At 61.0% G+C, this 55,706-nt stretch carries 56 protein-coding genes, 1 tRNA gene and 2 pseudogenes (1 of these 59 running past the window's edge); 41 read left to right on the forward strand and 18 right to left on the reverse strand.

Annotated features, from left to right (window positions below; genetic code table 11):
* Positions 1 to 443 (forward strand): annotated as a pseudogene (locus tag KXR72_RS12015) (hypothetical protein); the annotation flags it as partial.
* A gap of 96 nt (positions 444 to 539) precedes the next feature.
* On the opposite strand, the gene tyrS reads toward KXR72_RS12015, so the two are convergent.
* Positions 540 to 1,739, reverse strand: coding sequence for a tyrosine--tRNA ligase (gene tyrS, locus KXR72_RS12020; protein ID WP_437421342.1), 1,200 nt, complete (start codon positions 1,737 to 1,739; stop codon positions 540 to 542).
* A gap of 176 nt (positions 1,740 to 1,915) precedes the next feature.
* On the opposite strand from tyrS, the gene KXR72_RS12025 reads away from it, so the two are divergent.
* On the forward strand, positions 1,916 to 3,319 hold the full coding sequence (locus KXR72_RS12025) for a peptidoglycan DD-metalloendopeptidase family protein (protein WP_437421969.1): 1,404 nt from the start codon (positions 1,916 to 1,918) through the stop codon (positions 3,317 to 3,319).
* A 1-nt stretch (position 3,320) separates the two neighbouring features.
* The gene (locus tag KXR72_RS12030) at positions 3,321 to 4,415 is read left to right on the forward strand and encodes an anhydro-N-acetylmuramic acid kinase (RefSeq protein ID WP_437421343.1); all 1,095 of its coding nucleotides are present in this window, start codon (positions 3,321 to 3,323) and stop codon (positions 4,413 to 4,415) included.
* A gap of 34 nt (positions 4,416 to 4,449) precedes the next feature.
* On the opposite strand, the gene erpA is transcribed toward KXR72_RS12030, so the two are convergent.
* Together erpA and argC are read right to left on the reverse strand one after the other, a co-directional pair.
* Complete coding sequence (erpA, locus tag KXR72_RS12035) at positions 4,450 to 4,800, reverse strand: iron-sulfur cluster insertion protein ErpA (RefSeq protein ID WP_437421344.1); 351 nt, start codon at positions 4,798 to 4,800, stop codon at positions 4,450 to 4,452.
* A gap of 105 nt (positions 4,801 to 4,905) precedes the next feature.
* The gene (gene argC / locus KXR72_RS12040) at positions 4,906 to 5,940 is read right to left on the reverse strand and encodes an N-acetyl-gamma-glutamyl-phosphate reductase (RefSeq protein ID WP_437421345.1); all 1,035 of its coding nucleotides are present in this window, start codon (positions 5,938 to 5,940) and stop codon (positions 4,906 to 4,908) included.
* A gap of 131 nt (positions 5,941 to 6,071) precedes the next feature.
* Between argC and hemJ the strand changes: the two genes are divergently transcribed.
* The 3 genes from hemJ to KXR72_RS12055 all read left to right on the forward strand — a co-directional run bounded on the left by hemJ (position 6,072) and on the right by KXR72_RS12055 (position 8,529).
* Entirely contained in the window at positions 6,072 to 6,497 is a 426-nt protein-coding gene (gene hemJ / locus KXR72_RS12045) for a protoporphyrinogen oxidase HemJ (RefSeq protein WP_437421346.1), read from the forward strand.
* A gap of 15 nt (positions 6,498 to 6,512) precedes the next feature.
* Positions 6,513 to 7,490: an NAD(P)H-dependent flavin oxidoreductase gene (locus KXR72_RS12050; RefSeq protein ID WP_437421347.1), complete on the forward strand. Its 978-nt coding sequence runs from the start codon at positions 6,513 to 6,515 to the stop codon at positions 7,488 to 7,490.
* 91 nt (positions 7,491 to 7,581) lie between these two features.
* Positions 7,582 to 8,529 (forward strand): DUF805 domain-containing protein, encoded by a 948-nt coding sequence (locus KXR72_RS12055; RefSeq protein ID WP_437421348.1) that lies wholly within the window; start codon positions 7,582 to 7,584, stop codon positions 8,527 to 8,529.
* An 8-nt stretch (positions 8,530 to 8,537) separates the two neighbouring features.
* On the opposite strand, the gene KXR72_RS12060 is transcribed toward KXR72_RS12055, so the two are convergent.
* Positions 8,538 to 10,013: an AAA family ATPase gene (locus tag KXR72_RS12060; protein ID WP_437421349.1), complete on the reverse strand. Its 1,476-nt coding sequence runs from the start codon at positions 10,011 to 10,013 to the stop codon at positions 8,538 to 8,540.
* Positions 10,014 to 10,094: 81 nt separating this feature from the next.
* Here KXR72_RS12060 and KXR72_RS12065 point away from each other — a divergent pair, with 81 nt between their 5' ends.
* Positions 10,095 to 10,436, forward strand: coding sequence for a histidine triad nucleotide-binding protein (locus KXR72_RS12065; RefSeq protein ID WP_437421350.1), 342 nt, complete (start codon positions 10,095 to 10,097; stop codon positions 10,434 to 10,436).
* Positions 10,437 to 10,480: 44 nt separating this feature from the next.
* Positions 10,481 to 11,128, forward strand: coding sequence for a 2-polyprenyl-3-methyl-6-methoxy-1,4-benzoquinone monooxygenase (gene coq7 / locus KXR72_RS12070; protein WP_437421351.1), 648 nt, complete (start codon positions 10,481 to 10,483; stop codon positions 11,126 to 11,128).
* 420 nt (positions 11,129 to 11,548) lie between these two features.
* On the opposite strand, the gene KXR72_RS12075 is transcribed toward coq7, so the two are convergent.
* Complete coding sequence (locus tag KXR72_RS12075) at positions 11,549 to 11,971, reverse strand: OsmC family protein (protein WP_437421352.1); 423 nt, start codon at positions 11,969 to 11,971, stop codon at positions 11,549 to 11,551.
* Positions 11,972 to 12,187: 216 nt separating this feature from the next.
* On the opposite strand from KXR72_RS12075, the gene crp reads away from it, so the two are divergent.
* The gene (gene crp / locus KXR72_RS12080; RefSeq protein ID WP_437421353.1) at positions 12,188 to 12,832 is read left to right on the forward strand and encodes a cAMP-activated global transcriptional regulator CRP; all 645 of its coding nucleotides are present in this window, start codon (positions 12,188 to 12,190) and stop codon (positions 12,830 to 12,832) included.
* 60 nt (positions 12,833 to 12,892) lie between these two features.
* Here crp and trpC read toward each other — a convergent pair whose 3' ends face one another.
* From trpC to gabT, 7 genes are all read right to left on the reverse strand, one after another.
* Positions 12,893 to 13,726, reverse strand: a complete 834-nt coding sequence (gene trpC / locus KXR72_RS12085) for an indole-3-glycerol phosphate synthase TrpC (RefSeq protein ID WP_437421354.1) — start codon at positions 13,724 to 13,726, stop codon at positions 12,893 to 12,895.
* Positions 13,723 to 14,769, reverse strand: coding sequence for an anthranilate phosphoribosyltransferase (gene trpD, locus KXR72_RS12090; RefSeq protein ID WP_437421355.1), 1,047 nt, complete (start codon positions 14,767 to 14,769; stop codon positions 13,723 to 13,725). Before trpD ends, trpC begins: the two co-directional genes overlap by 4 nt.
* Positions 14,769 to 15,362 (reverse strand): aminodeoxychorismate/anthranilate synthase component II, encoded by a 594-nt coding sequence (locus KXR72_RS12095; protein ID WP_437421356.1) that lies wholly within the window; start codon positions 15,360 to 15,362, stop codon positions 14,769 to 14,771. The genes trpD and KXR72_RS12095 overlap by 1 nt, the downstream gene beginning before the upstream one ends.
* 2 nt (positions 15,363 to 15,364) lie before the next feature.
* Positions 15,365 to 16,849, reverse strand: coding sequence for an anthranilate synthase component I (gene trpE, locus KXR72_RS12100; RefSeq protein ID WP_437421357.1), 1,485 nt, complete (start codon positions 16,847 to 16,849; stop codon positions 15,365 to 15,367).
* A gap of 183 nt (positions 16,850 to 17,032) precedes the next feature.
* Positions 17,033 to 17,734, reverse strand: coding sequence for a phosphoglycolate phosphatase (locus KXR72_RS12105; protein WP_437421358.1), 702 nt, complete (start codon positions 17,732 to 17,734; stop codon positions 17,033 to 17,035).
* Positions 17,731 to 18,405, reverse strand: a complete 675-nt coding sequence (rpe, locus tag KXR72_RS12110) for a ribulose-phosphate 3-epimerase (protein ID WP_437421359.1) — start codon at positions 18,403 to 18,405, stop codon at positions 17,731 to 17,733. Before rpe ends, KXR72_RS12105 begins: the two co-directional genes overlap by 4 nt.
* 93 nt (positions 18,406 to 18,498) lie before the next feature.
* Positions 18,499 to 19,779 (reverse strand): 4-aminobutyrate--2-oxoglutarate transaminase, encoded by a 1,281-nt coding sequence (gene gabT, locus KXR72_RS12115; protein ID WP_437421360.1) that lies wholly within the window; start codon positions 19,777 to 19,779, stop codon positions 18,499 to 18,501.
* Positions 19,780 to 20,155: 376 nt separating this feature from the next.
* On the opposite strand from gabT, the gene KXR72_RS12120 reads away from it, so the two are divergent.
* Positions 20,156 to 21,202: a DUF3530 family protein gene (locus KXR72_RS12120; protein ID WP_437421361.1), complete on the forward strand. Its 1,047-nt coding sequence runs from the start codon at positions 20,156 to 20,158 to the stop codon at positions 21,200 to 21,202.
* Positions 21,203 to 21,222: 20 nt separating this feature from the next.
* Here KXR72_RS12120 and KXR72_RS12125 read toward each other — a convergent pair whose 3' ends face one another.
* The 3 genes from KXR72_RS12125 to KXR72_RS12135 are packed head-to-tail and all read right to left on the reverse strand — an operon-like array spanning position 21,223 to position 23,681.
* Positions 21,223 to 21,993 carry a DnaJ domain-containing protein gene (locus KXR72_RS12125; RefSeq protein ID WP_437421362.1) on the reverse strand — a complete coding sequence of 257 codons (771 nt, stop codon included), beginning with the start codon at positions 21,991 to 21,993 and terminating at the stop codon, positions 21,223 to 21,225.
* Positions 21,994 to 22,662 (reverse strand): N-acetylmuramate alpha-1-phosphate uridylyltransferase MurU, encoded by a 669-nt coding sequence (murU, locus tag KXR72_RS12130; protein ID WP_437421363.1) that lies wholly within the window; start codon positions 22,660 to 22,662, stop codon positions 21,994 to 21,996.
* Complete coding sequence (locus KXR72_RS12135; protein ID WP_437421364.1) at positions 22,659 to 23,681, reverse strand: aminoglycoside phosphotransferase family protein; 1,023 nt, start codon at positions 23,679 to 23,681, stop codon at positions 22,659 to 22,661. The genes murU and KXR72_RS12135 overlap by 4 nt, the downstream gene beginning before the upstream one ends.
* 132 nt (positions 23,682 to 23,813) lie before the next feature.
* Between KXR72_RS12135 and KXR72_RS12140 the strand changes: the two genes are divergently transcribed.
* From KXR72_RS12140 to KXR72_RS12190, 11 genes are all read left to right on the forward strand, one after another.
* Positions 23,814 to 26,576, forward strand: a complete 2,763-nt coding sequence (locus KXR72_RS12140; RefSeq protein WP_437421365.1) for an LPS-assembly protein LptD — start codon at positions 23,814 to 23,816, stop codon at positions 26,574 to 26,576.
* Entirely contained in the window at positions 26,557 to 27,864 is a 1,308-nt protein-coding gene (locus KXR72_RS12145; protein ID WP_437421366.1) for a peptidylprolyl isomerase, read from the forward strand. The genes KXR72_RS12140 and KXR72_RS12145 overlap by 20 nt, the downstream gene beginning before the upstream one ends.
* 84 nt (positions 27,865 to 27,948) lie before the next feature.
* Positions 27,949 to 28,926 carry a 4-hydroxythreonine-4-phosphate dehydrogenase PdxA gene (pdxA, locus tag KXR72_RS12150; RefSeq protein ID WP_437421367.1) on the forward strand — a complete coding sequence of 326 codons (978 nt, stop codon included), beginning with the start codon at positions 27,949 to 27,951 and terminating at the stop codon, positions 28,924 to 28,926.
* 168 nt (positions 28,927 to 29,094) lie between these two features.
* Positions 29,095 to 29,889: a 16S rRNA (adenine(1518)-N(6)/adenine(1519)-N(6))-dimethyltransferase RsmA gene (gene rsmA, locus KXR72_RS12155; RefSeq protein ID WP_437421368.1), complete on the forward strand. Its 795-nt coding sequence runs from the start codon at positions 29,095 to 29,097 to the stop codon at positions 29,887 to 29,889.
* A gap of 25 nt (positions 29,890 to 29,914) precedes the next feature.
* A complete protein-coding gene (gene apaG / locus KXR72_RS12160; protein WP_437421369.1) occupies positions 29,915 to 30,295 on the forward strand; it encodes a Co2+/Mg2+ efflux protein ApaG in 381 nt (126 codons plus the stop codon).
* Positions 30,292 to 31,113 (forward strand): symmetrical bis(5'-nucleosyl)-tetraphosphatase, encoded by an 822-nt coding sequence (locus tag KXR72_RS12165; RefSeq protein ID WP_437421370.1) that lies wholly within the window; start codon positions 30,292 to 30,294, stop codon positions 31,111 to 31,113. Before apaG ends, KXR72_RS12165 begins: the two co-directional genes overlap by 4 nt.
* On the forward strand, positions 31,110 to 31,439 hold the full coding sequence (gene glpE / locus KXR72_RS12170; protein ID WP_437421371.1) for a thiosulfate sulfurtransferase GlpE: 330 nt from the start codon (positions 31,110 to 31,112) through the stop codon (positions 31,437 to 31,439). Before KXR72_RS12165 ends, glpE begins: the two co-directional genes overlap by 4 nt.
* A gap of 268 nt (positions 31,440 to 31,707) precedes the next feature.
* Entirely contained in the window at positions 31,708 to 33,630 is a 1,923-nt protein-coding gene (locus KXR72_RS12175; RefSeq protein WP_437421372.1) for a PrkA family serine protein kinase, read from the forward strand.
* A 96-nt stretch (positions 33,631 to 33,726) separates the two neighbouring features.
* Positions 33,727 to 34,998, forward strand: coding sequence for a YeaH/YhbH family protein (locus KXR72_RS12180; RefSeq protein WP_437421373.1), 1,272 nt, complete (start codon positions 33,727 to 33,729; stop codon positions 34,996 to 34,998).
* Between the two features lie 10 nt (positions 34,999 to 35,008).
* A complete protein-coding gene (locus KXR72_RS12185; protein ID WP_437421374.1) occupies positions 35,009 to 36,562 on the forward strand; it encodes a SpoVR family protein in 1,554 nt (517 codons plus the stop codon).
* A gap of 85 nt (positions 36,563 to 36,647) precedes the next feature.
* Positions 36,648 to 37,838, forward strand: coding sequence for a multifunctional CCA addition/repair protein (locus KXR72_RS12190; protein WP_437421375.1), 1,191 nt, complete (start codon positions 36,648 to 36,650; stop codon positions 37,836 to 37,838).
* On the opposite strand, the gene folK is transcribed toward KXR72_RS12190, so the two are convergent.
* The gene (gene folK, locus KXR72_RS12195; RefSeq protein WP_437421376.1) at positions 37,835 to 38,380 is read right to left on the reverse strand and encodes a 2-amino-4-hydroxy-6-hydroxymethyldihydropteridine diphosphokinase; all 546 of its coding nucleotides are present in this window, start codon (positions 38,378 to 38,380) and stop codon (positions 37,835 to 37,837) included. The genes KXR72_RS12190 and folK overlap by 4 nt on opposite strands.
* Positions 38,371 to 38,724, reverse strand: a complete 354-nt coding sequence (gene folB, locus KXR72_RS12200; protein WP_437421377.1) for a dihydroneopterin aldolase — start codon at positions 38,722 to 38,724, stop codon at positions 38,371 to 38,373. The genes folK and folB overlap by 10 nt, the downstream gene beginning before the upstream one ends.
* Positions 38,725 to 38,799: 75 nt before the next feature.
* On the opposite strand from folB, the gene plsY reads away from it, so the two are divergent.
* The gene (gene plsY / locus KXR72_RS12205) at positions 38,800 to 39,369 is read left to right on the forward strand and encodes a glycerol-3-phosphate 1-O-acyltransferase PlsY (RefSeq protein ID WP_437421378.1); all 570 of its coding nucleotides are present in this window, start codon (positions 38,800 to 38,802) and stop codon (positions 39,367 to 39,369) included.
* Between the two features lie 10 nt (positions 39,370 to 39,379).
* Here the strand turns inward: plsY and tsaD are convergent, their stop codons facing one another.
* The gene (gene tsaD, locus KXR72_RS12210; RefSeq protein ID WP_437421379.1) at positions 39,380 to 40,405 is read right to left on the reverse strand and encodes a tRNA (adenosine(37)-N6)-threonylcarbamoyltransferase complex transferase subunit TsaD; all 1,026 of its coding nucleotides are present in this window, start codon (positions 40,403 to 40,405) and stop codon (positions 39,380 to 39,382) included.
* Between the two features lie 196 nt (positions 40,406 to 40,601).
* Between tsaD and rpsU the strand changes: the two genes are divergently transcribed.
* The 19 genes and pseudogenes from rpsU to KXR72_RS12305 form a co-directional block, all read left to right on the forward strand.
* Positions 40,602 to 40,817, forward strand: coding sequence for a 30S ribosomal protein S21 (gene rpsU / locus KXR72_RS12215; RefSeq protein ID WP_003283508.1), 216 nt, complete (start codon positions 40,602 to 40,604; stop codon positions 40,815 to 40,817).
* Between the two features lie 138 nt (positions 40,818 to 40,955).
* A complete protein-coding gene (gene dnaG / locus KXR72_RS12220) occupies positions 40,956 to 42,884 on the forward strand; it encodes a DNA primase (RefSeq protein ID WP_437421380.1) in 1,929 nt (642 codons plus the stop codon).
* Positions 42,885 to 42,951: 67 nt separating this feature from the next.
* Positions 42,952 to 44,808 (forward strand): RNA polymerase sigma factor RpoD, encoded by a 1,857-nt coding sequence (gene rpoD, locus KXR72_RS12225; RefSeq protein ID WP_437421381.1) that lies wholly within the window; start codon positions 42,952 to 42,954, stop codon positions 44,806 to 44,808.
* Positions 44,809 to 44,928: 120 nt separating this feature from the next.
* A tRNA-Ile gene (locus KXR72_RS12230) sits at positions 44,929 to 45,005 on the forward strand.
* A 298-nt stretch (positions 45,006 to 45,303) separates the two neighbouring features.
* Positions 45,304 to 45,630: pseudogene (locus tag KXR72_RS12235) on the forward strand (PAAR domain-containing protein); the annotation flags it as partial.
* Between the two features lie 1,098 nt (positions 45,631 to 46,728).
* Positions 46,729 to 47,031: a putative Ig domain-containing protein gene (locus KXR72_RS12240; protein ID WP_437421970.1), complete on the forward strand. Its 303-nt coding sequence runs from the start codon at positions 46,729 to 46,731 to the stop codon at positions 47,029 to 47,031.
* Positions 47,032 to 47,096: 65 nt separating this feature from the next.
* Positions 47,097 to 47,747, forward strand: a complete 651-nt coding sequence (locus KXR72_RS12245; protein WP_437421382.1) for a CHAP domain-containing protein — start codon at positions 47,097 to 47,099, stop codon at positions 47,745 to 47,747.
* Positions 47,748 to 47,921: 174 nt separating this feature from the next.
* Positions 47,922 to 48,095 carry a hypothetical protein gene (locus KXR72_RS12250; protein WP_437421971.1) on the forward strand — a complete coding sequence of 58 codons (174 nt, stop codon included), beginning with the start codon at positions 47,922 to 47,924 and terminating at the stop codon, positions 48,093 to 48,095.
* 146 nt (positions 48,096 to 48,241) lie between these two features.
* Positions 48,242 to 48,445, forward strand: a complete 204-nt coding sequence (locus KXR72_RS12255; protein ID WP_437421383.1) for a DUF4823 domain-containing protein — start codon at positions 48,242 to 48,244, stop codon at positions 48,443 to 48,445.
* 51 nt (positions 48,446 to 48,496) lie between these two features.
* Positions 48,497 to 48,943, forward strand: coding sequence for a thioredoxin TrxC (gene trxC / locus KXR72_RS12260; RefSeq protein WP_437421384.1), 447 nt, complete (start codon positions 48,497 to 48,499; stop codon positions 48,941 to 48,943).
* A gap of 224 nt (positions 48,944 to 49,167) precedes the next feature.
* Entirely contained in the window at positions 49,168 to 49,890 is a 723-nt protein-coding gene (locus tag KXR72_RS12265) for a beta-ketoacyl synthase chain length factor (protein ID WP_437421385.1), read from the forward strand.
* Positions 49,866 to 50,675, forward strand: a complete 810-nt coding sequence (locus KXR72_RS12270; protein ID WP_437421386.1) for a lysophospholipid acyltransferase family protein — start codon at positions 49,866 to 49,868, stop codon at positions 50,673 to 50,675. The genes KXR72_RS12265 and KXR72_RS12270 overlap by 25 nt, the downstream gene beginning before the upstream one ends.
* Complete coding sequence (locus KXR72_RS12275) at positions 50,656 to 50,919, forward strand: phosphopantetheine-binding protein (RefSeq protein WP_437421387.1); 264 nt, start codon at positions 50,656 to 50,658, stop codon at positions 50,917 to 50,919. Before KXR72_RS12270 ends, KXR72_RS12275 begins: the two co-directional genes overlap by 20 nt.
* A 13-nt stretch (positions 50,920 to 50,932) precedes the next feature.
* Complete coding sequence (locus KXR72_RS12280) at positions 50,933 to 51,190, forward strand: acyl carrier protein (protein ID WP_437421388.1); 258 nt, start codon at positions 50,933 to 50,935, stop codon at positions 51,188 to 51,190.
* A 70-nt stretch (positions 51,191 to 51,260) separates the two neighbouring features.
* On the forward strand, positions 51,261 to 51,839 hold the full coding sequence (locus KXR72_RS12285) for a hypothetical protein (RefSeq protein ID WP_437421389.1): 579 nt from the start codon (positions 51,261 to 51,263) through the stop codon (positions 51,837 to 51,839).
* Positions 51,836 to 53,515: an AMP-binding protein gene (locus tag KXR72_RS12290; protein ID WP_437421390.1), complete on the forward strand. Its 1,680-nt coding sequence runs from the start codon at positions 51,836 to 51,838 to the stop codon at positions 53,513 to 53,515. The genes KXR72_RS12285 and KXR72_RS12290 overlap by 4 nt, the downstream gene beginning before the upstream one ends.
* On the forward strand, positions 53,512 to 54,330 hold the full coding sequence (locus KXR72_RS12295; RefSeq protein WP_437421391.1) for a glycosyltransferase family 2 protein: 819 nt from the start codon (positions 53,512 to 53,514) through the stop codon (positions 54,328 to 54,330). Before KXR72_RS12290 ends, KXR72_RS12295 begins: the two co-directional genes overlap by 4 nt.
* Positions 54,327 to 55,274, forward strand: coding sequence for an LpxL/LpxP family acyltransferase (locus KXR72_RS12300; RefSeq protein WP_437421392.1), 948 nt, complete (start codon positions 54,327 to 54,329; stop codon positions 55,272 to 55,274). The genes KXR72_RS12295 and KXR72_RS12300 overlap by 4 nt, the downstream gene beginning before the upstream one ends.
* On the forward strand, positions 55,255 to 55,706 hold the 5' end (the start) of the coding sequence (locus KXR72_RS12305) for an HAL/PAL/TAL family ammonia-lyase (protein ID WP_437421393.1). The gene runs 1,093 nt beyond the window's last position; the window shows 452 of its 1,545 coding nt (coding positions 1-452); it begins with the start codon at positions 55,255 to 55,257; its stop codon lies off the right edge, out of view. Before KXR72_RS12300 ends, KXR72_RS12305 begins: the two co-directional genes overlap by 20 nt.

Raw genomic sequence — 55,706 nt, forward strand, 5'->3', positions numbered from 1 at the left:
AACTTGGCTCAGCAATCGCAAACTCTTCTCCTAAAAGAAGAGCACTCAATGATTTCTCGTTGAGTATTTGTGATGCTGATAATCTTGCAGATCATCAGTCTTACCTCACAAGCACCCACACGAATTGCTTGATTCAGTTGTTAAAGAGCRTTTCGATCAAGCCTTTCGTCTCAACCGAGGCCGCGCATTCTACAGCAGCCTTGTTTCTCGTCAAGCTGTTTTTGAAGAATTTCTTTCCTTCTCAACCGCTTGCGCTTCCGATCAACCTAGCGTCTCTCGTCAGCGGGATGCGAATCATACAGCGTCTAAACCCGCTGTCAACCACCCCTTTAAACATCTCCGACCAACCTGACCAGAGCCACCAACAGTGCCAAACCACCACCCTGTCAGCGCGGCGCATTCTACTCGAATTCGCCCTCCGTGCAAGCCCTTATTTTCGTTAACCCGTTGATTATAAAAGGGGTTATCGAAAGACCTGCGCCGGAGAAGGTGCGCATTATAGATATGACAATCGCCGCGTCAACCATTATTTGGAATTGCTACTCTGACCTTAAAACAATCCGAGCGAACGCCTTTTTCCCAGCTTGACACACGCGAGTCTCGCCAAGCCTAACGACAAAGTCGCGCCCCACCACCTCGCCATCTACCTTCACACTGCCCGCATTTAAAAGATCACGAGCAGCGGCGGCATTCTTGACGAGCCCAGCTTTATTAAGCAGCGCAGCAATAGGCATATCCTCCGCAGCGGAAAGCTCCACCTGCGGGAGATTCTCAGGAAGCTCACCATCTTTCATTCGATTGCCAGCTGAACGATGCGCAGTCACCGCCGCCTCCTCCCCGTGGAAGCGCGCCACTATCTCCTCAGCCAACTTGATCTTGATATCACGCGGATTCGCACCCTTCTGCACGTCTTGCTTGAAAGCCTCGACCTCGTCGAGCGAGCGGAAACTCAGCAGCTCGAAATAGCGCCACATGAGTGCATCAGGCATGGAAACTAGCTTGCTGTACATGAGACCAGGGGTTTCCTGGATGCCAACGTAGTTGCCCAACGACTTGGACATCTTCTTTACGCCATCCAGCCCTTCGAGCAACGGCATAGTGACGATACATTGAGATTCTTGGCCGTAGGACCGCTGGAGCTCTCGACCCATCAGCAAATTGAATTTCTGATCGGTGCCGCCGAGCTCTACGTCCGCACTAAGTGCCACCGAATCGTATCCTTGAACCAAAGGATAAAGAAACTCGTGAATAGCAATTGGCTGATTGGTCGAATACCGCTTACTAAAATCATCACGCTCAAGCATCCGCGCAACGGTGTATTGAGATGCGAGACGGATGAAATCCGCTGGCGTCAGCTGATCCATCCAAGTGGAATTGAACGCGACCTCGGTTTTAGCCGGGTCCAGAATTTTGAACACTTGAGCCTTATAAGTTTCAGCATTTTCCAGCACCTGATCACGGGTGAGCGGTGGGCGAGTCGCGCTTTTGCCGCTGGGGTCTCCAATCATGCCAGTGAAATCACCAATCAAGAAAACCACCTGATGGCCGAGATCCTGAAACTGACGAAGCTTATTGATAAGCACGGTATGGCCAAGATGGAGGTCTGGAGCAGTTGGATCGAAGCCCGCCTTGATCCGAAGAGGGACACCGCGCTCAAGCTTGGCGATCAGTTCCGACTCGACAAGCACTTCATCAGCGCCACGCTTGATTACTGACAACTGCTCCTGCACCGACTTCATGACCCAACCCAACCCAACCCAAAATAAAGGGGACCAACCTTACAAGAACGACCAAAAAAAACAATGTGGAAAAACGTGGCCAAGCAGGCACGGCGCGCACTCCAGGGTTGCTTCGAATGCGCTTTGCTTATATTTTAGGCCGATATTTTCTCTGTACAAAAAATCGCCAAATACCAATGACCAATCCGAAACCCAGGGTCCCGAACTACCCGAAAAGCCATCTGTTGGCCGCCAGCGGTGTAGCAGCGCTTCTGAGCCTGGCGCTTCTGGTATTCCCGTCGCGCGAAGTGGAAGCGAAAAAGACCTTCCTTGACCTGCAGCTTGAAACCTCGGCTGAGTTGAGCGCTGGCATCGAAGAGCCGCTCGCGCCCATTGATCAAGAGAAGCCATTCACCCAGGCGAACGGCGACGAAGCCGTAGATGACGATTCCATCGCACCTACCGCCAGCAATGGACGACTCGACCCCACCGCCGATCCTCTTACCAAGGAGGTCGTCGTATCCAATGGCGATACGCTATCGACCCTATTTACCAAGGTCGGCCTACCTGCGTCGGCCATGCACGAGGTGCTTGCCAGTAGCAAGGAAGCAAAGCGCTTCGCTCATTTGAAAATTGGCCAGCTCCTGCAATTCGAACTCACAGAGCAAGGCGAGCTTGCGCGTCTTCGTAGCCCCGTCAGCAAGCTGGAAAGCTACCAAGTAGAGCGTACAAAAGGGGGTTTCTCCTTTACTAAGGAGCACGTGAAGCCGGAAATTCATTCGGCTTATGCTCAAGGTCACATTGAAAGTAGTCTGTTCCTGGCGGCCAAGCGCGCGGGATTGGACCACAACCTGACCATGGACTTAGCGAATGTTTTTGGTTACGACATTGACTTCGCTATGGACATCCGCAAAGGGGATTCTTTCGAAGTCATCTATGAAGAAAAGACCGTGGACGGCGATCGCGTCGGCACAGGAAATATCCTGGCTGCCCGGTTTACTAACCGGGGCAAAAGCTACACCGCGGTGCGCTACACCAACAAGCAAGGCAACACCAGCTACTACACCGCAGACGGCAATAGCATGCGAAAGGCGTTCATCCGCACGCCGGTGGACTTCGCACGTATCAGCTCCCGTTTCTCGAACGGTCGAAAGCACCCGATTTTGAACAAGATCCGCGCGCATAAAGGCGTTGATTATGCTGCGCCCCACGGCACTCCCATCAAAAGCGCAGGAGATGGCAAGGTTATCCTGGCGGGTCGGAAGGGCGGCTACGGTAATACGGTTGTGATCCAGCACGGGAATCGCTACCGCACCCTTTACGCGCACATGCAAGGGTTCGCCAAGGGCGTTCGTAACGGCGCTTCGGTCAAACAAGGCCAGATTATTGGTTATATCGGCACCACGGGCCTATCCACCGGCCCGCACCTGCATTATGAGTTTCAGGTTGACGGCCGCCACGTCGATCCACTCGGATTAAAGCTGCCCATGGCAGATCCAATAGCAAAAAACGAGAAGCAGCGCTTCTTGCAAATGAGCCAGCCGCTCATGGCTCGCATGGACGAAGAGCGCGCCACGATGCTTGCCTTGCAAAAACAGTAAGATGAAGCACCTCTATATAGGCGTAATGTCCGGCACCAGCCTCGACGGGCTGGACTTTGCCCTAATAGAACAGGGTCGTGATACCCGCCTGATCGCTACTCATTACGAGCCGATGCCATCGTTGCTGAAGCAGCAACTCTTGGATCTGTGCACGCCAGGTAAAGACGAATTGGCCCGGTCCGCCCTGGCCGAGAATCATTGGGCCACGTTAGCGGCCAGCGGCACATCGAAACTACTTGAGAACGCTCAAGTCAATCCGAAGGCTATCCGTGCCATAGGTAGCCATGGCCAGACGGTAAGGCATGAGCCCAGCCGCGGCTTCACCATCCAGATCGACAACCCCGCCTTGCTCGCAGAGCTGACCGGTATTGCGGTCGTAGCGGATTTTCGTCGCCGCGATGTTGCCGCTGGCGGGCAAGGCGCTCCCTTGGCGCCCGCCTTTCATCAAGCCGTTTTTGCCTCGTCTGTTCAAGCCCGCGCGATTTTAAACGTCGGAGGCTTCAGTAACCTTAGCCTGATCAAGGCTGGTGCCGAGCTTCAAGGGTTCGACTGCGGCCCGGGCAACGTGCTGATGGACGGCTGGATCCAGCGCCACCAACACGTGCCGTACGACAGGGACGGTGCTTGGGCAGCGACAGGGACACCTATTCCCGAGCTACTGCAGGATCTGCTCGGCGACGCGTTTTTTGCCATGCGCGGCCCCAAAAGCACGGGCCGCGAGGTCTTCAACCTCACCTGGCTGGATAAGAAACTTAACGCTTTGCCTCGTTATAACGCAGCGGATGTTCAGGCCACCCTACTTGAGCTGACCGCTCGATCGATTGCGGATGCCCTGCTAAACAGCCAGCCGGAGACAGATGAGTTATTGGTATGTGGTGGAGGAGCGCACAACGCTGCACTGCTCTGTAGGCTTGCGGCGCTGCTTTCTGACTGCAAGGTAATGAGTACAGAAGTGGCGGGGATTGATCCGGATTGGATCGAAGCGATGGCATTCGCGTGGTTGGCGCATCGATGCCTGGAAGGGTTACCAGGCAACAATGCTCGGGTCACAGGCGCCGCCGGCTCACGCATTCTCGGCGCGATCTACCCGGCTTGACCGCCTAAGTTAGGCCTTGCGCGAGCCCTCCGAATCAAATAGAAAACGACTGACCGCACCCGCACGTGGTGCTGGCGTTGGGGTTCTTGATAACGAAACGGGACCCCTCTAAGCCCTCCTGGTAATCCACTTCCGCGCCGGCTAGGTACTGGAAACTCATCGGGTCGACAACCAGGCTCACACCCTCCCGCTCGATGACCGTGTCGTCTTCGGCGAGATCCTCATCGAAGGTAAAGCCATACTGAAATCCTGAGCAGCCGCCACCGGTGACAAACACCCGCAATTTGAGACGTGGATTTCCCTCCTCGTCAACCAGGCTCTTCACTTTGCTCGCTGCCCCCTGAGTGAACTGAATGGCAGTTGGCGTGAAGGATTCGACACTCATTTAGGCTCTCCCGGCGCAAGGCGCCACATACCGCGTTGACGGCGCATTATCGGCTTACCCTACCAAATCGGTCAACTATTCACCATGAGACCAACGACGCGTGGCTTACGGCAACAGTGCTGCCGTGTTCAAGCCAAGGCGCTCGTCCAGGTCGAAAATGATGTTCATGTTCTGTACCGCTTGCCCGGATGCACCCTTAACCAAGTTGTCGATCACCGAAAGCACCACGACAAGATCGCCGCCCTGCGGACGGTGTACTGCGATACGGCAGACGTTTGCCCCTCGCACGCTACGCGTTTCGGGATGGCTGCCAGCGGGCAGCACATCGACGAAGGGCTCGTTGGCATAACGCCGCTCATAGAGGGCCTGCAGATCCACCGAGGTATCCGTGACGGTCGCATATAGCGTAGCGTGAATCCCTCGGATCATTGGCGTCAGGTGAGGAACGAAGGTCAGCCCAACGTCACCGTTGGCGGCACGACGCAACCCCTGACTGATTTCCGGCAAGTGCCGGTGCCCTTTCACCGCATAGGCCATCATGCTTTCACCCGCCTCGGTGAATAGCGAGCCAATTTTTGCCGCGCGGCCTGCGCCGCTAACACCAGACTTACAATCGGCAATCAGACGCGACGCATCGGCCAGCCCCTGTTCCAACAACGGCAAGAATCCCAACTGGGTGGCCGTTGGGTAGCACCCTGGAACCGCAATCAGCCGAGCTCCTTTGATTTGCGCACGGTTGACTTCCGGTAACCCGTACACCGCCTCAGGCAGAAGGGTCGGAGCGCCGTGCGGCTGGCCATACCACTTCTCCCATTCAACGGCATCCTGCAACCGAAAATCGGCAGAGAGGTCGATCACCCGAGTCCCGGTTTCCAGCAGCTCGGCCGCCAGCGAATGGGCCACCCCATGAGGCGTAGCGAAAAAAACCACGTCACACGCACCCAGTGTTGCCGTATCCGGCACGCTGAAGGAAAGTTCGTCGTAGAAGCCCCGCAGGTTCGGAAACATGTCGGTGACCTTCACGCCATTTTCAGAACGCGATGTGATGACAGCCACTTCAGCCTGTGGGTGTTGGGCCAGCAGGCGCAGTAACTCGACGCCCGTATAGCCTGTACCACCAACGATTCCGACCTTGACCATGCGCTGCCTCTCGAATGGGAATGAGCAAAAACAAGATGATAAGGCTGCGAACGATCGCGGCCAACTCCCGAGATGACGTATGGCCGCTCAGCCTCTACCATCCAGCCAACGTCTAGTTAGGGAATGTCCACATGCTCTACCTGTGGGTCAAAGCGCTACATATCGTCTCAGTGGTCTGCTGGTTTGCAGGACTGTTCTATCTGCCGAGGCTTTTCGTGTATCACGCCATGAGCGAGGACTCGCTCAGCCGCGACCGGTTCAAAGTTATGGAGCGCAAGCTGTATCGGGGAATCATGTTGCCATCGATGATTGCGACGCTCGCATTCGGCATTTGGATGATCGCTTTGAACCCGGCGCTGTTCAGTGGCGGATGGCTGCACGCGAAGTTAGCACTCGTGGTTCTGCTTATCGGGTATCACCACCTATGCGGCGCACAACTCAAGCGCTTCGCCAGGGACGAGAATCAACGCAGCCATGTGTTTTACCGTTGGTTCAACGAATTCCCGGTATTGCTCTTGCTGGCTATCGTCATACTGGTGGTGGTCAAGCCATTCTGATGCGTTGGAGATACCATGCCGCTGCCTCTTCAATTGGAAGGACGTCTAAGCCTCCCACTCGTCGCCGCCCCGATGTTCCTCGTTTCCAACCCACCGCTCGTGACAGCATGCTGCCGCAACGGTGTCGTAGGTAGCTTTCCGGCGCTTAATCAACGGGAAAGCAGCGGCTTTCGTGATTGGCTACACCAGATCAACGAGGATCTCCAGCAGGCGCCTGAGGCAGCGCCCTATGCGGTCAACCTGATCGTGCATGGCAGCAATCCGCGACTGGAGACGGACCTGTCGATCTGCATCGACCAGCGCGTGCCTATTGTGATCACGAGCCTCGGCGCGGTGAAGGACGTTGTTGACGCCGTCCATGCTTACGGTGGCTTGGTATTCCACGATGTCACCACACGCCGCCATGCCGAAAAGGCAGCCGAATCGGGCGTCGACGGGCTGATCGCCGTGGCGGCCGGCGCCGGAGGGCATGCCGGCACGTGGAGCCCCTTCGCCCTGATTGCCGAGATACGCCAGTTCTTCGAAAAGACGCTGCTACTGTCTGGCTGCCTCAATCACGGGCATGAGATCCTCGCTGCTCAGTTGCTAGGCGCTGATCTTGCCTACATGGGGACACGTTTCATCGCGACCAAGGAAAGCCAGGCCAGCAGCGAATACAAGGACATGCTCATCCACGCCCATGCGTCAGATATCGTGCATACCGCAGCGGTGTCGGGTGTACCGGCCAGCTTCCTGCGTCCCAGTCTGCAGCAAGCAGGCTACGAGCTGGACAAGCTACAAGTTGAAGGCAGTCACAGCCAGACGCTCAAGCCGATCCATGACGAAGCCAAAGTTTGGAAAACAGTCTGGTCAGCTGGCCAAGGCGTAGGCGGCATCGCAGACATACCGGACGTTCAGCAGTTGATCACCCGCCTTGACAGTGAATACCGCGCGGCTGCAGCGCGCGCCACACAACTGAACCACCAGTGGCCTCGACGAGACAGAAAAGCGTGACCTGCATCACAAGCGATGAGGCTCCGACCGCTTGTGGCTGCCACCGGCAGGCACTAGGCTCTAGCTCCTTCTATCGTGCCAGGGACGTTGCATGATTTCCGACCAGTACAAGATCGTGTTTGATGGCGAGCTAATGCCAGGGATGACGGCCGAGACCGTCAGGGTAAACCTGGCCCGGCTATTCAAGACAGCGCCTGACAAGCTCGAACGGCTGTTCGTCGGCAAGCCCGTCGCAGTCAAGTCTGCGCTCAGCGAGGCCGATGCGGACCGCTATGTTCAAGCGCTGACGACTGCGGGGGCAAAGGTCCGCAAAGAGGCGGAAGCACCAGCCAGACCCGCCTTGTCTATCGAACCCCTAGTGGCCGGTACCGACACGGCGCCCGCGACGGGCATGCAGTGCCCAAAGTGTGACCATCAGCAGCCCGGTACAGTCCAATGCGACGGGTGCGGCATCATTTTTGAGAAGTATCACGCCCGGCTGGCACGGGAGGCCGCTCCTGCTGCAAGCAACGGCGACGGCCTCAAGCAATTTTATGCACCTCCCTCGGCCAACGTAGCCGGAACTGGTCCAGAGTACGGCGAGCTACGGCTGTTTACCTTCAATGGCCGGATCGGCCGGCTCCGATACCTGGCTTGGTCGCTGGGCATATCTGCCGCGGGTCTTGGATTAGGACTCATCGCCGCCATGGGCCTTGCCATTTCGGAAGTTCTAGGCGGCGTTCTGCTCTTCGCCGTGGCCGTTGCCTACCTTGTCGCCAGTTTTCAGATCGGGGCACAGCGCCTTCACGACTTTGGTTGGTCGGGGTGGTTCTTGCTGCTCTGCCTGGTTCCTGTGGTCGGTTCGGTGTTTCCGTTTGCGCTACTGCTTGTACCTGGCAACGAAGGTTCAAATCGTTTTGGTCCACCCCAGCCGCCAAATAGCAAAGGTGTGAAGGTGCTCGCTGCGCTTTGGTTACTGGTGCCGATCATAGGAATTTTGGCCGCAATCGCTTTGCCTGCCTACCAGCAATCCGTTGGTCTGGGACAGACCGGCCTGTAGCACGCGTCTCAAGCGGTCACCGCCCGCCCCTTGGCCCATCCTCGTAAACGGGCCAAGGGTTCGGCCATGATGACTGACAGCGGCGACGTCCCTTGTATACATCCCAAGAGCATGTCCTGATCTGTTTCGCGGGCCTGCGCCTGCCCGGCATAGACTGCCGAGACCACAACCTGTTCGATCTCAGCACCTGAAAAGCCATCGCACGCCCGCGCTAGCGCCATAAGGTCGTAGCGGCCAGGATCCAATTCGCGGCGCTGCAAATGCACGCGCAGAATTTCCGCACGGGTGTCCGGATCAGGCAAGTCGACGAAAAAGAGTTCGTCGAAACGCCCTTTGCGCAACAGCTCCGGCGCTAGCCGCTCGACGGAATTGGCAGTTGCGACCATGAACACTGGCGCCTTGCGCTCAGCCATCCATGTCAGCAGCGTTCCTAACACGCGCTGACTGACCCCACCATCCATCTCTCCGGTCGCCAGGCCTTTCTCGATCTCATCCATCCAGAGTACGCAAGGCGCCATTTCGCCCGCGAGCTTTAGCGCTTCACGCAAGTTGCGCTCGGTCTCGCCGAAGAACTTGTTATAGAGGCAGGCGAAATCCAAGCGCAGCAATGGCAGCCCCCAGAGCCCGGCGACTGCTTTTGCGGCCATGCTTTTTCCACCGCCTTGTACACCAACGAGCAGGACGCCACGCGGACGATCCCGGTCATCCGCCCTAAGAAAAGCAGACTGCCGCTCCCCCAGCCAGCGTTTGAAGTTATGCAAACCGCCAACGTCCGAAAACCGCTCGGTCTCATACTCGAAGCTCAGCACACCCTCCATGTCGAGCAGCTCGAACTTCTTGCGATTGAGCTCGGGCAGGTCGTCCTGGGTTATGGCGCCATCATCACAGATCAGGTTGTGCGCTAGCTTGCGCGCCTCGGCATGACTGAGACCCCGCAAGTTCCTCACGACCTGCTGCAAGGTACGGTTATCGGTGCGTACACGCAGGCCCCGGTTACGCTCGCTCCATCGAGTCGCCTCCTCGCGCACGATCGAAACAAGTTCCTCTTCGCTTGGCAGGGCCAAGCGGAAACGGACCGCGTATCGCTGAATCTCTGCAGGGAGGGTGACGGCATGGGAAACCAGCACGATTGTAGGTGCCGATCGCCCTTCAGCCATTGCGATTTCCTTGATCAAACGCACCAGAGGCGGCTGGTCGAGAAACGGGTGTAGGTCGCAAAACACATATAGATTCTCGAGAGGGTCGAATTTGACGCACTTGAGCGCGACCTCGGGTGCACAGCTTTCGCCGCCGTCCAGAGCCTCGCCACCAAATGCAGATCGCCGCAACCCCTCAGTGACCGACCAGAGATGCAGCGAAAGACCGCGGCTGATTGCAAGGCCCGTGAGGGTCTCAAGTACCCGTCGCTCGTCCCAGGACTCGATAACGATCAGGCGTACGGGCGAATCGAGCACCAAGGCAAGGTCGCGGACATCATTCTTCATGGGGATCACTTCCTGTGCAGGCTAACCGGCGGGTATATCGCCTGTTACACTCTTCGGCCATATGGGTTCCGGAGAAACGCCATGGATTGTCTGTTCTGTAAGATCGTCGCCGGAGATATACCGGCCACTAAAGTGTACGAGGACGATCAAGTCATTGCCTTCAACGATATCGCCCCGCAAGCACCGGTTCACTTTCTGGTGATCCCGAAAAAGCACATCGCGACCCTGCATGATCTCAGTGAGAAGGACGACAAGGCGCTCGCCGGCCATATTCTCTTCACCGCACAGCGCTTGGCTGAAGAACAGGGCTGCCAGGAGGGCTTCCGCGTCGTCATGAATTGCAACGACCTGGGCGGGCAAACGGTTTACCACATCCATATGCACGTGCTGGGTCAACGCCAGATGCACTGGCCGCCGGGCTGATCCACCGACCCGCCCTCGACCATCGTTCCATTGGAGGTATGCAGATGCCCAATCAACGCGAGTACTCCGCAGCAGATCGCCTACTCATGCAAGCGGATGCTGCCCTACGCACGCTGCTGCCTTTCAGCGGCCAACCAAGCCGACCCAATCCAGCCGTGCTCGAAGCGGACACCGAACTGAGCCAAAGCGAGGCACGGCACGTGGCCGGGCTGATGCGGATCAACCATACCGGAGAGGTTTGCGCCCAAGCCCTATATCAGGGACAGGCCTTGACCGCCCGCCTGCCCGGGGTCCGCCAGGCTATGGAAAGGGCGGCGGACGAAGAAATCGACCACCTCGCCTGGTGCGAGCAGCGCATCCGCCAACTCGGTAGCCACACCAGCGTGCTCAACCCGCTGTTTTACGGCCTTTCGTTCGGCATCGGCGCCTCGGCCGGGCTGATTAGCGATCGGATCAGTCTTGGTTTTGTCGCCGCAACGGAAGACCAGGTCTGCAAGCACCTCGATGAACATCTGCAGCAATTGCCGGCGACCGATGAGAAATCGCGTTCCATTCTTGAGCAGATGCGCGAGGACGAGGCACAACACTCAACCGCCGCGCTCGAGGCGGGCGGCCTGCGCTTCCCCGCGCCGGTCAAGTTCGGCATGAGTATGGTTGCCAAGGTGATGACCAAAACGACTTACCGGATCTGAACGAAAGCCGCCGATTGGCACACCGGCCAGGATCTGCATGAGCCGCTCGGCTGCATGCTATTCGTCGATAAGCTGCACGTACGCCTGCTGATCTATCCAAATTTCGGTAAGGCAATATCGTAGAGTGAAACTCAGGTCTTGGTCAGGTTGCTGAACCCGTGGAGCTTGAGTTTACTTTTTCAATATCGACTCTCGTTGTTGCTCACCGCCTGATTGAGCAAGCCCGCCAGATTAGGATGATCTGCGTAGGACCGGTATACACCTCTGCGCATTTTCGAATGGCTTTGCTGTTGTAACGAACGCCCCGCCGCAAACGGGGCGCGCATGATGCAGATTGACGGTGCGCCCGGTGCCGGCCTCCCAAGTCCCTGGGCCTGCTCGTCACCGATTCAGAGCCCTGGCGGGCCCCTACTCCGGCTTTCAGTTCAACTCAACGATTTCGTAGTCGTGTGTAATTTCAACGCCGGCACGGCCGAGCATGATCGAAGCCGAGCAATATTTTTCGGCGGATAGTTCTACCGCTCGCTTGACGTGAGCATCCTTAAGTCCACGACCCTTGATCACGAAACGCAGATGGATTCGGGTAAATACCTTGGGGTCTTCGTTTGCCCGCTCTGCCTCGAGGAAGGCCTCACAGCTCTCAACGGGCTGGCGAGCCTTACGCAAGATGCTGACGACATCGAAGTTACTACACCCACCCAGACCCAACAGGAGCATTTCCATCGGCCGGACGCCGAGGTTGCGCCCACCATTTTCGGGTGGGCCATCCATAACCACGACGTGACCGCTTCCTGATTCGCCGAGAAACATTGCTTCGCCGGCCCACTGAATGCGTGCTTTCATCATCGACTCCGCTAAAAAAGGTGGCAAAGCTTATCACGCCAAATGGAGCCTGCCTGACGTGGCAATCCGACGAAATGACGTCCGGGAAGTTGATATTCGTGTCCCAGTTTTGTTGTTCAGCTGAACCTGTCTGTTAAGCTCGCCCGTACTGAAAAAGAACTCAGTCATAAATATAAGAAACTGCCTTTCTATTGGACTATCTTCCGGGACTACAGCATGGTCGCTATTACACTTACGCCCAAGATCAAGAACCTCGACAAGCTACTCGCACATTGTCATCGCCGTCGTTACACCTCCAAGAGCACGATCATCTACGCTGGCGATCGCTCAGAAACGCTTTACTTCATCGTCAAGGGTTCGGTCACGATCCTGATCGAAGATGATGACGGCCGCGAGATGATTATTGCCTATCTCAACTCGGGGGATTTCTTCGGCGAGATGGGTCTGTTCGAGAAGGAAGGCAGCGAAAAGGAACGCAGTGCCTGGGTTCGCGCCAAGACTGAGTGCGAAGTTGCGGAAGTCAGTTACGCCAAGTTTCGCGAGCTGACCCAACAGGATCCCGACATTCTCTATGCACTCGGCAGCCAAATGGCCGAGCGCCTGCGCAATACTACGCGCAAGGTCGGCGATCTTGCCTTTCTCGACGTAACCGGCCGGGTAGCACGCACGCTGCTCGACTTGTGCAAGCAACCGGATGCGATGACTCATCCGGACGGCATGCAGATCAAGATCACCCGGCAGGAAATCGGACGAATCGTCGGCTGTTCTCGTGAGATGGTCGGGCGTGTCCTGAAGAGCCTGGAATCGCAGGGCCTTGTGCACGTGAAAGGCAAAACGATGGTGGTGTTCGGCACGCGTTGAGCGCTCCTACTTAAACAAGAAAGCCGGCATCAGCCGGCTTTCTTGTTTAAGCGCCCCCGATCATTCCGGATCGGCCGGAGTATGCACTCGGGCCCGGCCTGGGAAGAACAAACGCTGCAACTCGAGGCCAGGCTGTTCGGCACGCATGAATGCTTCACCGACTAGGAAAGCATGCACCGCATTAATTTCCATCAGCTCGACATCCGCACGATGCAGCACGCCACTTTCAGTGATCACCAGCCGGTCGCGCGGCATACGCGGCAGCAGATCAAGCGTCGTTTCCAAGCTGACCTCGAAGGTATGCAGGTTGCGGTTATTGATCCCCACGAGCGGGGTCGACAGCTGGAGCGCGCGCTCAAGCTCGGCACCGTCATGCACCTCGACCAGCACATCTAGCCCCTGCCGTTCGGCAACCTCAGCGAGCTCCTGCATCTGCGCATCGTCCAATGCTGCTGCGATCAGCAGGATGCAATCGGCGCCCAGCGCCCGCGCCTCGATGACTTGGTACGGGTCGACCATGAAATCTTTACGAATCACCGGCAGGCTGCAGGCACTACGCGCCAGCTTCAGGTACTCATCGGCGCCCTGAAAGAAATCGACATCCGTGAGCACCGACAAGCACGTCGCGCCGCCAGCCTCGTAGCTGATGGCGATATCCGCCGGGCGGAAGTCTTCACGCAATACACCCTTGCTCGGTGAAGCTTTCTTCACTTCGGCGATCACCGCCGGCTGCTTGCGCTCGACCTGCTCCTGCAGACGTCTGGCGAAGCCTCGCACCGGGTCCGCGCCAGCGGCCAGCCGCTCAAGCTCATCGAACCCAACACGCGCGCGCCGCTCGGCCACCTCCTCGTGCTTACGAGAGATGATCTTTTCCAGAATGGTCGGCACGCTCATCGGGCCTGCTCCTGCTTGAACACAACGGTAAAGGAGACGAGCTCGTCGAACTTGTCACGCGCCAGGCCCGTATGCAGGGCATCGTGGGCAATTTCGATGCCCTGCTTCAGGCTGCTGGCGACATCTGCCGCATAAAGCGCGGCGCCAGCGTTGAGCACAATCATGTCGGCTGCTTTCTGGCCGTTCTCTGTCTTGCGGCGCCCCAACGCGTCTCGGATCAGTTCTAGCGAACCCTGGGCGTCCTCGACGTTGAGGCCGATCAGGCTCTGGCTCTTGATACCGAAGTCCTCCGGCTGGACGCGGTACTCGCGGATTTCGCCACGGTTCAGCTCCGCCACATGGGTCGGCGCCGCCAGGCTGACCTCATCGAGCCCATCCTGCGCATGCACGACTAACACGTGCTCGCTACCCAGGCGCGCCAGCACTTCGGCCATCGGCCGGCAGAGTTCTTTGCTGAATACGCCCAAGACCTGGTGCTTGACACCCGCCGGGTTGGACATCGGCCCGAGTATGTTGAACAGCGTTCTCAAGCCCAGCTCGCGACGAGGGCCTGCAGCAAATTTCATCGCGCCGTGATGCGCCGGCGCAAACATGAACCCGACACCGACCGTATCGACGCTGCGCGCGACCTGCTCCGGAGTCAGGTCGAGATAGACACCCGCCGCCTCGAGCAGATCGGCGCTGCCGCTCTTGCCGGATACGGCACGGTTGCCGTGTTTGGCCACTTTTCCACCAGCGGCCGCCACCACAAACGCTGCAGCGGTCGAGACATTGAAGATGTTCATGCCATCGCCGCCGGTGCCGCATGTATCGACGAGGCGGTGGGTGTCGAAATGTACCGGAGCCGCCAGCTCGCGCATCACCTGGACAGCCCCGACGATCTCGTCAATGGTTTCGCTCTTCATGCGCATGCCCATTAGGAACGCGCCGATCTGAGCGTCAGTGCACTGGCCGGTCATGATCTGACGCATGACCGCTTTCATTTCGTCGGTGCTCAGATCCAGCTGGCCGACTATCCGGTTCAGGGCTTCCTTGATATCCATCAGCGCACGCCTCCGGTCTGCTTTAGAAAGTTGGCGAACAGTTCATGGCCCTGCTCGGTCAGGATGGACTCGGGATGAAACTGCACGCCTTCGACGTTCAGCGTTTTGTGCCGCAGCCCCATGATCTCGTCGACGCTGCCATCGGCGTGACAAGTCCAGGCAGTGACCTCCAGGCAATCGGGCAACGTTTCGCGCTTGACCACCAGGGAGTGGTAGCGGGTCACGGTAAGCGGGTTGTTTAGCCCAGCGAACACACCGCTGTCCGCATGCATGACCGGGCTGGTCTTGCCGTGCATCACCTGGCGCGCACGCACCACATCGCCGCCGAACGCCTGGCCGATGCTTTGGTGGCCAAGGCAGACACCGAGAATAGGCAACTTACCCGCGAAGTGGCGGATCAGCTCCAGCGACACCCCCGCCTCGTTCGGGGTACAGGGGCCGGGCGAGACGACGATGCGTTCCGGTTCGAGCGCCTCGATCTCGACCACGCTGAGTTCGTCGTTGCGCACGACCCGGACGTCCGCACCGAGCTCGCCCAGATACTGGACCACGTTGTAGGTGAAGGAATCGTAGTTATCGAGCATCAGCAACATGATCAGATCTCCTGCGGGTCGCGTTCGGCCAGGGCGACCGCGCGGAACATGGCGCGGCGCTTGTTCAGCGTTTCTTCCCACTCCAGGGCAGGCTGGGAATCTGCCACGATGCCGGCACCGGCCTGCACGTGCAGCTCGCCATCCTTGATCACCGCGGTGCGGATGGCGATGGCGGTGTCCATGTTGCCATTCCAGGCGAGATAGCCGACGGCGCCGCCGTAGACCCCACGCTTGACCGGTTCCAGCTCGTCGATAATTTCCATCGCGCGGATCTTCGGCGCACCGGACAAGGTGCCGGCCGGCAGGATGGCGCGCAGTGCGTCCATGGCGGTCAGCGGGCCCTTTAGCTGGCCCGTAACGTTGGAAACGATGTGCATGACATTCGAATAACGCTCAATAACCATCTTCTCGGTGAGCCGCACCGAACCGTTTTCGGCGACGCGGCCCACATCGTTGCGGCCCAGGTCGATCAACATCAGGTGTTCGGCCAGCTCCTTCGCATCGCTGAGCAGATCCTGCTCCAGCGCGAGGTCGGCGTCTTCCGTCGCGCCACGTGGACGCGTGCCGGCAATCGGCCGGACCGTGACCAAACCCTCTTCGACACGCACCAGCACTTCTGGCGACGAGCCCACCACGTGGAAATCGCCGAAATTGAAGAAGTACATATAAGGCGTCGGATTAAAGCAGCGCAGCGCGCGATAAAGATCGATGGGCGCAGCCTTGAACGGGATCGACATGCGCTGGGAGATGACGACCTGCATGCAGTCGCCAGCGAGGATGTAGTCCTTGATGCGATTGACGGCCTGCTCGTAGTCATCACGGCTGAAGCTTGAGCGAAACTCAGGTTCGGTGCCGGGGCCCGTTTCGAAATCCAGGCCGAGGCGTGGCGTGATGGACTGCCGCAGCTTTTCCCGAAGCGCCTGCAACGTTGCCTGTCCGGCCTCGTAGGCCTCGGGCTGGGCCGGGTCGACAAGCACGATGCAATGCAACTTGCCAGCGAGGTTATCGAAGACCACTACTGCGTCGGACACCATCAGCAGAATGTCGGGCGTACCCAGCGGATCAGGGTTGGGGCAGCTCGCCAGTTTACGCTCGACATAACGCACGCTGTCGTAGCCGAAATAGCCGACCAGGCCACCATTGAAGCGCGGCAGGCCCTCGACCGGCGCCACGCGATAGCGCTGCTGGAAGGTTTCGACGAAGGCCAGCGGGTCTTCGACCTCGCAGCGCTCCTGCTCGACGCCATCGGTGGTGACGCTCACGAGATGGTCATGCACACGCAGCACGGTGCGGCACGGCAGGCCGATGATTGAGTAGCGCCCCCACTTCTCCCCGCCCTGCACGGATTCGAGCAGGTAGGAATTGGGCGCGTCAGCGAGTTTCAGGTAGAGCGAGAGCGGTGTGTCGAAGTCGGCGATGGTTTCGAACGACAGCGGAATGCGGTTATGGCCATCAGCGGCCAAGCGCAAGAATTCTTCGCGGGTCATGTCAGCCTCGTGGTCGGAGGGAACTGCTAAGTCGGGTCGTGCAAAACATGCCGGGCGAGCCGGCAGAAAAATGTCAGGCGCGCCAGCGCCAACGGGCCAAGGCCTTGATGACATTCATCCATTGTTTGCGGGTGACCACCACGATCTGATCTCGTCTCGGCGGGTTACGGAACAGGGGCCACACTAGCGCAGCCCCGAAGGCGAAGCAACCAGCTCACGCAGGTCGTCGAGCACCAGCGCCGGCGCTTCGTTGGCGATGGGTTCGCCATGGTTGTAACCATAGGTGAGCGCAACACATGGCACGGCTGCGGCCTTGGCGGCGCGCACGTCGTTACGCGAATCGCCGACGAACAGCGACTCACCGGGCGCAACACCCGCCTTGTCCATTACCCAAAACAGCGCCGCCGGGTCGGGTTTCTGCTGAGGCAAGGTATCGCCTCCGACCAGCCAATCGAAGTAACCGGCCAGCCCCTTCTCTTCCAGCAGCGGCTCGATGAACTGCGCCGGCTTGTTGGTGACGATCGCCAGCTTCACCCCACGCGCACGCAGCCACTCCAGGCACTCGAGCACACCCGGATAGACAGTGGTCAGCTCATGGCCGCCCGCATACGCCTGTATGAACAGCGCCAGCGCCTCGTCGGTCAACTCGTCGGCGACGCCGTCATGGTTCAGCTGACCGGCCAATGCGCGACGCACCAGCACCCTAGAGCCGTTGCCGACCCAGTCGCGCACTCGGGCGACACCGGCCGGCTCGCGACCGAGTAGCATCAACATTTTGTCCACCGCGGCGGCCAGGTCTGGCACCGAATCCATCAGTGTGCCGTCCAGATCGAACATCGCCAGTCGCGGCAGCCCGCCGTCGAACAGTTTTTCTAGGCGAGTCATGGGCGCGCCAGCGCCAGCTCAGCGCGCATCTGGTCGATCACCGACTTGTAGTCCGGCTGGTTGAAGATCGCCGAGCCAGCGACAAAGGTGTCGGCGCCCGCAGCGGCGATCTCACGAATGTTCTTCGGGTTCACACCGCCATCGATCTCCAGGCGGATCTCACGGCCACTGGCGTCGATCAGCGCGCGTGCTTCACGCAGCTTGTCCAGCGTGCCGGGGATGAACTTCTGCCCGCCAAACCCCGGGTTGACGCTCATCAGCAGGACCATGTCGACCTTGTCCATCACGTACTTGAGCACGTCCAGCGGCGTGGCTGGGTTGAATACCAGGCCGGCCTTGGCGCCGCCGTCCTTGATCAGCTGCAACGAGCGATCGATGTGATCCGAGGCTTCCGGGTGGAAGGTGATGTAGCTGGCGCCGGCCTCGAGAAAGTCGCCGATCATGCGGTCCACCGGACGAACCATCAGATGCACGTCGATGGGCGCGGTGACACCGTGCTTGCGCAACGCCGAGCAGACCATCGGGCCGATGGTCAGGTTGGGCACGTAGTGGTTGTCCATCACGTCGAAGTGAACGATGTCGGCGCCGGCGGCCAGCACGTTGTCCACTTCCTCACCCAGGCGGGCGAAATTGGCGGAGAGGATGGAGGGGGCGATGGCGAACGGCTGCATGACGACCTCGGGTAGCACGGCAAGATGCCGCGCATTGTACCCGAGGGGTCCGGGTTGCGGCGCGCCTGGAAGCAGCCGGCACGCCTCGTCGCTTCAGGTCAGCTCGTCGAAGCACTCACCGATGATGGCCAGGCCGCGCTCGAGCAGCTCGTCCTCGACGGTTAGCGGCACCAGCACCCGCAGCACGTTGTAGTAGGTGCCGCAGGACAGCAGGATCAAGCCCTTCTCGCGCGCCTTGGCAACGATCTGCGACGTGAGCGCAGCAGCCGGGCGAGCATGATCGCCCTCCTCGAACAGCTCGATGGCGACCATCGCGCCGAGGCCGCGCACCTCGCCGATCTCCTTGTGCTTGGCCTGGATCGCCTTGAGGCCGGCGGTGAGCTTCTCCGCCACGGCCTTGCTGCGATCGAGCAAATGCTCCTCCTCGAAGATTTCCATGACCGCCAGTGCCGCCGCGCAGGACAGCGGGTTGCCGGCATAGGTGCCGCCCAGCCCGCCGGGCGCGATGACATCCATGATCTCGGCCTTGCCGCAAACACCGGCGATCGGGAAGCCGCCGCCGACGGATTTGGCGAATGTGGTCAGGTCGGCGACCACGCCCATCTGCTCCATGGCGAAGAAAGTGCCGGTGCGCCCGGCGCCGGTTTGCACCTCGTCGGCGATCAGCAGAATGCCATGCTCGTCGCAAAGCGCGCGCAGGCGGACCATGAACTCCTTCGGCGCGACATTGAAGCCACCCTCGCCCTGCACGGGCTCGATGATGATTGCGGCAATGTCGCGTGGCTCGGCGTCGTTCTTGAAGATGCGCTCGATACTGGCGATGGACTCGTCAACGCTGACGCCATGAATCGCGCACGGATAGAGCGCACGGAAGATGCCGCCCGGCATCAGGCCCATGCCCGCAGAATAAGGCGCGACCTTGCCGGTCAGGCCGAGGGTCATCATGGTGCGGCCGTGATAGGCGCCGGTGAAGGCGATCACGCCGGCACGGCCGGTGGCGGCGCGGGCGATCTTCACCGCGTTCTCCACCGCCTCGGAGCCAGTGGTGACGAGCAAGGTCTTCTTGGCGAAGTCGCCCGGCACCCGCGCGTTGATCTTCTCGCACAGCTCGACGTAGGGCTCATAGGCCAGCACCTGGAAGCAGGTGTGGGTGAGTTTGTGCAGCTGATCTTCAACCGCCTTGACGATCTTCGGGTGTAGGTGACCGGTATTAAGCACGGCGATGCCGCCGGCGAAATCGATGAACTCACGGCCCTCGACGTCGACCACACTGCTGTTCTTGGCGTGGTCAGCGAAGATCGGATGGATCTGGCCGACGCCACGGGGCACGGCGGCGACACGGCGTTGCATCAGGGATTCGTTGGTCTTGCTCATAAGCTCCTCGGTAGCCGCTCATCGTCGGCACGGGTCGAAATAGACGTCGGGACGTATGCGCCGCAGCATACGATGATCGACTGCGGCGCCCTTCCAGGCGTTCGGATTACAGTAGAACCGCGTGCAATATTTTGCACGCACTAGATCGCATGGCCTGACAATTAGGTGGGGCGGGCTAGCGTCCACCGCTACGTATCAACCCACGCCGCTTCAACCAAAGAAAGGCCAGCAAACCCGAACCACTGCTCCAACAACGCAGCAGAGATGGCACCATCAACCTCTCGGATTCGGCGGACTTGCCGAAAAACTTTGTAGTGCATCCGCCCTACATTGCGCCAGCGTTCGGCACGCGTGGGCGCGTCACGCAGGAGTTCACATGCCCCGCCCGCGCATCTTCATCCCAGTACTCGTTCTCCTGGCGGCCGCCACGCTGACGGCCATGGCCGCCGACGAGCCGAGCGACGAGCAGACGCCTGCGCCGGAAGCGGCACCTGCCGCACCCGCCGAACGGGCGAGCCTGCCATCGCGAAGCGAGATGATGGCCAGCGACCTGCTGCGCCAGTTGCCGGCCGGGGAAGTGATCGAGTTGAAGACCAGCACCGAGACCTTCTCCGCACTGTGGCGCCCAGCCAATGTCGGCCATCCCAAGGGCGTGCTGATATTGCTGCCAGACGACGGCGAAAGCCCCGACTGGCCACGCGGCGTCGGACCGTTGCGGCGCCAGCTCCCCGATCACGGCTGGCACACGCTGAGCCTTAGCCTGCCGGAGTCCGAACGCATTACGCCTACGACCGTCGCCCCTCGGGAAGCACCGCCAGCTGAGGTCGACTCGCCCGAAGCCGAACAGGCGTCCGGCGACGGAGACGAAGCACCGGCCGAATCACCGAGCGAGGCGGGTTATCTACCCGAGCAGACGGCTCCCCCAGCTGCGGAGCCCGCCGATGAGGGAGCCGGGCAGGACGAAGGCGAGCCATCAGAGGAAACCGCGAGCGCGCCGGCGCCGCTCGGCCGTGCAGAGCGCATCGACGCCCGTATTGACGTGGCGCTGGCGAACGCCCGCAGTGGCCAACCCAAGATGATTGTCTTGCTTGGCCAAGGCACGGGGGCTTACTGGGCCGCGCGTTACCTTGAGCAGGCAACCCCCAAAGACGTGACTCATCTGGTCATGGTTCAGCCCAAGGAGCCCGAAGGCGTCGAGGCGTCGTTGGCGCAGCGGCTCGGCACACTAAAGGTTGCGATTGGCGACTTCTATTTCCGCACGGGCAACGCTGCCAAGCCTGCTAAAGCGCGCCTAAACGAAAGCCGCCGCAGCCGGCACCCGGCCTACCAACAGGTCGGGTTGCAACCCATCGACGGGGACTACCAGGCGGAGCAGGAGCGGCTAGTGCGACGTGTGCGCGGGTGGCTCGACCGGCAGGGATGAGGCTCGCGCCAAACGACGGCTCAGCGAAAGCCGCGGCGTTCGCGGATGAGGCTGTAGGCGCTGCGCAATTCGCGGGTCCGCTCGGTCGCTTCGCGCACCTGGCTCGCACTGGCGCCTGCACCGGCCTGCTTGTCGGGATGATGCTTGCTCAGCAGGCGACGGTAGGCCTGCTTGATGACCTGCGGGTCGCTGTCGGCTCGCACGCCAAGCAGCCGCAGCGCCTGTTCGTAGGCGCCACCGACGGCGCTGGGAGCGCCCTGTCGGCGCCCGCCGCCCTGATCCAACGCTGCTACGGCAGCAGCATCCCAGCCCATCCATTTGCCCCATAGCATGATCAGCTCATGCTCGCGCGTATCCACTGCTCCCCGGGCGCGCGCCATTCGCCAGCAGGCCTGCAGCACGCCGCGTGCGTCGTCCTGCCGGCCACGCAGCTGCTGCAACGGCTCGCGCAACCCATCGCCACCCGCCTTGCCACGATAAAAGGCATCAATGGCCCCGCGTTGCTGCGAAGCCGTCAACTGCAGGCGCCGCATCTCGCCGCGCGCCGCCTGGATGTGCGCCTCGCTGATCCGGCCGCTGCTCTTCGCCAACCGCCCAAGCAGGAAGAACAGCAACTCATTACCCTGCATCACCGGCGGTCCACCGCCCAGGCGCTGCCGCAATCGCGCCCAGGAATCGAGCCCGAGGCGGCGGTCGACTACATGCCCGATGAGGCCGCCGAGCAAGGCGCCCGGGATGCTCGCCAGCCACCAGCCAGCCAGCGCCCCGAGGTAGGTGACAGGCCAGAACATCTAGCGCCGGCCCTCGATGATCCGCTCGACGTCGGCAAGACGCTCATGCGTCCCGACGTCGATCCAGCAACCGTTGAAATGCTCGCCACTGACCTGACCTTCGGCTATGGCCTGACGCAGCAGGGGGGCCAACTTGAAGGCGCCAGGCTGGCAACCCTCGAATAGGCGGGGGCTCAACACGGCGATGCCGCTGTAGGTCAGCGCCGCCTCACCGACGGCGTCCTGCACCCGCCCGTTGCTCAGTGAGAAATCCCCCGCGGGGTGGTGGGCCGGGTTGTCGACCAGCACCAGATGGGCCAGCCCCGTCATGGGCGCCTTCAGGCGGTGAAAGTCATAGTCCGTCCAGATGTCACCGTTGACCACCAGGAACGGCTCATCACCCAACAATGGCAAGGCGCGGTGAATCCCTCCGCCGGTTTCCAGTGGCTCGCCCTCCGGCGAATAGCGGATATGAACCCCCAGCGCCGCGCCGTCGCCCAGGTGGGCCTCGATCTGCTCACCGAGCCAGGCGTGGTTGATGACCAGCTCATCGAATCCCGCCTTGACGAGCGCCCGGAGGTGGTACTCGATCAGCGGAACGCCACCCGCTCGAACGAGCGGCTTGGGCGTGTGCAAGGTCAACGGGCGCAGCCGCTCGCCTTTGCCGGCGGCCAGGATCATTGCCTTCATGTCGTGCTCCGCTCGCGTGGCAAGCCCTGCAGGAGCGTGGCCAGGTCAGCCATTTCCGGCCGACGCGACATCACCTCGTCGAGGTAGGCGAAAAAGCGCGGGACGTCGCTCAGGTAGCGTGGCTTGCCGTCACGATGGCAGATGCGCGCGAAGATGCCGATGACCTTTAGATGACGTTGCGCGCCCATGAGGTCGCTGGCGCGGTGGAAGGCGTCGAAACTGTCCTGCACCGGAACACCGCGCACCCGCGCTTGTTCCCAATACGCCTGCAGCCAAGCCTGAACCCGCGCGCTCGGCCAGCTGATGAAGGCGTCCTTGAACAGCGAGGTGATGTCGTAGGTCACCGGGCCAGAGACGGCGTCCTGGAAATCCAATACACCCGGGTTTGGCTGGCTGATCATCAGGTTGCGGGGCATGTAGTCCCGATGCACCAACACCTTCGGCTGTGCCAGCGCAGCGTCGATCAGCAACCGCGAGGTACTGTCCCACAGAGCTTGCTCCGCAGCGGTGAAACGGTGGCCGATATGGCGTTGAACGTACCACTCAGGAAAGAGCTGCAGCTCGCGGCGTAGCAGGGCTTCGTCATAGGTTGGCAACCCGGCCGGAGCGGCGTTGACTTGCATCGTCAGCAGTGCCTCGATGGCATCGGCGAACAAGCCCTCGGCGTTGTGCTCGTCGATCACGTCCAGGTAGGTTTGGCGGCCGAGATCGGATAGCAGCAAAAACCCCCGGTCTAGATCGGCTGCCAGGATTTGCGGCACGTGGATGCCGGCCGCCGCAAGCGTTTCGGCAACCGCAACGAAAGGCCGGCAGTTTTCCTGTGGGGGCGGCGCATCCATCACGATGAGGCTGCGGTCCGCCGCCTGCCAACGGAAATAGCGCCGGAAACTGGCATCGCTGCTCGCCGCGACCAGCGATGCATCTGGCACCTCGCCCCATTCACGCCGGGTATACAGCTCAGTCAGTCGAGGCTCGAGCCAGGCACTCAGGTCCGCCAGGCGTTGATCATGTTGCGACATATGCACGGGTCTCCACGGCGCTAGCCGTTCAGCAGGTCATGCTTTATTATCCAGCATCTTTTTCAGACCATCGAGAGGCGTGCGGCCTAGCCCGGCCGATGGCTCGCCGCAAGCACGGACCCGAAAAACAAGATGGCAGTCAAATATCCCGCTTTTCGTAAAAAATTCCCTCTTTTGGTTACGGGTGGGCTGCTAGCACTGCAACCCGTAGCGACACCCCTGGTCTTCGCGGCAGAGCAATTCGCTTGTCAGCCAGGCGCCAATGGTAGCTGGGACTGCGCTACCGAGACGCCCGCCGAGTCGTTACCACCCCGTCCCGTGCATCCTGGCAGCGCCGCCGCCAGCCGCTCGGACGAACCTGCGACCAAAACGCGAAAGCCTGCTTCCCGCCCTGCAACCGCTAACACGACGCTGGTATCGGAAGCCCGTGGTCGCGCGCTCGCTTCGCGCAGCGCTGACTACAGTCACCTGGACTGGGTCCCGCGTGACCAACTCACTAATGCGCAGCTGGCCGAGACCGGCCCCTACTGCGCTGGTACTTATGTCGAACCGCGCCGGCCGGGACAGTTCGACAACACGCCGATGAGCGAGGCACCGACGTATGTCTCGGCCAAGGCGACGCGTTATGAACAGCAGCAGGAGGTCGCAACTCTGGCCGGCGACGTCGTTCTGCGCCAGGGCAGCATCCAGGCCGAGGCGGACGAGGCCAGCCTGTACCAGCTGGAAAATCGCGGCGAACTCCGAGGCAACGTGCGCCTGCGCGACCGGGGCGCGCTCATGGTCGGCGACCGTGCCGAACTGCTGCTCGACACCGGCGAAGCCAAGGTCGAGAACGCGGAATACGTGGTGCACCAAGGCAAAATCCGGGGCAACGCGCAGTACGCCAAACGCGAAGAAAACGCCATCATCCGCCTCAAGGACGGGACCTATACCCGCTGCGAGCCCGGCGATAACGACTGGTATTTGCAAGGCAACAACGTAACGTTGAACCCGGCCACCGGTTTCGGTTCGGCTACCAACGTGACGCTACGGGTCAAGGGCGTTCCGGTGTTCTATACACCGTACATCTATTTCCCGATCGACGATCGCCGACAGTCCGGCTTCCTCGCTCCGAGCATCAGCTCCTCCAGCGATACCGGCCTGTCGATCGTCACGCCCTACTATTTCAACCTGGCACCGAACTTCGACGCCACGCTGTATCCGAACTACATGACCGATCGCGGCCTGTTGATGGAAGGCGAATTCCGCTACCTGACGCGCAGCAGCGAAGGCCAGTTCGGCGCGGCCTACCTGGACGACAGCAACGACGACCGCAAGCTGCAGTCCGAATACGAAGACCAGCGCTGGATGTATAGCTGGCAGCATCGTACCGGTCTGGATTCGCGCTGGCTGGCCGAAGCCGACTACACGGACATCAGCGACCCCTACTATTTCCAGGATCTGGATACCAACCTCAACATCGACCAGCCGGATCACCTGGACCAGCGCGGTACCCTGACCTATCGCGCCCCAAGCTACACGGCCCGCCTGAATGTGCATGCCTACGAGCGTGCCACGATCGCCGACGTCACACCTTACGAGCGGCTGCCGCAATTGACGCTCGACGGCGCCCTGCCCTCCCAGCCAGGTGGCGTGCGCTTTGCCTACAACACCGAATTCGTCAGCTTTCAGCGCAGCCTGCGCAGCGGCAACTACATCAACGACGATGGTATTGCCGAAGAATGGTATGACGAAAACATCAAAGGCATTAATAGGGCGGAAGGTGAGCGTTTGCATCTGGAGCCGGGCGTGAGCCTGCCGCTCGACTGGAGCTGGGGTTTCATCAAGCCGTCACTCAAATACGCCTACACCAAGTACGACCTGACGCTCGACAATAAGGGTCGTAGCGAAGTTACCGATTTCGACGACTCACCTGATCGCAGTATCCCGATCGCCAGCGTCGATGCCGGCCTGTATTTCGATCGCGACGCCAACTGGTTCGGCCAGGATTACCGCCAGACGCTCGAGCCGCGGCTGTTCTATCTCTATGTACCCTACGAGGACCAGAGCGATATCCCGGTCTTCGATACCGGCGAAAGCACCTTCAGCTATGCCTCGCTGTGGCGGGAAAACCGCTTCTCCGGCAAGGACCGCATCGGCGACGCCAATCAGGTATCGCTGGGCGTAACCAATCGCTGGATCCAGCCGAACGGCATGGAGCGCCAGCGCTTCAGCATCGGCCAGATCTACTATTTCCGTGATCGCAAGGTCCAGTTGCCGAACCTGGAAGATCGCCCCGGCTCGACCTCCGATGTGTCGCCCTATGCGCTGGAATACATGTTCCGCTTCAACCGGGACTGGCGCTTCACCTCGACCTTCAACTGGGACCCGAACGAAGGCCGCACCCGCTCGGGCAGTGCCATGTTCCACTACCAGCCGGCAGACAACCCGAACAAGATCCTCAACGTTGGCTACCGCTACCGCAACGACACCGTGCGTTTCGACCAGGCGACCGGCGAATGGACCTACGAGCCTGATTTCGGCCGGGAAGGTGCTGAAAACTTCATCGAGGATTATTACAAGATCAACCAGCACGACATCTCCGCGATCTGGCCAATCGTGCCGCAGTGGAGCGTGATCGGTCGCTGGCAGCACGATTACAGCCGCAACCGCACGCTCGAGGCCTATGGCGGCTTCGAGTACGACAGCTGTTGCTGGAAGCTGCGCCTGATCAATCGCTACTGGATCGACTACGACGAGACCAGTCTTAACCCATCGCAGAACGACGAGCCAGACAATGGCATCTTCCTGCAAATCGTCCTCAAGGGACTCGGCGGCGTGTTCGGCAGCTCGACCGAGACGTTCCTCGAGGAAGGCATACAAGGCTATCGTGAACGTGAAGACCAAGCTTTCTGATTTTGTGCGCCCCTTGCTGCTGGGCGCTTTGCTCCTGGGTAACGCCTCGATCGCGACCAGTGTCTCGGCAGAGGTACGTCCGCTGGACCGCATCGTTGCCATCGTCGATAACGACGTGATCATGCAGAGCCAGTTGGATCAGCGCATGGAAGAGGTCCTCCAGACCATCGAAAAGCGCGGCGCGCAGATGCCGCCAACCGCGGAGATGGAACAGCAGGTACTCGAACGCCTAATCACTGAGAACCTGCAACTGCAGATCGGCGAGCGCTCCGGCATTCGTATCTCGGACGAAGAGCTCAACCAGGCCATGGGCACCATTGCCCAGCGCAACAACATGACCCTCGAACAGTTCCGCGCCGCGCTCGAGCGTGACGGCCTCAGCCTGGAAACCGCGCGCGAGCAGATCCGCCGTGAGATGGTGATCAGCCGGGTTCGCCAGCGCCGCATCGCCGAGCGGGTGCAGGTTTCGAATCAGGAGGTCCAGAATTTCCTCGCATCGGACCTGGGCAAGCTGCAGCTATCCGAAGAGTACCGCCTGGCCAACATCCTGATCCCGGTTGCCGACTCGGCCGATTCAGCTGCCATCCAGGCCGCGGAGCGGACCGCGAAGGACACCTATCAGCAACTGCAGAATGGCGCTGACTTCGCTCAGCTTGCCGTAACCCGATCAGCGAGCGAGAACGCGTTGGAAGGCGGCGACATGGGCTGGCGCAAAGCGGCGCAGCTGCCACCGCCTTTCGATAGCCAAGTTCGGGAAATGTCGGTCGGTGAAGTCACCCAGCCCGTGCGCACGCCACCAGGTTTCATCCTGCTCAAGGTACTCGACAAGCGCGGCGGCGAAACCCAGGTGCGGGACGAAGTTCATGTCCGCCACATACTGATCAAGCCCAGCCAGATCCGCAGCGAGGAAGAGAGCCGCCGCCTGATCGAGCGCCTGCGCGAGCGCATCCTGGCTGGCGAGAGCTTTGCTGATCTGGCGAAAAGCTTTTCGGAAGATCCGGGCTCGGCACTCAACGGCGGCGACCTCAATTGGATCGACCCCAGTTCGCTGGTTCCTGAATTCCGTGAAGTGATGGCCAACATCCCCAGCGGCCAATTGTCCGAACCCTTCAAAACCCCTTATGGCTGGCACATTCTCGAAGTGCTGGGCCGTCGTGCAACCGATGCCAGCGAGGAGTTCCGCGAGCAGCAGGCGCTGAATCTCCTGCGTAACCGCAAATACGAGGAAGAGTTGCAGGCCTGGCTGCGCCAGATCCGAGACGAAGCCTACGTGGAAATCAAAATCTGATCGATCGAGCCAGAGCAGCTCGACACCAGCCACCCGAACGGGCCTGCCAAATTGGCCGGCCCGTTTTTCATTGAGGCGACGACCATGGTGAAACGCTTTGCGCTGACTCCCGGAGAACCTGCTGGCATTGGGCCCGACCTGTGCCTGCTAATAGCCCGCGAGGCTCACCCACATTCGCTTGTCGCGGTCGCCAGCGAAGATCTTCTGCAAGCACGTGCCGAAGCACTCGGCCTGGATATCGACCTGATCACAGTCGGTCCGGGGCGTTGGCCGAACCGCCCCGCGGCGGCTGGCGCGCTCTATGTCTGGGATACGCCCTTACCCAGGGTGGCGGTACCCGGCCAGCTGGATACGGCCAATGCCGCCTATGTCCTGGAGACACTGTCGCGTGCCGGCCGCGGCTGCCTGGACGGTACCTTCGCCGGGATGATTACCGCCCCGGTGCACAAGGGTGTCATCAACGACGGAGGCATGGCGTTCTCCGGACACACTGAGTTTCTTGCCGAGCTGACCGGGACGGAGCAGGTCGTGATGATGCTGGCGACCCGCGGTCTGCGGGTTGCGCTAGTCACCACCCACCTGCCGCTTAAGGACGTCGTCACCGCGATCACCACGGATCGACTGCAGCGAGTCACGCGCATTCTGCACAAGGACTTGGTCGAAAAGTTCGGCGTCAGTCACCCACGCATCCTGGTCTGCGGGCTCAACCCGCACGCTGGTGAAGGAGGCCACTTAGGGCGCGAGGAAATCGAAGTGATCGAGCCGACATTAGAGGCCTTGCGCGCCGAAGGCATCGACCTCATCGGCCCCCTACCAGCCGACACCCTCTTTACCCCCAAACACCTCGAGGCGTGCGATGCCGTGTTGGCCATGTATCACGACCAGGGCTTACCGGTCCTCAAGTACAAGGGCTTTGGCGCGGCCGTGAACGTTACCTTGGGGCTACCCATCGTGCGGACATCGGTCGACCACGGCACCGCACTTGATCTAGCCGGAACCGGGCGGATCGACACCGGTAGTCTCACGGTCGCTCTGGAAACGGCCTATCAAATGGCGCGGTAGTGTCCAGCAGACGATTCGATTGAGCCTTCACCGTATCGACAGGCTGGCAAGCAGCACGCCGCTACCGACGGGCATTTAGTCGTCGCTGCCGCCATGGGCTGTTAAAATGCGTGCCTTTTCGCTTTCAGCTTCAAGCTTCAGGCTTCGAGCTGCCCCCTGGAGCCTCTGATGTCCGACTACCAACACCGAGCGCGCAAGCGATTCGGTCAGAATTTTCTTCACGACGCCGGCGTCATCCACCGAATTCAGCGCGCCATTCATGCCCGCCCGGGCGAGCGCATCGTGGAGATCGGGCCCGGCCAGGGCGCATTGACCGAAGGGATATTGGACAGCGGCGCCCACCTGGACGTCGTTGAGCTTGACCTGGACCTGATCCCAATCCTCCAGCAGAAGTTCGCTGACCGCGCCAACTTCTCGCTCAACCAAGGGGACGCCCTGAAGTTCGACTTCGGCCAGCTGACTCACGACCCGCGCAGCCTGCGGATCGTTGGCAACCTGCCCTATAACATTTCCACGCCCTTGATTTTCCATCTGCTGGACCACGCCAGCCTGATCCGCGACATGCACTTCATGCTGCAAAAGGAAGTGGTCGAGCGATTGGCGGCCGAGCCGGGCGGTGGGGATTGGGGGCGTCTGTCGATAATGGTGCAGTATCACTGTCGGGTCGAGCACCTGTTCAATGTCGGGCCAGGCGCATTCAACCCCGCGCCGAAAGTCGATTCGGCGATCGTCCGGCTGGTACCACACGAGGAGCTGCCACATCCCGCTCAGGACCCTCGTCAGCTGGAAATCGTTGTCCGCCAGGCCTTCAATCAGCGCCGCAAGACACTGCGCAATACGCTGAAAGGCCTGTTGGATGCTGACGCCATCGCTGCAGCGAACGTGGACGGCAGTCTACGACCGGAACAGCTGGACCTTGCCGCGTTCGTACGCTTATCAGACCAGCTTTGCGCGCGTGTCTGAACAAACCCTGCGATCAGGAGCCTCCATGTCCAACGACCGTTACCAGATCGAAGTCAGCGCCATCCCGGAATACGTGGCCGCGCAGTCCCAGCCGGAACAAAACCGCTATGCCTTTGCCTACACCATAACCATAGAGAACAAAGGCCAGCTCACCGCGCAGCTGCTCTCACGTCATTGGATCATCACTGATGGAGACGGGCAGGTGCAGGAAGTCCGCGGCGCTGGCGTCGTTGGCGAGCAGCCGGTCATCGCGCCCGGCCAACGCCATGTCTACACCAGCGGCACGCTGATGGCCTCTCGCGTCGGCACCATGCAGGGCAGCTACCAAATGCTGGCCGAGGATGGCCACCGATTCGATGCAGAGATCGCGCCGTTCCGGCTGGCCGTACCCGGAGCCTTGCATTGACTACCTATGCAGTAGGCGACCTCCAAGGTTGCCTCGAGCCACTCATATGCCTGCTCGAACAGGTGGATTTCAGCCCATCGCGCGACTGCCTGTGGCTGGCTGGCGACCTGGTCAACCGTGGCCCGCAGTCGTTGGAAGCGTTGCGCTATGTGCGCGACCTGGGCAGTGCGGGCGTGACGGTGCTGGGCAATCATGACCTGCATTTGCTCGCCGTCGCCCACAACGTGGAGCGGATGAAAAAGAACGACACCCTGCAGGCCATCCTCGACGCCGACGACCGGGATGACCTGATCGACTGGCTACGCCAGCAGAAACTCGTCCACCATGACGCTAGCCGTGAGACCACCATGGTCCACGCCGGCATTCCACCGCAATGGACGTTGGCCAAAGCCTTGCGCCGCGCAGCTGAAGTCGAGCATGTATTGCGCGATGACGCGATGCTGCTGCCCTTTCTCGATGGCATGTATGGCAACCAGCCCGCGAAGTGGGACAAGGAATTGACCGGTATCCCTCGCCTGCGCGTGATCACCAACTATTTCACCCGCATGCGCTTCTGCAAGGCCGACGGTACTCTCGACCTCGAAGCCAAAGAGGGTCTCGAGAGCGCGCCGGAAGGCTACGCGCCATGGTTCAGCCATTCAAACCGCAAGATGCGCGGCTGCCGAATCGTCTTCGGCCACTGGGCCGCACTCGAAGGCCGCTGCGATGAACCTAACGTCTATGCACTGGACACTGGCTGCGTCTGGGGCAACAACATGACGCTGATGAACCTGGACAGCGGCGAACTTCACCACTGCGATTGCGAGCCCAAGCCATGACCGATTTCAAACGCATCTCCCCTGAACAGGCACAGACGCTGCGCGAACATGGCGGTGTGTTCGTCGATATTCGCGATTCGCACAGCTACGCCATCGGGCACATCGCGGGTTCGGCCCACCTCGACAATCATTCGCTACCGGACTTCATCGCCAGCGCCGACCTGGACCAGCCGCTGATTGTGACCTGCTATCACGGCCACTCCAGCCAGAGCGCCGCAGCCTACCTAGCCAACCAAGGCTTCTCCGATGTCTATAGCCTTGATGGCGGTTTCGAGCTCTGGCGCCAGACCTATCCGGATCAGATCGAATCCAGCGACCCCACCTAAATATTTTTCTCTCGCAACGCCGCGCAATACGTGGCGTTCACTCTCCTCCCGACGAAACGCAGCGGTTATCACGCCTGCTTTCCCTTGAATTTGCTGAATCCGAACTATCCTTCAGTTCAGGCCATCCAAACAGATGGAAGCCGATTTCGGCTTGAGGCCTCAGGTTTCGACCATCAGGTGTTCGGGGGAACTCCAAAGGCCGATAGTCGGCCGGTACCTGAATGCCTGATGACAACACCGGCTCCGAGCATCGTCCGAGGTGAAGTCAATGAGCATTTTCAGCCATTTCCAGCAACGATTCGAAGCAACCCGCCAGGAAGAGTATTCGCTCCAGGAATACCTCGATCTGTGCAAGGAAGACCGGGGCACTTACGCAACCGCAGCCGAACGCCTGTTGATGGCCATCGGTGAGCCACAACTGATCGATACCTCGACTGACTCGAGACTGTCGCGCATCTTTTCGAACAAGGTAATCCGGCGCTACCCGGCGTTCGAAGATTTCCACGGCATGGAAGAGTGCATCGACCAGATCGTGTCTTACTTCCGCCATGCTGCGCAGGGACTGGAAGAGAAGAAGCAGATCCTCTACCTCCTGGGCCCAGTGGGCGGCGGCAAGTCCTCCTTGGCCGAGAAGCTCAAGCAGTTAATGGAGAAGGTGCCCTTCTACGCAATCAAAGGCTCACCAGTGTTCGAATCGCCCCTCGGCCTGTTCAACCCCGCCGAGGACGCGGACATCCTCGAGGAGGACTACGGCATCCCGCGCCGCTACCTCACCTCGATCATGTCGCCTTGGGCGACCAAACGCCTGCAGGAGTTCGGCGGCGACATCAGTCAGTTCCGCGTGGTCAAACTTTACCCGTCCATCCTCAACCAAATCGCCGTGGCCAAGACCGAGCCGGGCGATGAGAACAACCAGGATATTTCCGCGCTGGTTGGCAAGGTGGATATTCGCAAGCTCGAGGAATACCCGCAAAACGACGCCGACGCCTACAGCTACTCGGGTGCGCTGTGCCGGGCCAACCAAGGCCTGATGGAGTTCGTCGAGATGTTCAAGGCGCCCATCAAGGTCTTGCACCCATTGCTGACGGCTACCCAGGAGGGTAACTACAACAGCACCGAAGGCCTCGGCGCGATTCCCTACAGCGGGATCCTGCTGGCGCATTCCAACGAGTCGGAGTGGCATAGCTTCCGCAACAACAAAAACAACGAGGCGTTCATCGACCGCATCTACATCGTCAAGGTGCCCTACTGCCTGCGTGTGTCGGATGAAATAAAGATCTACGACAAGCTGCTCATCAACAGCTCGCTGGCCAAGGCCCATTGCGCACCGGACACGCTGAAGATGCTCGCGCAATTCTCTGTCCTGAGCCGCCTCAAGGAGCCAGATAACTCCAATATCTACTCCAAGATGCGCGTCTACGACGGCGAGAACTTGAAGGACACCGATCCGAAGGCCAAGTCGATCCAGGAATACCGCGACGCCGCCGGCGTCGACGAGGGCATGAACGGGCTCTCGACCCGCTTCGCCTTCAAGATCCTGTCGAAGGTGTTCAACTTCGATCCGCACGAGGTGGCCGCCAACCCGGTGCATCTGCTCTACGTGCTGGAGCAGCAGATCGAGCAGGAACAGTTTCCGGCCGAAGTGCGCGAGCGCTACCTGCGCTTCATCAAGGAATACTTGGCGCCGCGCTACGTCGACTTCATCGGCAAGGAAATCCAGACCGCCTACCTCGAGTCTTACAGCGAGTACGGCCAAAACATCTTCGACCGCTACGTGCTCTATGCGGACTTCTGGATCCAGGATCAGGAATACCGCGACCCGGAAACCGGAGAAATCCTCAACCGTGCGGCACTCAACGAAGAGCTGGAAAAGATCGAGAAACCCGCCGGCATCAGTAATCCCAAGGATTTCCGCAACGAGATCGTCAACTTCGTGCTGCGAGCCCGTGCCAACAACAACGGCAAGAATCCGTCTTGGCTCAGCTACGAAAAACTGCGGGTGGTGATCGAGAAGAAAATGTTCTCGAACACGGAGGATCTGCTGCCAGTCATCAGCTTCAACGCCAAGGCCAGCAAGGAGGATCAGAAGAAGCACAACGACTTCGTGGTACGGATGGTCGAGCGCGGCTACACCGAAAAGCAGGTTCGGCTGCTGTCGGAGTGGTATCTGCGGGTACGTAAATCCCAATAAGCCGCTAAGCCGCCCAAGGCTAGAGGCTGGAGGCTGGACGAAAAGCCAAGATATTCGTCCAGCTTCCAGCATTCAGCCTCAGCCCGGAGGGCTCGTATGAGTTACGTGATCGACCGCCGTCTGAACGGCAAGAACAAGAGCACGGTCAATCGCCAGCGCTTTCTGCAGCGATACCGTGGGCACATCAAAAAGGCGGTGGAAGAGGCCGTCGGCCGCCGCTCTATCACCGACATGGAGCATGGCGAGCAAATCAGCATTCCCGGTCGGGACATCGACGAACCCATCCTTCATCACGGGCGCGGCGGCCGACAGACCATCGTCCATCCAGGCAATAAGGAATTCATCGCCGGCGAGCGCATCCCTCGCCCACAGGGCGGCGGTGGCGGCCAGGGTTCGGGCCAGGCCAGCAATAGCGGCGAAGGCATGGACGACTTCGTATTCCAGATCACCCAGGAAGAGTTCCTCGACTTCATGTTCGAGGATCTCGAACTGCCCAACTTGGTCAAGCGGCACCTGGCCGGGACGGATACCTTCAAGACTGTGCGTGCCGGCATCAGCAATGAAGGCAACCCTTCGCGCATCAACATCATCCGCACGCTGCGCTCGGCCCATGCTCGCCGCATCGCCCTGTCAGGCAGCAGCCGGGCCAAGCTTCGCGAAGTCAAAGCGGAATTGGCTCGCCTGAAGCTGGAGGAACCGGCAAATTTCACCGACATCCAGGCCGCCGAGGAAGAGATCGCACGGCTGAGTGCGCGCATTCACCGCGTGCCTTTCCTCGACACCTTCGATTTGAAATACAACCTCTTGGTCAAGCACCCCAACCCCAGCTCGAAGGCGGTGATGTTCTGCTTGATGGACGTCTCGGGCTCCATGACGCAGGCGACCAAGGACATCGCCAAACGCTTCTTCATCCTGTTGTACCTGTTCCTCAAGCGGAACTACGACAAGATCGAAGTGGTGTTCATCCGCCACCACACCAGCGCCAAGGAAGTCGACGAAGAGGAGTTCTTCTACTCGCGCGAAACCGGCGGCACCATCGTCTCCAGCGCGCTGAAGATGATGCAGGAGATCATGGCCGAGCGTTACCCGGTCAACGAATGGAACATCTATGCGGCCCAGGCTTCGGACGGCGACAACTGGAACGATGATTCGCCGATCTGTCGGGACATCCTGATCAACCAGATCATGCCGTTCGTCCAATACTTCACTTACGTCGAAATTACGCCTCGTGAGCATCAGGCCTTGTGGTACGAATACAACCAGGTCGCCGAAGCCTTTGGTGATTCGTTCGCCCAGCAGCAACTGGTGACCGCCGGCGACATCTATCCGGTGTTTCGCGAACTCTTCCAGCGGCGCATGGCCAGCTGAGGTAAGCATCATGAAACGACAGCCCATCTCCACCGGCTCGGAATGGACCTTCGACCTGATCCGCACCTACGACCGTGAAATCGGCCGCATCGCCGAGCGCTACGCCCTAGACACCTACCCCAACCAGATCGAAGTGATCACGGCCGAACAGATGATGGACGCCTACGCTTCGGTCGGCATGCCGCTGGGCTATCACCACTGGTCGTACGGCAAGCATTTCCTGAGCACCGAAAAGTCCTACACGCGCGGGCAGATGGGCCTGGCCTACGAAATCGTGATCAACTCCGACCCCTGCATCGCCTATCTGATGGAAGAAAACACCATCACCATGCAGGCGCTGGTCATCGCCCACGCCAGCTACGGGCACAACAGCTTCTTCAAGGGCAACTACCTGTTTCGCACCTGGACGGACGCCAGCTCGATCATCGACTATCTGGTTTTTGCCAAGCAGTACATCACCCAATGCGAGGAGCGCCACGGCATCGATGCGGTGGAAGACCTGCTCGACTCCTGCCACGCCCTGATGAACTACGGCGTCGACCGCTACAAGCGGCCCTATCCCATTTCCGCTGAGGAGGAACGGCGCCGGCAGAAGGAGCGCGAGGAGCATCTGCAAAAGCAGATCAACGACTTGTGGCGCACCATCCCTCGGTTTGGCGAGAAGGAGGACGAACACCACGCCGATCATCGCTTCCCGGCTGAACCGCAGGAAAACATCCTGTATTTCATCGAGAAGCACGCTCCGCTACTCGAACCCTGGCAGCGGGAAATCGTGCGGATCGTCCGCAAGATTGCGCAGTACTTCTACCCTCAGCGCCAGACCCAAGTCATGAACGAAGGGTGGGCGACCTTCTGGCACTACACCCTGCTTAACGACCTTTACGACGAAGGCTTGGTCACCGACGGCTTCATGATGGAGTTTCTCCAGTCGCACACGAGCGTCATTTACCAGCCCGGCTTCGACAGCCCTTACTACAGCGGAATTAACCCCTACACCCTCGGATTCGCGATGTACCAGGACATCCGGAGGATCTGCGAGAACCCCACCGAGGAAGACAAACGCTGGTTCCCCGACATTGCTGGTAGCGACTGGCTGACCACCGTCAAATTCGCCATGAACAACTTCAAGGACGAGAGCTTCATCCTGCAGTTCCTCTCGCCGAAGGTGATCCGCGACCTCAAGTTGTTCAGCATTCTGGACGACGACCGCAAGGACGAGCTGCTCGTTCCGGCAATCCATGATGAAGGCGGCTACCACACCATTCGCGAATTGCTTGCGGCGCAGTACAACCTTGGCAACCGAGAACCCAACGTGCAGGTCTGGAGTGTGGACCGGCGCGGTGATCGCTCCCTCACGCTGCGCCACCAACAGCACGATCGCAAGCCGCTTGGCAGCTCGACGGACGAGGTGCTCAAGCACCTGCACCGGCTCTGGGGCTTTGACGTCCACCTGCAATCGATGCAGGACGACAAGGTCGTCACGACCCACCACATGCCGCCCCGGGCGGACGCCGAGCCTGAAGGTCGATTCGCCGGCATGAGCCTGACGCTGCCTCCGATCTGACGCCTCGCGCCGCCGGGTCGGCAGGCTCGGTGGCGGTTCGCGTTCCCAGCACCATCGTTTATCCTCCGCGCCAACGGAGGAAGGCATGCAAATCTACAAAGTAGGCGGCGCGGTTCGCGATAGGTTGCTGGGGCGCCCGGTCACCGAAGTCGACTGGGTAGTGGTCGGCTCCAGCGCAGAGGAAATGCAGGCGCAGGGCTTTCGCCCGGTTGGTGCGGACTTTCCGGTGTTTCTGCACCCACGTACCGGCGAGGAGTACGCGCTGGCCCGCACCGAACGCAAGAGTGGCCGCGGGTATGGTGGCTTCACGTTCTTCGCCAGCCCGGAGGTAACGCTGGAAGAGGACCTGACCCGTCGCGACCTGACCATCAACGCCATGGCCGAAGATGACCACGGACAGGTGATCGATCCCTACGGTGGGCAGGCCGATCTTGAAGCACGACTGCTCCGCCACGTTTCCCCGGCTTTCGCTGAAGATCCATTACGGGTTCTTCGGGTGGCGCGTTTCGCCGCGCGCTATGCCGAGCTGGGCTTTCGGGTGGCGCCGGACACGCTTGTTCTTATGCGGCGACTGGCTCACTCAGGCGAACTGCAGGCATTGACGCCCGAGCGCAGCTGGAAAGAAATCGCCCGCGCGCTGATGGAGCCGCGTCCTGATGTCTTCGTTCAAGTCCTGCGTGACTGCCATGCCCTGAGCGAACTTTTCCCGGCACTGGACGCACTGCTGGAACATGCTCCGAGCGACGTCGCGCCCGGGTTGCTCGCGACGCTCCGCCTGTGCGCCGTGCAAGATCAGCCGCTTGCAGTCCGCTGGGCTTGCCTGCTTCACCCGCTCGGCGACAACTCCCTCGCTGGGGATCCGATGGAGGCCATCGACGCCCTCAACCATCGATTCAAGGCTCCACGCGATTGCCAGGAGCTGTCACAGCTGGTCGGGCAATTTCAGCCAGCGGCGCGGATAGCGACGGAGCTGGAACCTCAAGCGTTGTTCGACCTGCTCCAACACTTCGACATTTACCGCCGCCCAGAGCGTTTCGAACAATTCCTTGCGGCTTGCGACATGATCGCCCGCGGCCGCTTCGGCTTGACCGACGGGAATCCGGGTACCGCCTACCTGTACGCAGCCGCCGAAGCCGCACGGGGCGTCCAGGTCAAACCACTGATAGAAAGGGGTTTGACCGGCGCCGCATTAGGCGAAGCGCTCAAACACGCGCGGCTCGAAGCCATCGAGATTTTTCACGCAAGCTGCAGCGCTGGCGATGCCAGTCGCGCCTAGACGGCCAGCGGAGGCGGATAAGCGTCGAGTAACGCGGCCGGCGTCAGCTCGGTGCCGCCCCACTGAAACTGCACGGGCCAAAGCAACTGATCGATACCTGCCAGCTGCCACAGCTCGGTAAAGGTCTGCCCTGACCGGGGGTCACGTCCCTCTGGCTCCAGCAACGCCAGTGGCCAGAGCACGAACGCGTTCTTCAGGATTTCCGGGCGGGGCAACTCCAGCCCATGGAAATTGCCGATCTGCTCACCGTAGAGCAGCACGTCGATGTCCAGCGGCAGGCCCTTGCGCTCAGGCGCGTAGCGGCCGTTGTCGGCCTCGATGAATTTCAGCCGCCGATCCAGTTCCATCAATGGCAACGTCGTGCGACCTGATACCACCAGGTTGAAGAAGTTCTCGCCCTTGTACCCCACCGCCAAGCTTTCGAACACCGGCGAACATCGCATTTCCACGAGCAAGCCGGCGAGCGCATCCAGCCCTGCATTGAGGTTGTGCTCGCGACGGGCATTGCTGCCCAGGCCGAGCAGCACGGGGATCAGCGGCATCCGCGTTCGATCTCCACACCCAGCGCCGACGCGCGCGCATTCACGCCCGGCTTGGTGACCCGCAGGCGCAGCCAGGGGATGCCGAACTCGCTCATCAGCGTAGCCGCGAGGCGTTCGGCAAAGGTCTCGACCAACTCGAAGCGAGACGACTCGGCGAATCGGTCGATCGCTTGGGTAACGGCTGCATAGTCGAGCGCCTTGTCCAGATCATCGCCGGCGGCGGCGGGACGAATATCCCACCCCAGTGTCAGATCCAGACGCAGGCACTGTCGAATGCCGCGCTCCCAGTCATACGCGCCGATCAGCGTATCCACTTCCAGCCCTTCGATGAAAACCCTATCCACGCCACTCTCTCCCGCCGCACGACAAGGCATCGCGCTGCCGCTAGACTCTAGGGCTCGCTGCCCCGGATGGATGCCATGTTCTGGCAACTGACGCTGTTCGCCTACCTGCTCGGCTCGCTGTCGTTCGCCATTGTACTCAGTCGTCTGACCGGTGCGCCCGATCCACGCGCCAGCGGCTCGGGCAACCCCGGCGCCACCAACATGCTGCGACTGGCGGGCAAGCGGATGGCCATCGCCACCCTGATCGGGGACATCATCAAGGGGCTGCTGCCGATACTGCTGGCCCGGTCACTGGGCTTGTCAGTCGCAGAGCAGGCCTGGATCGCCCTGGCGGCGGTGGTTGGACATCTTTATCCACTGTTCTTTCACTTTCGCGGTGGCAAAGGCGTCGCTACAGCTGCTGGCACCCTGCTGGGCCTCTACTCTCCCGCCGCGCTGTTGGCGATTGGCGCCTGGCTGCTGACCATTCGCGTGACCCGTACCAGCTCGGTCGCCGCCCTTGTCGCGATGCCACTATGCCTCCCGTTGCTGGCGTGGCGACAGCCGGACGCGCTCATGCCGATAGCGTTGCTGTCATGCCTGATCGTCTGGCGGCACCGCAGCAATCTGCGTGACCTCCATGCCGGGCGCGAACGGCACTTCTAGAAAACACCCGTCAAATCGCGGCTAGCGTCTCCATTGGCCAGCGTGCCTGGACAGCAATCTGCGGCCCGTCCTGTTGGCCGGCCAGCAACCGCTGGCAACCGGCATAAGCGATCATGGCGCCGTTGTCGGTACAGAAACGGGGCCGTGCGTAGAACACCTGCCCGTTCAGTTCACCGAGCATCTGTTCCAGGCTTTCGCGCAGCGACTGATTGGCACTGACCCCGCCAGCGATGACCAGGCGCTTAAGGCCGGTCTGCTGAAGCGCACGTCGGCACTTGATGGTCAGGGTATCCACCACCGCTTGCTGGAATGCGAGCGCAATGTCGCAGCGGGTCTGCTCGCCGTCATCGCCGGCGCTGCGGCATTGCTGCCAGGTCGTCAGCGTAGAGGTCTTCAGCCCGCTGAAGCTGAAATCAAGGCCTGGGCGGTCGGTCATGGGCCGGGGGAAGACAAAACGGTCCGGCGTCCCACGCTGGGCTAGCGCGGCGATCTCAGGCCCGCCTGGATAGCGGAGCCCCATCAGCTTGGCGGTCTTGTCGAACGCCTCGCCCGCCGCATCGTCGATGGACTCCCCCAGCAACTCGTACTGGCCAATGCCATCTACCCGGACCAATTGGGTATGGCCACCCGAGACCAACAACGCGACGAACGGAAAGGCAGGCGGCTGTGCTTCTAGCATCGGCGCCAGCAGGTGCCCTTCCATGTGATGGACACCCACCGCTGGAATACCCCAGGCGAAGGCCATCGCCTGAGCACAGGAAGCGCCAACCAGCAGTGCGCCGACCAGGCCCGGTCCAGCGGTATAGGCAATGGCGTCGACGTGGCTCGCGTCGCGCTTGGCCTCTTCGAGCACTTGGCTGATCAGCGGCAGCATGCGCTTGACGTGATCACGCGAGGCCAGCTCTGGCACCACACCGCCGTATACGCGATGAAGGTCGATCTGGCTGAACAGCGCATCGGCGAGCAGCCCCTGCTCGCTGTCAAAGAGCGCGACACCGGTCTCGTCGCAGGACGTTTCAAGCCCTAGAACCAGCATGGGCACAACCTATTTATGGAAACAAAAGAAGCCGCGCATCATAATCGCCGCGGCCCGCGACCGACCAGCGCTTTTCGATCGGGGGGCTTTGCAATCCCGGCAGCAAGGCGTTAACATCCGCAACCCTTAAAACCAGCGTGCTCGCGGATTTGCCGAAGCGCGTTGTAACCGGTAAACAAGTGAAGGTACGTCCTGGATGCCCAACGTTAAAGTCAAAGAGAACGAACCATTCGACGTAGCCCTGCGTCGCTTCAAGCGTTCTTGCGAAAAAGCCGGTGTACTGGCTGAAGTTCGCAGCCGTGAGTTCTACGAGAAGCCTACTGCCGAGCGCAAGCGTAAAGCCGCTGCCGCAGTTAAGCGTCACGCCAAGAAAGTCCAGCGCGAGCAGCGCCGTAGCGTTCGCCTGTACTGATCTCGTACAGCTGAAGCTGCATCAAGCCCGGCGTTTGCCGGGCTTTGCATTTTAGATGAACTCCGCTTCGCCGACCGGCGAATGGTCGGAGTTTTTTTCATTCCGGCCCGAACATCGCGAGCGTATTGTCATACCCCTATGGCCGGCCTGATTCCCCAATCCTTCATTGACGACTTGCTCAATCGCTCCGACATCGTCGAAGTGGTGAGCTCGCGCGTCCAGCTGAAAAAGTCCGGCAAGAACTACACGGCGTGCTGCCCTTTTCACCAGGAAAAGACGCCCTCCTTCAGCGTCAGCCCGGACAAGCAGTTCTATTACTGCTTCGGTTGTGGCGCGGGCGGCAACGCGCTCGGCTTCATCATGGACCACGACAAGCTGGATTTCCCCCAGGCCGTCGAGGACTTGGCCAAGCGCGCCGGCATGGAGGTGCCTCGCGAGGAAAGCGGCCCGGGGCGTAAACCCCGCCAACCGGTCGACTCGCCGCTCTACCCGCTACTGGAGGCGGCTGCCGAATACTACCGGCAGGCTCTCAAGAGCCACCCGGCCCGCAAGGCCGCGGTCGAGTACCTCAAGGGGCGCGGATTGTCCGGCATCATCGCGCGCGATTTCGGGCTCGGCTTCGCCCCGCCCGGCTGGGACAACCTGATGAAACACCTGGGCGGCGACAGCCTTCAACAAAAGGCGATGATCGACGCCGGCCTCTTGATCGAAAACGCGGAAACCGGCCGCAGCTATGACCGCTTCCGCGACAGGGTGATGTTTCCGATTCGCGATAGCCGCGGTCGTGTAATCGCCTTCGGCGGGCGCGTCCTGGGGGACGACAAACCCAAATACCTGAACTCTCCGGAGACGCCCGTCTTCCACAAGGGCCAGGAACTCTATGGCCTGTACGAGGCGCGCAAAGCGAATCGCGACCTCGATGAAATCATGGTCGTCGAAGGCTACATGGACGTGATCGCCCTGGCCCAACAAGGCCTGCGCAACGCCGTCGCGACACTCGGCACCGCCACCAGCGACGAACACCTCAAGCGCCTGTTCCGCCTCGTGCCGAGCGTGCTGTTCTGCTTCGACGGCGACGGTGCGGGTCGCAAGGCAGCGTGGCGCGCGCTCGAAGCGGCGCTGCCGAATCTGCAGGATGGTCGCCGCGCCCGCTTCCTGTTCCTTCCTGAGGGTGAAGATCCTGACACCCTGGTACGCGCCGAAGGCACCGATGCCTTTCTTGCACGCATCCAGCAGCAAGCCCAACCGCTGGCAGATTATTTCTTCCAGCAATTGAGCGAGGAAGCGGACCCACGCTCGCTCGAGGGCAAGGCCCACCTGGCCACCCTCGCCGCACCGCTCATCGAAAAGATTCCCGGCAATAACCTTCGCGCCTTGATGCGTAAGCGCCTCAGCGAAATCACCGGCCTCCAAGGTGAAGCCTTACAACAACTGCCGAACCCCGCACCCAGCACGACGACAGAATTCGACGACAGCGCGTATTACGACACCAGCTCAGCCTATGACGATTCCGGCTTCTATGCGCCAGCGGAGCCCACACAGAAGCGAGGCAGTAAGAAAGAGTGGAAAAAGGACTGGAAAAAGCCGGGCCAGCGTCCAGACTTTGCCCCACGCGCAGCTCGAAAGCCCGCTACGGTCGAACCGCCGACGCTAACCACATTGCGCACCCTGCTTCACCATCCCGAGCTTGCGCAAAAGGTAGAAGACGTCAGCCATTTCGCCGCGGAAGACGACACCTATGCCCAGCTACTCGTCGCGCTGCTCGGCACGCTGCAGAAGAATCCTAAGCTGCGCAGCCTGCAGCTGATTGCTCGCTGGCATGGAACCGATCAAGGGCGTCTTTTACGCGCCCTGGCAGAGAAAGAATGGCTGATATCGGCCGATAACCTTGAACAGCAGTTTTTCGACACCATTAACACCCTAGCCGCCCGACAACGCGAGCGCAGCCTCGAAATACTGCTGCGCAAAGCGCGCCAGGGTGAACTCAGCGCGGAGGAGAAAGACCAGCTACGCAACCTGCTGAGCCGCGGCTCGGCAACCGCTATATCGACCTCAACTGGCGCGTGAGGTCCTTGCTCAGCTATAATGCTCAGCTTGTTTTCAGCCCGCCAGAACCGTCAGTGGATAGGGTTATATGTCCGGAAAAGCGCAACAGCAGTCTCGTCTCAAAGAATTGATCCAGCGTGGTCGTGAGCAGGGGTACCTGACTTACGCCGAGGTCAATGACCACCTACCGGAGGATATTTCCGATCCGGAACAGGTGGAAGACATCATTCGCATGATCAACGACATGGGTATCAATGTATTCGAGGTTGCCCCGGATGCCGATGCCCTGTTGCTGGCCGAAGCCGATACCGATGAAGCCGCCGCTGAGGAAGCCGCCGCGGCCCTGGCCGCCGTCGAGACCGATATCGGCCGCACCACCGACCCAGTGCGCATGTACATGCGTGAAATGGGCACCGTGGAGCTGCTGACCCGTGAAGGCGAAATCGAGATCGCCAAACGCATCGAGGAAGGCATCCGTGAAGTCATGGGCGCTATTGCCCACTTCCCAGGCACCGTCGACAGCATCCTTGCCGACTACGACCGCGTTACCAGCGAAGGCGGCCGGCTGTCGGACATTCTCAGCGGTTACATCGACCCTGACGATGACGGCGCTGCCGCACCACAGGAAGTTGAGCCGGTTACGCCGCAGACCTCCTCTGCCAAATCGTCCGACGATGAAAAGGACGACGAGGACGAGGACGACTCCGACAGCGAAGAGGAAGAAGGCGATGGCGGTCCGGACCCGGAAGTCGCTCGCGTCCGCTTCGGCGCGGTTGCCGAACAGCTCGAAGCCGCCAAGACTGCGCTGAAGAAGCATGGCCGTGGCAGCCCACAGGCCAACGACGCCTTGCTGGAGCTGGCAACGCTGTTCATGCCGATCAAGCTCATTCCCAAGCAGTACGATGCGCTGGTCGAACGGGTACGCGACGCTCTTGCCCAAGTGCGCGCCCAGGAACGCGCCATCATGCAGATCTGCGTGCGTGACGCCCGCATGCCGCGTGCCGACTTCCTGCGTCAGTTTCCGAACAACGAGACAGACCTAGGCTGGGCTGACCAGCTCGCCAACGGCAAGGCCAAGTACGCCGACGCCATCGCTGCCCGTAAAGACGATATCCAACGCTGCCAGGAAAAGCTGCTCGCTCTGGAGGAAAGTTGCGCGCTGACCATTGCTGACATCAAAGACATCAACCGTCGTATGTCGATCGGTGAGGCCAAAGCTCGCCGCGCGAAGAAAGAGATGGTCGAGGCTAACCTGCGCCTGGTTATCTCCATCGCCAAGAAGTACACCAATCGCGGCCTGCAATTCCTCGATCTGATCCAGGAAGGCAACATTGGCCTCATGAAGGCGGTGGACAAGTTCGAATACCGCCGCGGCTACAAGTTCTCGACCTACGCCACCTGGTGGATTCGCCAGGCGATTACTCGCTCCATTGCCGACCAAGCGCGGACCATCCGCATCCCGGTCCACATGATCGAGACGATCAACAAGCTCAACCGTATTTCCCGTCAGATGCTGCAGGAAATGGGTCGTGAACCGACGCCGGAAGAGCTGGGCGAACGCATGGAAATGCCTGAGGACAAGATCCGCAAGGTATTGAAGATCGCCAAAGAGCCGATCTCCATGGAAACACCGATCGGTGACGACGAAGATTCGCACCTGGGCGACTTCATCGAAGACTCTGCCATGCAGTCGCCGATCGACGTCGCCACCGTGGAGAGCCTCAAGGAAGCGACTCGCGAAGTCCTCTCCGGCCTCACCGCACGTGAAGCCAAGGTACTGCGCATGCGCTTCGGCATCGACATGAATACCGACCACACCCTCGAGGAAGTCGGCAAACAATTCGATGTCACTCGTGAGCGAATCCGTCAGATAGAGGCCAAGGCACTGCGCAAGCTGCGCCATCCGACGCGAAGCGAGCATCTGCGCTCCTTCCTCGACGAGTAAACGGCGTCGGCATCAAAGAAACCCCGGCTCTGGCCGGGGTTTCTTTGTTTATATGCCCAGAACACGCCCTCGTCTGTTGGCGCTCCCTCCCCTCGCCGGTATAATCCGCCGGCCTTCTGGGGGCCTATAGCTCAGTTGGTTAGAGCAGAGGACTCATAATCCTTTGGTCCACGGTTCGAGTCCGTGTGGGCCCACCAATAAAGTTAAGGACTTAGGCCAGCTTTCGAGCTGGCCTTTTCTTTTCTGGTCCGAAAATATTTTTACGGGTACTGCTTTCTTGGCCAAGCTTAGGGACGTCGGCGAGCAAGGCGAAACCATAATGCGGGGCTAATCGGTCAGATCCCGGAGAAATGGCATCGTGGCCTGCCGCGACTACTACCCGCTCTGCCAGATGCCTAAAGGAGACAGTGATCATTGCCACAATTTAGCGAAGGCGACAAAAGCTGGGCGGGACGACACGCGTAGGATTCGCGTACGAAAACAGGGAGCAACACCATGAGCGGAAAACCGGCGGCTCGCCAAACTGACCCCATCTCTTGCCCAGTGCCTGGCCATGGCACAAACCCCATCGCAACGGGTTCCCCGGACGTCTTGTTCGATAACCTGCCGGCCGCACGGATGAGCGATACGTCAGCCTGTGGCAGCCCAATAGTGGGCGCTGTAGCAAGCACAGTACTGATCAACGGCCTGCCGGCTGCGACACTTGGAAGTACGGGTGGCCATGGGAGTTTGATCATCGGCGGCTCCGGCAGCGTGATCATCGGTGACAGCCCAGTAGCCGCCCCCTTCACAGCACCAAGCCCGTCAGTGCTAAATGCAACCCCGGTTGCGACAGCGGCAGTGCCAACGAGGCAGTCTTCTGCCGCCCCTCTTGCGGCCCAACCGGCAAAGCCCGCCGGCAGCATTACGCGGCCTGCGTCGGCGACTGATCGATCGGCAGCTGCCGAAAAGATCCTTGACGACTTCGAGTGCTCAATTTCTAACCGTCGCGTCTTCAACGACTCCGAACATCCAATGGGTACAGCCAGTGACCCGTTCGAGAAGAGCAAGGTCATAGAGCAGCTACGAGTACGCCTGGCGAGATCCCAAGGGCAGTATGTGTCGACTCAGGAAAGAATCACCCCTCAGCCGAACCAGCAAGAGACCAGCCTGTGCGGGCCTGCAGCTTTCTTCTACGCGCTGCTGAAGGATCGCCCTGATCTTTATGCCCAAGCGATCATCGATCTATGGGAAACGGGGGAAACCACAATCGGGCAGCTACACATCAAGCCCAGCTACGACTGCCGGAATCCGAAGAACTTCAGCGACACGGCGGCAGGAGACCGGATATCCGCGATTGACTGGATCTCGCTGGCCAGTCTTCGAGACAGCGAGAACGCCCTGCTCGATTACGACTCCCCTAGCGACCAGGTATCAGGGATTACTCTTCCCAGCAAAGTAGAGTCATGGTTTATCAAGGCTGGCGCCACCGTTGTCTTCGATAACATCCAGTTCAGGGGGCACATCAACCAGGAGAAGCTCCTAGAGTTGCTCAGCTACCTGAGCCCTCAGCACCATGTCACTTCGCTAGTTTGCGCCTCGATGGTGGAGGGCGGCGCAGGGGTCGGAAAGAATCACTGGATAGTTTGGGAAGAAGCACCGCAGACCCAAAACGGCGAAATCAATCAGACCACCGCGCCCGAGGATAAAATCGTCGACTCTCAGATGTTTTCTTGGGGCTACGTTTCGCACCAGATTACGCGCAGCTACACGCTTGGTCAGCTCGTCAAAGACATATACGGCGGGGCCGTATTCAGCAAAATCCCATGAGAGAGAAAAGCGCCTCATATGCTACGGAAAGCACTTTGCGTCATCGGCTTAACGCTTCAGCTGGCGGGATGTGAAGCAGTCATGTCCGGTGGCATGGTCGGCAGCTGCGCCATGCGGCCTGAACCGACTCTGCTGCCGGAGGCCTTACCAACCGCCAAAGTCGGGGTCCCGTACAGCGTGCAGCTCAGCGTGACCAATACTTCCTCACCAGTTCACGGCATCTATGCAAGTGACGCCTACCCCTTGCCCGGCGGACTGAGGATCGATCACCAAGACCGCGAACCGAGTGGATTCATCAGCGGCACTCCGATTAAAGCTGGCGCTTATGAAGTGCACATATCCGCCGGCACCTACGGCACCCAGTGCGCCGGCCTTAGGGCACGCCGCGTCTACACGCTCAAAGTTACGGAATAACGGCCCCAGTGCGGCAGCCAAGACGTGGAGCACGTCTACAAATAAATCGACGAATAGTAAAACCCATGAATAACCTCCGACGCACTTTTCTCATAGGCCTGGCCGTTCTGCCACTGGTCACCGTGGGACTTTATTCTGCCGTTACCCGAATAGACCCCAACCCGAAGCATGCCGTGGGCGAGCAGCTCGACGAGCTAAACGGCGTAGCGATTTACTACAACGGCGGGGTCAATACAGTGCAGGGCCGCAACCTGACTCAGGACGGATACAACCTTGGCCTCCGTTACCAATGCGTCGAATTCGTCAAACGCTACTACTTCGAGCGCCACGGCCACCGCATGCCGGACAGCTACGGGCATGCCAAAGACTTCTTCGATCCACAGGTCAGCGACGGCGCACTGAATGCCAGGCGCGGCCTGTTGCAGTTCATCAACGGCAGCGCCGAGCCACCGCACGCCGACGATCTGCTGGTGTTCGCCCCCTCATTGCTCAACCGCTATGGGCACGTTGCGATCATTGCGAGCGTCGGTAGCGACACGCTGCAAATAGCCCAACAGAACCCAGGCCCCTTCGCCAGCACCAGGGAATCCATCCCCCTCGCCCACCGTGACGGCCGCTGGTACATCGAGAATGACCGGGTGCGGGGCTGGCTCCGGCTGCCTGCTGCGAATGAGCAAATCCCAACGCTCGATCAAAGCGTTGGGTTGATGCACTAGCCACGCAGTGTAGCGCGCCCGCAGGGGAGCAACAAATGACGAACTCGGACCCCTTACGGCGACCCTTTCGCCAAGGCAGAACCAAGTAAGGCTTTGGGCAGCCCTGTCGGATGAGACAACACCGTCGACTACTTCAGCATTGCCCGAAACCTTAAAGGCTATGAACGCTCAACCATTGAGACAGCCGTCTTTTTCGAAGCTGCACCCGCCTGCTTCTCGAACCTGCAAGCAGCAATTCCCTCCGTCTGGACAGCGTTCGACTCTGCCTGGCTCATAATCCTTCGGTCCACGGTTCAAGTCCGTGTGGGCCCACCCCCTTTAAAGCCGCAATGCGCGGCTTTCTTGTAACTGCCTGCAAAAAATGGAAAACCGTTTAGTCCAGCCTCTTGACGGTGCGCCTTTGCCTCCCGTGGTTTATTTCAAGATTCTCCTCATAAGTAACGCTTGTGCCGTGCAGGAACACGGACGGCAGGAACCTCGTAGCAAGCAAGCTAATGCCTCACGGGCGCAAATATTGTGCGGCCGACGTCCGGCTCGACCTGATCGACGTATTCAGTGGCGAGGCGGACAGCAGCACGGTTATCGAGGGTAGAAGTGGCCTGGTGACACTTGGCGACGACCATCCGCAATATCTGCTGGCGACGCCCATCACTGAATACCTTGGAGCGGTCATTGATACGCCTGCACAAGTGCCTTGATATTGGCTGGCGAACCTCCATTTTCAAACTTCGCTATCACGGAGCTTCGTCATGACCGCCCGCCTTATCCCCTGCGCCCATTGCGCGGGGCTCAACCGCATCCCTTCCGAGCGCCTTGGCGATGCGCCACGCTGCGGCCATTGCAAGTCCGCGGTGCTCAGCCACACGCCCCTCGCGCTGAGCCAGTCGAGCTTCGAACGGCAGGCTAAAGGCGACCTGCCATTGCTAGTGGATGTGTGGGCCAGCTGGTGCGGCCCGTGCCGTGCCTTCGCCCCGACATTCGAGCAGGCGGCCGCCCAACTCGTGGGTATCTGCCGGCTGGGCAAGCTTGACAGCGAAGCCAATCCGCAGCTGTCCGCGCGGCTTGGCATCCGCTCGATCCCTAGCCTGATCTTGTTCCGAGACGGTCGGGAGGTGGCGCGCCAGAGCGGAGCCATGCCGCTTCCTCAGCTACTGGCCTGGCTAAGGCAACAGGGCGTCGAGGTGCCAGCGCGCTGATTGAAGCGGCTGCGCTGCATCCGAACCGGCGCGACAGCTGCCTCCCCGTTCGGTTCCCGAATACCGCTACCTCTTATCAGGATATTTCAAGCAACGTTTGCCTCGGGTTGAACGCGATTGGATAATGCCCGCCACTTCCGGGGCGGATGTTCCACCGATAGTCGCTGTACAGGGACGTCGACACGCCAATAACAAAGGCTCAAGAAGAGCCGGTGAGTTCAAGCGTGATTCAATTCGATATCGATCAATGGCAGGCCTGGGCTCCAGGTCTGGCGAGCGTTGGCGACTGGACGATCTGGGCCAGGGAGCCCTATTGCGTCGAGCCCGGCGATCAGATGCCGGACGTTACCTTCCTCCCCGCCATGCAACGCCGCCGCCTCAGCCGCCTGGCTCGGATGGCTTTCACCGTGGCAACGCCGCTGGCTGAAGGCAAGCCCCCGCTCCCGCTGGTCTACGCCTCCCGCCACGGCGAAACGCCACGCACTTTTGCCATCCTCGACGACTTGGCCCGTGAAGAGCCGGTGTCGCCTACGCAGTTCAGCCTCTCGGTGCACAACGCCGTCATTGGCCTCTGGTCGATCCAGCGCGAAGACACCAGCGAAATGACCGCGTTGGCTGCCGAGGGCGACGGCCTCGAGCATGCCGTGCTCGAAGCCGCCCTGCTGCTCGCCGAGGGTGCGCCCGGCGTGCTGGTGGTAATCGCCGAGGACAAACCACCAGCCGCCTATGAGCCCTGGATCAGCGATGTGCCATTCCCTTACGCCTTGGGGCTGCTGCTCACGCCTGGCAATAGCTGGCGCCTGAGCCTGGAAACTGGTGATCCATCAGAGCACGCGCCCGGGCGATGGCCGCATGCACTCGAGCTGATCCGCGCGCTGGTCACTGGCCAGCCGCATCGCGAGCATCAATGGAAGGGACGCAGATGGAACTGGCAGCACACTCACTGACCCCGCGCCGCAGCGCGCCTTGGGCATGGCGCCTGATCGCTACCGCTTTGTCGTTCGCCCTGTTTGGCCTGGGTGGGCTGTGCCTGCGCCTGATCGTCTTCCCGCTGCTCTCGCTTCTGCCGGGCAACGCGTTGTTGCAGCGCCAGCGTGCGCGCCAAACGGTGAGTCGGCTGTTCTGGCTGTTCGTGCAGTTCATGTACCGCAGCGGCGTACTGACCTACGAGGTCGACGGCGCCGAGCGACTCGGCCGCCCCGGCCAACTGATCATCGCCAACCACCCGTCGCTGATCGACGTGGTAGTGCTGATCGGCCTGATCCGCGACGCCAATTGCGTGGTCAAGCAAAGCCTCTGGGACAATCCGTTCACGCGCGGCCCTATCCGTGCGGCGCAGTACATCAGCAACAACGGCAGCGCGGACATGCTCGACGAGGCGGCGCGGGCACTTCAGAAAGGCCAGACGCTGATCATCTTTCCCGAAGGCACCCGGACGACACCTGGGCAGGCGCCTCAATTTCACCGCGGTGCAGCCTCCATCGCACTGCGCGGGGCAACGCGGGTCACGCCTGTGGTAATCACCGTAACGCCGACCACGCTCACCAAGGCCGAGCCCTGGTATCGGATCCCGGCACGGCGCTTTCATATTCATCTGCGGGTCGGGCACGACATCGATCCGCAGACGTTCGCCGCCGGGGGGGCGGCGCCCATCGCTTCGCGGCGACTCAATGACCATCTGCACCAGCATTTCATAAAGGAGCTCGCACTCGATGAGCCAACTAACGCTTGAGATCAGGCAACTGATCATCGATGCCCTGGGTCTGGAAGACCTCACGCCGGACGACATCGCCGCCGACCAACCCCTGTTCGGCGAAGGCCTGGGCCTCGACTCGGTCGACGCCCTAGAGCTGGGGCTCGCGATCCAGAAACGCTTCGGCATCAAGATCGACGCGGACGCCAAGGACACCCGCACGCATTTCGCCAGCGTCGACAGCCTGGCCGCATACATCAACGCCAACCGTGCCGTCGCCTGAGGAGGAGCCCAACGTGAACAGCCGTGACGAGATCTTCCTGACCCTGCGCGACGCGCTGGTCGAACTCTTCGAACTGGAGCCCGGGCGCATCACCCTCGAGGCCAACCTTTACCAGGATCTGGAAATCGACAGCATCGACGCTGTCGACCTGATCGACCACATCAAGCGTCAGACGGGCAAGAAGATCGCTGCTGAGGAGTTCAAGTCCGTGCGCACTGTCGGTGACGTCGTCGACGCCGTGCACCGCATGGTCAATCCCGAGCTCGCCTGACGCCCCACCGATGCCCGCCGTGCCCACGATGCGCACGGCGTATCGACCTGCCCATCCGATGGACGCCCACATGCACGCACCCGCACGAACAGGCAAAGCCGGCGCCGGCCGGCTGGTCGGCCTTGGCCTGTTGCTGGCCGGCCTCGCCTACCCGTTCGTCGTGTACGGCGCCCGGGATTCGTTGTCGCCCCGGCTGTTCGCCCTGCTGCTGGGTGTGCTCTGGCTGGCACGGATGCTCACCGCCCAGCAAACCGCGATGAGCCGCACGATGACCGTCACCGCCCTGCTGTTTTGCCTGCTGCTGGGCTGGGCGGACGACACCGCACTGCTGCTCTGGTACCCGGTGCTGATCAGCCTCGCGCTGCTGGGCCTGTTCGCCGGCAGCCTGATCGCTGGCACGCCCGTGATCGAGCGGCTCGCCAGGTTGAGCGAGCCGGACTTGCCACCGGCGGCCGTCCGCTACACCCGCACGGTGACCTGGGTCTGGGTTGGCTTTTTCATCCTTAATGCCAGCGCGGCCGGCGCACTCGCGCTCTGGGCACCGCTGGCCTGGTGGACGTTGTATACCGGACTGATCGCCTATTTGTTGATGGGTGCGCTGTTCGCTGGTGAATGGCTGGTTCGCCAGCACGTCAGGAAAAACGCATGAACTGGATAGCCCTGGAGCAGCTGCTGGAAACCGCTGCGCCCGACCGCCTGGTAACGCTGGAGCCCGCGCTTGGCCACCTTGAGCTTCGCGAGCAGGCCTTGCGCCTGGCTGCCGGCCTGCGCCGCCGTGGTGTACGCCGGATCGCCGTGCACCTGCAGGATGCCGCCGAGCTTGCCGTCACGCTGCTCGGCGCCTGGCGAGCCGGTGCCGTCGTGTTGCTGCCGGCCGACCTGCAGCCGGCCAGCCGCGCCCGTCTGCACGATCAGGCGGAGCTGTGGATCAGCGACCATTCTTGCGATACGCCCGTGCATAGCTTGTTCGAGGAACCGCTCGAAGGCGCGCGGCTCGAACTGGACCGGACATGCCTGGTCTTGTGCACGTCCGGCTCCAGCGGCGAGCCCAAGCTGATCGACAAGACGTTGCGGCAGCTCGCCAACGAAGTGCAAACGCTCGAAGCCCTGTGGGGCGAAGCGCTCGGCAACGCCTGCGTGATCGGCAGCGTGGCCGCTCACCATATCTACGGGCTGCTGTTCCGTGTGCTCTGGCCGCTCTGCGCCGGACGCCCTTTTCTCCGTCAGGCGCAGCCCTTTTCCGAAGATCTGCAACTGGCCAGCCGTGAGCATCCGAATTTTTGCTGGGTCGCCAGCCCGGCGCTCCTCAAACGCATGGGCGACAACCTGGACTGGTCAGCGCTGCGCAGCGTACGCCAGGTGTTTTCCTCGGGCGGGCCGCTGGAGGCTGAGGTTGCTGACCGCTTGGCCCAACGCCTCGGTCAGGCGCCGACCGAAATCTTCGGCAGCTCCGAAACAGGCGGCATCGCCTGGCGCCAAGGCGGCCTGCTGTGGCAGCCGTTCGCCGGCGTCCAGCTCAGCCAAGATGAGCGCGGTGCCCTGCGGGTCGAATCGCCATGCCTGCCAGCCGGGCATATCGAGCAGACCGCCGATGCGGCAAACCTGGAGCCGGACGGCCGCTTCACCCTGCTCGGGCGACTGGACCGGATCGTCAAACTCGAGGAAAAGCGCGTCTCGCTGCCCATGCTGGAACGTGCGCTCGCAACTCATCCGCATGTCGCCGATGCACGGCTCGGCGTGATTCGGGAAAACCGAGCCTACCTCGCCGCCTTGGTCGCATTGAGCGATGCCGGCCTGCATGCCCTGCGCAACGGTGGTCGCCGTGCCCTGACCGAGGCGCTGCGTCACCACCTCTCGGCGCATTGCGAAGCCATGGCACTGCCGCGCCGCTGGCGCCTTGTGCGCGACCTGCCGCTCAACGAGCAGGGCAAGCTGCCTCAAGCCCGGGTCGACGCCCTGCTCCAGGCGCCGCGCCCGCTCCAACCAGATCGGCTGAGCGCGCAACTCGACGATGACCAATGGCACCTTGACCTCGCCATCCCGCCCGATCTGGCCCATTTCTCCGGCCACTTCCCGCGCACACCCGTATTGCCCGGCGTGGTGCAGATCGATTGGGCGCTGGCCTTGGCGCGCGAACTGATCAGCGATCTGCCGGCGCGCTTCGGCGGCATGGAAGTGCTCAAGTTCCAGCAGCTGGCCCGCCCTGGCGATCGCTTGCGCCTGACGCTGCGGCTGGACCGCGAGCGGGGCAAGTTGTACTTCAACTACCACAACGGCGAGGCGCCCTGCTCGTCCGGACGCATCCTGCTGGGAGACCCCGCATGACCAGCCTCATCCCGGCGAACCCGCTCGCCGCCAAACCGCATCGCGTTGCCGAGCAACTGGCGCTGGCCATTGATGACGACTGGTTCAAGCCCTGCGCTGTTATCCCGGTCTACAACCACGAGCGCGCCCTACCCGCCGTGGTGCGCGCGCTGCGTGAGCAGGACATGCCGTGCGTGTTGGTCGACGATGGCTCGAGCCCGGCTGCCGCTCAGGTGCTCGACGCCCTCGCGCAGCAGCCCGACGTATATCTGCTGCGGCACGCGAGCAACCAGGGCAAGGGCGGTGCCGTCAGCAGTGGGCTGCGCGAGGCGGCTCGCCTGGGTTTCAGCCATGCCTTGCAAGTGGACGCGGATGGCCAGCACGATCTCAGCGCCGTTTCGCTGTTTCTCGACCGAGCCTGCCAAGCGCCTGAGGCGGTGATCTGCGGCTACCCGCTGTATGACGCCAGCGTGCCCAAGGGCCGGCTATATGCGCGATACCTGACCCATGTCTGGGTCTGGATCAACACCCTGTCGCTGTCGATTCGCGACTCGATGTGCGGCTTTCGCGTCTATCCGCTGCGCCAGACAATCGCCTTGCTCGACTCGGTGCACCTGGGCAAGCGGATGGACTTCGATACCGAAATACTGGTGCGCCTGTACTGGCAAGAGCAACCGATGGTCTGGTTGCCGACCCGTGTGCACTACCCAGCCGACGGCGTTTCGCATTTTCGCCTGTGGCACGACAACCTGCTGATTTCGGCGATGCACGCGCGGCTGTTCGGCGGCATGCTCGTGCGCGCGCCGAAACTGCTCTGGCGGCGGTGGCACGGATGACCGAGCGCGGCGCTGCCGACACGCATTGGGCCGGGCATCGCGAGCGCGGCAGCTTTGCCCTGATGAAGCTCACCGCCTGGGCGGTGCGGGTCATCGGCCGCAAACCCATGGCACCGGTGCTTTACCTGATCGTGTTGTACTTCTATCTGTTCGGCCGCCGCGCCCGGCAAAGCGCCTGGACTTATCAGCGCCACCTGGCCGACTGGAGCGGCCAGCACGCGTTGGCACCGAATGCAGGTTCGGTCTACCGCCAGTTCATGGCCTTCGCCGATACGCTGCTCGACAAGCTCGACGTCTGGGGCGGGCGCCTGTCGCTGGACAAGCTGGTGCTGCACGACCCCGCCAACCTGCATGCCGATCTCAAGGCGCCGCGCGGCCAACTGCTGGTCGGCTCGCACCTGGGCAACCTCGAAATCTGCCGCGCGCTGGCCGAGCTGGGCCGCAAGGTCACCATGAATGTCCTCGTACACACGCGCCACGCCGAACGCTTCAACAAGCTGCTCGACGAATCCGGAGCCGATCGCCTGCGGCTGATTCAGGTCAGCGAGCTGGACCCAGCCACCATGCTCGATCTGTCCCAGCGCCTGGAGCGGGGCGAATGGTTGGCGATTGCCGGGGATCGGGTGCCTCTGCATGGTGGGCGCACGGCGGTCGTCGATTTCCTCGGCCAACCGGCGGCCTTTCCGCAGGGACCATGGCTGCTCGCCGGCCTGCTGCAGTGCCCGGCCAATCTCTTGTTCTGCCTAAAACAGGGCGAGCATTTCCATGTCTACCTCGAACCCTTCGCCGAGGCCATTCGCTGGCGTCGCCGCGAGCGAGACGCCGTGGTGAGGCAATGGGCGCAGCGCTATGCCGATCGGCTGGCCGCACGCTGCCTGGAAGCGCCGCTGCAGTGGTTCAATTTCTACCCTTTCTGGAATACCGATGAACGACGCCCCGACTGAGCCTGTGATCTTCGGCGAGAACCTGCTGCGCATCGAAGATGTGCTGGACGTCGCGCAGCAACGCGTGCCGTCGCAACTGCAGGCCGATACGAATTTTCGCGCTCGCATCGCGCGTGGTGCGCAATTTCTCGACACCCTGCTCGACCGCGAAGGCGTCATTTACGGCGTCACCACGGGGTATGGCGATTCCTGCGTGGTCGCGGTGCCGGTGCACCAGGTCGAAGCGCTGCCGCGCCACCTGTTTACCTTTCACGGCTGCGGCCTGGGCAAGCTGCTCGACGCCGAGGCCACCCGCGCCGTACTGGCGGCGCGCCTGCGCTCGCTGACCCACGGCATGTCTGGCGTTCGCCTGGAACTGCTTGAACGCCTGCAGGCCTTCCTCGCCCACGACGTGCTGCCGTTGATTCCTGAGGAGGGCTCGGTCGGCGCCAG

This window comes from Stutzerimonas chloritidismutans (assembly GCF_051486945.1).
Lineage (GTDB): Bacteria > Pseudomonadota > Gammaproteobacteria > Pseudomonadales > Pseudomonadaceae > Stutzerimonas > Stutzerimonas chloritidismutans_B.

What these genes read in the sequence shown, in the direction of transcription:
- tyrS (WP_437421342.1), bottom strand. Translation starts at nt 1,739, where the DNA reads ATGAAGTCGGTGCAGGAGCAGTTGTCAGTAATCAAGCGTGGCGCTGAT.
- KXR72_RS12025 (WP_437421969.1), top strand. Translation starts at nt 1,916, where the DNA reads ATGACCAATCCGAAACCCAGGGTCCCGAACTACCCGAAAAGCCATCTG.
- KXR72_RS12030 (WP_437421343.1), top strand. Translation starts at nt 3,321, where the DNA reads ATGAAGCACCTCTATATAGGCGTAATGTCCGGCACCAGCCTCGACGGG.
- erpA (WP_437421344.1), bottom strand. Translation starts at nt 4,800, where the DNA reads ATGAGTGTCGAATCCTTCACGCCAACTGCCATTCAGTTCACTCAGGGG.
- argC (WP_437421345.1), bottom strand. Translation starts at nt 5,940, where the DNA reads ATGGTCAAGGTCGGAATCGTTGGTGGTACAGGCTATACGGGCGTCGAG.
- hemJ (WP_437421346.1), top strand. Translation starts at nt 6,072, where the DNA reads ATGCTCTACCTGTGGGTCAAAGCGCTACATATCGTCTCAGTGGTCTGC.
- KXR72_RS12050 (WP_437421347.1), top strand. Translation starts at nt 6,513, where the DNA reads ATGCCGCTGCCTCTTCAATTGGAAGGACGTCTAAGCCTCCCACTCGTC.
- KXR72_RS12055 (WP_437421348.1), top strand. Translation starts at nt 7,582, where the DNA reads ATGATTTCCGACCAGTACAAGATCGTGTTTGATGGCGAGCTAATGCCA.
- KXR72_RS12060 (WP_437421349.1), bottom strand. Translation starts at nt 10,013, where the DNA reads ATGAAGAATGATGTCCGCGACCTTGCCTTGGTGCTCGATTCGCCCGTA.
- KXR72_RS12065 (WP_437421350.1), top strand. Translation starts at nt 10,095, where the DNA reads ATGGATTGTCTGTTCTGTAAGATCGTCGCCGGAGATATACCGGCCACT.
- coq7 (WP_437421351.1), top strand. Translation starts at nt 10,481, where the DNA reads ATGCCCAATCAACGCGAGTACTCCGCAGCAGATCGCCTACTCATGCAA.
- KXR72_RS12075 (WP_437421352.1), bottom strand. Translation starts at nt 11,971, where the DNA reads ATGAAAGCACGCATTCAGTGGGCCGGCGAAGCAATGTTTCTCGGCGAA.
- crp (WP_437421353.1), top strand. Translation starts at nt 12,188, where the DNA reads ATGGTCGCTATTACACTTACGCCCAAGATCAAGAACCTCGACAAGCTA.
- trpC (WP_437421354.1), bottom strand. Translation starts at nt 13,726, where the DNA reads ATGAGCGTGCCGACCATTCTGGAAAAGATCATCTCTCGTAAGCACGAG.
- trpD (WP_437421355.1), bottom strand. Translation starts at nt 14,769, where the DNA reads ATGGATATCAAGGAAGCCCTGAACCGGATAGTCGGCCAGCTGGATCTG.
- KXR72_RS12095 (WP_437421356.1), bottom strand. Translation starts at nt 15,362, where the DNA reads ATGTTGCTGATGCTCGATAACTACGATTCCTTCACCTACAACGTGGTC.
- trpE (WP_437421357.1), bottom strand. Translation starts at nt 16,849, where the DNA reads ATGACCCGCGAAGAATTCTTGCGCTTGGCCGCTGATGGCCATAACCGC.
- KXR72_RS12105 (WP_437421358.1), bottom strand. Translation starts at nt 17,734, where the DNA reads ATGACTCGCCTAGAAAAACTGTTCGACGGCGGGCTGCCGCGACTGGCG.
- rpe (WP_437421359.1), bottom strand. Translation starts at nt 18,405, where the DNA reads ATGCAGCCGTTCGCCATCGCCCCCTCCATCCTCTCCGCCAATTTCGCC.
- gabT (WP_437421360.1), bottom strand. Translation starts at nt 19,779, where the DNA reads ATGAGCAAGACCAACGAATCCCTGATGCAACGCCGTGTCGCCGCCGTG.
- KXR72_RS12120 (WP_437421361.1), top strand. Translation starts at nt 20,156, where the DNA reads ATGCCCCGCCCGCGCATCTTCATCCCAGTACTCGTTCTCCTGGCGGCC.
- KXR72_RS12125 (WP_437421362.1), bottom strand. Translation starts at nt 21,993, where the DNA reads ATGTTCTGGCCTGTCACCTACCTCGGGGCGCTGGCTGGCTGGTGGCTG.
- murU (WP_437421363.1), bottom strand. Translation starts at nt 22,662, where the DNA reads ATGAAGGCAATGATCCTGGCCGCCGGCAAAGGCGAGCGGCTGCGCCCG.
- KXR72_RS12135 (WP_437421364.1), bottom strand. Translation starts at nt 23,681, where the DNA reads ATGTCGCAACATGATCAACGCCTGGCGGACCTGAGTGCCTGGCTCGAG.
- KXR72_RS12140 (WP_437421365.1), top strand. Translation starts at nt 23,814, where the DNA reads ATGGCAGTCAAATATCCCGCTTTTCGTAAAAAATTCCCTCTTTTGGTT.
- pdxA (WP_437421367.1), top strand. Translation starts at nt 27,949, where the DNA reads ATGGTGAAACGCTTTGCGCTGACTCCCGGAGAACCTGCTGGCATTGGG.
- rsmA (WP_437421368.1), top strand. Translation starts at nt 29,095, where the DNA reads ATGTCCGACTACCAACACCGAGCGCGCAAGCGATTCGGTCAGAATTTT.
- apaG (WP_437421369.1), top strand. Translation starts at nt 29,915, where the DNA reads ATGTCCAACGACCGTTACCAGATCGAAGTCAGCGCCATCCCGGAATAC.
- glpE (WP_437421371.1), top strand. Translation starts at nt 31,110, where the DNA reads ATGACCGATTTCAAACGCATCTCCCCTGAACAGGCACAGACGCTGCGC.
- KXR72_RS12175 (WP_437421372.1), top strand. Translation starts at nt 31,708, where the DNA reads ATGAGCATTTTCAGCCATTTCCAGCAACGATTCGAAGCAACCCGCCAG.
- KXR72_RS12180 (WP_437421373.1), top strand. Translation starts at nt 33,727, where the DNA reads ATGAGTTACGTGATCGACCGCCGTCTGAACGGCAAGAACAAGAGCACG.
- KXR72_RS12185 (WP_437421374.1), top strand. Translation starts at nt 35,009, where the DNA reads ATGAAACGACAGCCCATCTCCACCGGCTCGGAATGGACCTTCGACCTG.
- KXR72_RS12190 (WP_437421375.1), top strand. Translation starts at nt 36,648, where the DNA reads ATGCAAATCTACAAAGTAGGCGGCGCGGTTCGCGATAGGTTGCTGGGG.
- folK (WP_437421376.1), bottom strand. Translation starts at nt 38,380, where the DNA reads ATGCCGCTGATCCCCGTGCTGCTCGGCCTGGGCAGCAATGCCCGTCGC.
- plsY (WP_437421378.1), top strand. Translation starts at nt 38,800, where the DNA reads ATGTTCTGGCAACTGACGCTGTTCGCCTACCTGCTCGGCTCGCTGTCG.
- tsaD (WP_437421379.1), bottom strand. Translation starts at nt 40,405, where the DNA reads ATGCTGGTTCTAGGGCTTGAAACGTCCTGCGACGAGACCGGTGTCGCG.
- rpsU (WP_003283508.1), top strand. Translation starts at nt 40,602, where the DNA reads ATGCCCAACGTTAAAGTCAAAGAGAACGAACCATTCGACGTAGCCCTG.
- dnaG (WP_437421380.1), top strand. Translation starts at nt 40,956, where the DNA reads ATGGCCGGCCTGATTCCCCAATCCTTCATTGACGACTTGCTCAATCGC.
- rpoD (WP_437421381.1), top strand. Translation starts at nt 42,952, where the DNA reads ATGTCCGGAAAAGCGCAACAGCAGTCTCGTCTCAAAGAATTGATCCAG.
- KXR72_RS12240 (WP_437421970.1), top strand. Translation starts at nt 46,729, where the DNA reads ATGCGGCCTGAACCGACTCTGCTGCCGGAGGCCTTACCAACCGCCAAA.
- KXR72_RS12245 (WP_437421382.1), top strand. Translation starts at nt 47,097, where the DNA reads ATGAATAACCTCCGACGCACTTTTCTCATAGGCCTGGCCGTTCTGCCA.
- KXR72_RS12255 (WP_437421383.1), top strand. Translation starts at nt 48,242, where the DNA reads ATGCCTCACGGGCGCAAATATTGTGCGGCCGACGTCCGGCTCGACCTG.
- trxC (WP_437421384.1), top strand. Translation starts at nt 48,497, where the DNA reads ATGACCGCCCGCCTTATCCCCTGCGCCCATTGCGCGGGGCTCAACCGC.
- KXR72_RS12270 (WP_437421386.1), top strand. Translation starts at nt 49,866, where the DNA reads ATGGAACTGGCAGCACACTCACTGACCCCGCGCCGCAGCGCGCCTTGG.
- KXR72_RS12275 (WP_437421387.1), top strand. Translation starts at nt 50,656, where the DNA reads ATGAGCCAACTAACGCTTGAGATCAGGCAACTGATCATCGATGCCCTG.
- KXR72_RS12285 (WP_437421389.1), top strand. Translation starts at nt 51,261, where the DNA reads ATGCACGCACCCGCACGAACAGGCAAAGCCGGCGCCGGCCGGCTGGTC.
- KXR72_RS12290 (WP_437421390.1), top strand. Translation starts at nt 51,836, where the DNA reads ATGAACTGGATAGCCCTGGAGCAGCTGCTGGAAACCGCTGCGCCCGAC.
- KXR72_RS12295 (WP_437421391.1), top strand. Translation starts at nt 53,512, where the DNA reads ATGACCAGCCTCATCCCGGCGAACCCGCTCGCCGCCAAACCGCATCGC.
- KXR72_RS12300 (WP_437421392.1), top strand. Translation starts at nt 54,327, where the DNA reads ATGACCGAGCGCGGCGCTGCCGACACGCATTGGGCCGGGCATCGCGAG.